Consider the following 55,032-nt stretch of genomic DNA (forward strand, 5'->3'; position numbering starts at 1 on the left):
GCCGCCCTCCAGCCGGACCTTGACCGTCGTCATGGCCTCACCGGAGGTGACGGCGGTGACGGTTCCGGCGATCTGGTTGCGAATGCTCAGGCTCATGGGGAGTCGGACCTCTTACGTAGACACCTGGTGCGGCCGGGGAAGAACCGCACAAGATCGACCGTACGAGCCTTTTCGCCGACGTGCGTTCAACCCCTCGCATCCGCCAACCGGAACCACCCGTGCAGCCCGCTGCTGCGTTCAGGGACGCCCGAGCGGCGGCGGGTTCGACGGAACGGGCGGGGGCTCGGTCGGGCCCGGATCCGGTAACGGCCCACTGGTCGGCTCAACCCCCACGAGTCCCCCAACTCACTCTGAAATCCCCCGACATGGACCCACCACGATGCCATCGGAAGGACGGCTTGTCAGCGCTCCGAGGCGGACGGCGACGACGGGAGGGGCAGAGCCTCTGTGGACGGGAAGCAAATGGCGTTGTCCGCGCCGCAGATGTACGTATCGGCCGCCGCACGGCCCGCGACGGGGCGGTCGTACGTCAGCAGGCTCAGCGTCCGGCCCGAGGCGAAGGCCGCCGTGGCGTCGCGGACCGGGCTCAGACCGGGGGTCGGCGTGCCCGTTCCGGAGTACGCGTACGGGCCGTGGCCGCCGTCCACGACGGCGAAGAAGACCGTACGCGTCAGGCCGCCGCCGGCCGGGTCGGGATAGGGCCTGCCCTTTGCCACCAGCCGGATCCCGACGCGCGTCCAGAACGTCGGCAGGGATCCGCAGGCGGTCTCGGCCCGGGCCTCCCGGACCACGGCGAGGCAGTAGTGCCGGTCGTCCGGCATCCAGGCGAGCTCGCCTGCCCGGCCGTCCGGCTCCCGGCGGATGACGATGACCTCGTCGTCGCCGGGCACATGGACTGCCGGATCCTGGCGGACCAGCTCCAGCAGTGCCCGGTCGGCGGCCGTGGGCTTCGCGTCCCCGACCGCCCCGGCGGGCCCGGAGGTGGACGGCGCGTCGGGCGCCGTCGGCGAAGGCGCGGGCGCGGGTGGTGGAGTCGGCGTGGCCGTCGGCAGCGGCAGCGGCAGCGGCTCCGGCGAGAGCGACGGCGGGGGCAGAGGGCGCGGTGCGAGCGGTGGCGCGGGAGCTGTCGTGCACGAGGCCGCCGCCAGCATCGCCAGCCCGCACCCCACGACCGAAACAACCACTCTGCGCGCTCTCAAGTCCGCCCCCGTGCCACTCGCATTCATGTGCCGCGGCGGACAGTCTGCCGGGTTCCCGACCGCCCGGACGACGATGCCGGGTGAATCCGCTGGGGCAAACGGGTGATCAGGGGTGACCAGGCCTGGCGGGCCGCTGGTTGAGGCCGCTATTTCTCCAGCCATGATCGATTGAGCGGGTCGCCCCCATACGCCCGTGCCCCTGCCGTGGAATTCCCGGCAGGGGCACGCGGCACCACACCGCGGCGGATCGGCGGGTGGTCAGGCGAAGGTCGGCATCTCCCCGACCGTGGTCGACATGTCGATCACCGCGAAGGCCGCGCCCTGCTGGTCGGTCAGCGCGGCGAAGCGGCCGAACGGGCTGTCCATCGGCCCGAAGTGGAGGGTTCCGCCGAGCTTCTTCGCCTTGGCGACCGCCTCGTCGCAGTTGTCCACGCCGAAGTAGATCTGGAGGTAGGAGGGGATCTCCGCCGGGAAGTCGGAGCCCATGTTCATCCGGCCCAGCACCGGGTTCTCCTTGCCGCCCAGGCTGTAGATCCTGTAGTCCATGCCCTCCGCCTCCGGGCTGTCACCCATGTCCATCTGCTGGGTGGCGTACGGGAAGACCTTGGGCAGGAAGGCGTCCACCTTCGCCACGTCCCGGCTGAAGAACTCGGCCCAGGCGTAGGCGCCCGGCTCCCCGACCTTCTCGAAGCCCTTGTGGTCCCCCGGCTGCCAGACGCCGAAGACCGCGCCGCTCGGCTCCTTGGCGATCGCCATCGAGCCGAAGGTGCCGACCTGCATCGGCTCCATCAGCAGCTCGCCGCCCGCCGCCTTGATCTTCTCCGCGGTCGCCGCCGCGTCGGAGGAGGCGAGGTACAGACACCACTGCGACGGGGCGTCCGCCCCCGGCATCGGCGGGACCACCGCGGCCACCGCCTTGCCGCCGGAGTAGGCCTGCGTGTAGTTGCCGTACTCGCTCGCCGCCTCACCGAAGGTCCAGCCCAGCACATCGGAGTAGAAGCTCTTGGCGCCCTCCACGTCCTTGAACATCGCGTCCACCCAGCAGGGCGCGCCTTCCGGGAACTCGGTCATGATCAACTCCTGTGTCCTGTCTGCGCCGACGGTACGGATCCACGCTAGGCGGGCGGTCCGACAACCGCGCGCCGACCGCGCGCGGAGCGCCGTCGCACGGGACGCTGGAGCCATGAACGACAAGGACATCACCATCCGGCTCGCGCAAGAGCCCGAGGCCGACGCGCTGCTCGGCCGGAGCCCGCTCGCCGCCCTCGTCGGGATGCTGCTCGACCAGCAGGTGCCGATGGAGTGGGCGTTCTCGGGCCCCTGGACGATCGCCCGGCGGCTCGGCTCCGACGACCTGGACGCGCACGCCATCGCCGCGTACGACCCGGAGGCCTTTGCCGCCCTGCTGTCCGAGAAGCCCGCCGTCCACCGCTATCCGGGGTCGATGGCGAAGCGGATCCAGCAGCTGTGCGCGTACCTCGTGGAGCACTACGGCGGGGACGCCGAGGCGGTCTGGGCCGACGCCGCGACCGGGGAGGAGCTGCTGAAGCGGCTCAAGGCGCTGCCGGGCTTCGGCGAGCAGAAGGCCCAGATCTTCCTCGCCCTGCTGGGCAAGCGGTTCGAGGTGCGGCCGAAGGGCTGGCGGGAGGCCGCGGGCGGCTACGGGCAGGCGAACGTCTACCGTTCCGCCGCCGACATCACCGGGCCGGAGTCCCTGGCCAAGGTGCGGGCCCACAAGCAGGAGATGAAGGCCGCCGCCAAGGCCGCGAAGACGTCCTGACCCCGCCCCGACCTCGCCGGATTGACCGACCTGACAGACCCCGGATTGACCCCTGGAACCGGTCTATCCGGACCGTAGATTGGGGGACATGAACGAGATCGCGACCCGCGCAGCCACCGCCGAAGCCATTTACGACGCCCCCGGCAGCCTCATCACGCTGCTCACCGACACCGCCGAGCTCACCTGCAACACCGCCACCTTCGACGAGGGCGCGGCCGGCGCTCCGGTGCACTTCCACACCAAGGCCACCGAGTTCTTCCACGTGACGGCCGGCCGCCTCGACGTGCTCGTCGGCGACGAGGTCCAGACCCTCGACGCCGGTGACTTCATCGCGATCCCGCCGGGGGTCAAGCACGCCTTCGCGCCCGCCCCCGGCCACACGGCCTCCGTCTTCGTCGGCTTCACCCCCGGCATGGGCCGCTTCGACTACTACCGGCTCCTCGGCCGCGTCAACGCGGGCGAGGCCACCGTGCAGGACATCAAGGACAGCTCGTCCACGTACGACAACCACTACGCGGAGAGCGAGGCCTGGAGCGGCCGCCGCCGCAGCGCGGAGCCGTAGACCACGTCCGCGTCCAGGCGGCGCAGCTCCTCCGCGATCAGCTCCGCGTCGCTGCGGATCTTCAGGGCCACCTTGCGGTCAGGGCTGCCCGGCAGGACCAGGGTGGCCAGCTTGCCGGCCGGCCGGTCCACCCGGATCTCCCCGCCCGTGGTCTGGAGGCTGACCCGGGTGATCACCGGACCCGCGCTCTCCAGCCGGGCGACGGGCACCCCGAGACGGTCCTCCAGCCAGCGCGCCAGCAGCTCGGCGCTCACGTTGTCCGCCTCGCTCTCCACGGTCGCGCCGGTCACCGGCAGCGGCTTCTGGTCCAGGGCGGCGGCCAGCAGGGCCCGCCACGGCGTGAGCCGGGTCCAGGCCAGGTCGGTGTCGCCGGGCTGGTAGGCGGCGGCCCGCTCGTCGAGTACGGCAACGGGGTCGTAGGCGGCGTTCGCGTCGGTGATCCGGCGCTGGGCCAGCGCGCCGAGGGGGTCCTGGGCCAGGTCGGCGGGGGCGTCGGCCGGCCACCAGGCCACCACCGGCGCGTCCGGCACGAGCAGCGGCAGGACGACCGAGCCGGCCTGCCCGGTCAGCGCCCCGTGCAGGCGCAGCAGCACGATCTCGCCGGTCCCGGCGTCCGAGCCGACCCGCAGCTCGGCGTCCAGCCGGCTCGCGCGCAGGCTGTGCGGGCCCCGCGAGGTCCGGTTGATCACCGCGATGATGCGGCAGGGGTGCTCGTGGGAGGCCTCGGAGGCCGCCCGGACGGCGTCGTAGGCGTTCTCCTCGTCGGTGGCGATGACGAGCGTCAGGACCAGGCCCATGGTGGGGCTGCCTATCGCCCGGCGGGCTGCCAGCAGGGCCCGGTTGACCTTGCTGGACGTGGTGTCGGTGAGTTCGGTCCGCATGCTCCGAGTCTGTCAGCGCCCGCCAGGGGCGCGGCACCGGATTCGCTGGATTCCTTCTGGAGCAGGGCGCCTTGGGCGGGGGGCGGCCCGCCGGCCGGCCCCGTCAGCGCCGCTTGCGGGCCGTTCCGAAGATCGAGCGCGAGATCTCCCGCCCCAGCTGCGTCCCGATCGACCGGGCCAGCGAGCGGAACAGCCCGCTCCCCACCACCTGCTGGGCCAGCGAGGCATCCGGCTTCGGGGCGCTGCGCGCCGCCCTCGCCGCCTCCTTCTCGGCCTCCTTGGCCTGTTTCTCCGCCTCGGCGGCCGCCGCTGCCGCCTCCGCCGCCGCCTCCGCGGCGGCCTGCTCGGCGCTGATCTTCTCGTACGCCGACTCGCGGTCGATCGGCTCCGCGTAGCGCGAGTACAGCAGCGAGGACTTCACCGCCCGGTCCAGTGCCGCCGCCTCGATCGGCCCCATCAGCGACTGCGGGGCGCGCAGCCGGGTCGCCGCGACCGGGGTCGGGGCGCCGTTCTCGCTGAGCACGGTGACGACCGCCTCGCCGGTGCCCAGCCGGGTCAGCAGCTCCTCCAGGTCGTACGGGGAGTTCGGGAAGGTCTTCACCGTCGCCTTCAGCGCCTTCGCGTCGTCGGGGGTGAAGGCGCGCAGCGCGTGCTGCACCCGGTTGCCGAGCTGCGCGAGGACGTCCGCCGGCACGTCCTTGGGGGTCTGGGTCACGAAGAAGACGCCGATGCCCTTGGAGCGGATCAGCCGCACGGTCTGGGTGATCGAGTCCAGGAAGGCCTTCGAGGCGCCGTTGAAGAGCAGGTGGGCCTCGTCGAAGAAGAAGACGAGCTTGGGCCGCTCCAGGTCGCCGACCTCCGGCAGGTCGTTGTAGAGGTCGGCCAGCAGCCACATCAGGAAGGTGGAGAAGAGCTGCGGCTTGTCCTGGACCGCGGGGAGTTCCAGTACGGAGACCAGCCCCCGCCCGTCCGCGGCCGTACGGAGGAACTCGCTCGTGTCGAACTCCGGCTCGCCGAAGAACTCCGAGGCCCCCTGCTGCTCGAAGGCGGTCAGCGCCCGCAGGATCACCCCGGCCGTCACCGTGGACAGCCCGCCGATGCCCTTGAGCTCCGGTTTTCCCTGGTCGGACACGAGGAAGGCGACCACCGCGCGCAGGTCCTTGAGGTCGATCAGCTCCAGGCCCTTGGAATCGGCGTAGTGGAAGATCAGCCCGAGGGACTGCTCCTGCGTCTGGTTGAGCTGGAGCACCTTCGACATGAGCACCGGGCCGAAGCTCGTCACCGTCGACCGGACCGGGATGCCGGGGCCGATCCCGCCCAGCGAGTAGAACTCGCTCGGGAATCCGGTGGCCTCCCAGTCCTGGGCCACGTCCTTGGCCCGCTCCTCGATCTTCTCGTTGGCGGTGCCGGGCGCCGAGACGCCCGAGACGTCGCCCTTGATGTCGGCGAGGAAGACCGGCACTCCGTTGGCGGACAGCTGCTCGGCGATGAGCTGGAGGGTCTTGGTCTTGCCGGTGCCGGTGGCGCCCGCGACCAGCCCGTGCCGGTTGAGCATCGACAGGGGAATGCGGATCTGACGGTCGGGCAGGCAGCGGCCGTCCCAGAGGAGGGCCCCCAGATCGAGCGCTGGTCCGGTGAAGGCGTATCCGGCGGCGATCTCGTCCGCCGGGCCCGCCGAGACGGCGGGGTCGGTGCTCTCGCTCATGCATCACTCCCGAATTGGCGCTGTTTGACACTTTTGCACCAACGTCGCGAGGCTGCGCCCGCAGGCACCGGCCCGGTAGGCTTTCCGTGTGATCTTCAAGCGCATCGGAAACGGAAAGCCGTACCCCGACCACGGCCGGGAAAGCACCCGGCAGTGGGCGGACGTCGCGCCGCGCCCGGTCCGGCTCGACCAGCTGGTGACGACCAAGGGCCAGCTGGACCTCGAAACGCTGCTCGCCGAGGACTCGACCTTCTACGGCGACCTCTTCGCGCACGTCGTGAAGTGGCGGGGCGACCTCTATCTGGAGGACGGGCTGCACCGCGCCGTCCGCGCGGCCCTCCAGCAGCGACAGGTCCTGCACGCCCGCGTCCTCGAAATGGACTGACCGCGGCGAGCGGCGAGCGGCGCTTCGCGTAGATTGCGCCTTTCGGGTCAGCATTGACCTATCAGCAGATCATTTAGTAGGCATCGCTCCCGAGCCGCACTACGCTGCGCCCATGAGCATGCTCACTCCCCCCGGCATGGGCGGAAAGTACCGCGTCACGGGAGCCGCCTACCCGCGGATGAGCCGTAAGCGGAGCCGCCGCCGCATCGTCCTCGCCGTACTCGGCTCGGTCCTCGCCCTCGCCCTGGTCGGCTACGGGGCACTGCAGCTCATCGACGTGTTCCGGGGCGACAGCTCCAAACGGAACACAGCCGCTGGCGCAGGGGACTGCCCGACCGCCTCCCCCAAGGCCGCCCCCAAGGGCGGCCCCGCCGCCGCATCGCCGGCCGCCGCGAAACCGGCGGTCGTCCTCCCCCAGCCCGGCGAGATCACGGTCAACGTCTACAACGCGACCCCGCGGGCGGGCCTGGCCAAGGCCGTCGGCGACGAGCTGCGGAAACGCGGCTTCGTCATCGGCAACGTCGGCAACGCCCCGGCCGACTTCGACAAGAAGGTCCCCGGGACCGGGATACTGCTCGGCTCCCCCGCGACCGACAAGGCCGCCTACTCCGTCCTGGGCACCCAGCTCGCCGGCGTCACACAGCAGACCGACGCCCGCGAGACCGCGGACATCGACATGATCCTCGGCGACGCCTTCAAGGAGCTTAAGCCCAAGGCGGACGCGGACAAGGCGCTGGCCCTCCTGGCCAACCCCGAGCCCGCGCCCGTCAAGAAGTGCTGATCGCCCCGGTCCGGGAGGCCTACTCCGCGGAGCCGTACATGCGGTCGCCCGCGTCGCCCAGGCCCGGCACGATGTAGCCGTGCTCGTTGAGCCGCTCGTCGACCGCGGCGGTCACCACGGTGACCGGCGTGCCGGCGAGCTCGCGCTCCATGACCTCGACGCCCTCGGGCGCGGCCAGCAGCACCACGGCGGTGACGTCGTCGGCGCCGCGCTTGATCAGCTCCTGGATCGCCGCGACGAGCGTGCCGCCCGTGGCGAGCATCGGGTCGACGACGTAGACCTGCCGCCCGGAGAGGTCCTCCGGCATGCGCGTCGCGTACGTGGAGGCCTCCAGGGTCTCCTCGTTGCGGACCATGCCCAGGAAGCCCACCTCGGCGGTCGGCAGGAGCCGCACCATGCCGTCGAGCATGCCGAGGCCGGCGCGCAGGATCGGCACGACCAGCGGGCGCGGGTGGGAGAGCTTGACGCCGGTGGTCGGGCCGACCGGGGTCTCGATGTCGGCCTGCTCGGTGCGCACGTCGCGGGTGGCCTCGTACGCGAGCAGGGTCACCAGCTCGTCGGCGAGCCGACGGAAGGTGGGGGAGTCGGTGCGCTTGTCGCGCAGGGTGGTGAGTTTGTGCGCCACCAAGGGGTGATCGACGACCTGCAAACGCACAACATCCTCCAAAACTCGGCCTGCGACCTGCAAAAACGGCCGCGAGACGCGACCTGCACCCAAAAGGCTACGCGCTGACACGGGCCCTTCGCGTCCACGGGCCGGGCCACGCCCGGGACCGCCTGGGGATGCGGGCCGTGCGAGTGCCCAGCAGGCTGGACTGATGAGCAACGCACCGGTGATCGCAGCGGTCGACGGATCCGAACACAGCCTCAAGGCCCTGGAGTGGGCCAGAGCCGCGGCGCTGCGGCACGGTACGGGGCTCCTGATCGCCCATGTACTGCCCGACCACGCGCAGTTGTATGCGGGACGCCGGTCGGCGCTGCACGACGCCTCGCAGCCGGAGGAGTTCGCCGATCCGGTGAGCGACCGGATCCGGGCGCTGATGGGCGGGGGCTCCGAGCTGCCGGAGGGGGTGCAGTACGAGTCGCTGGAGGGCTCCGTTCCCGAGGCGCTGCGGGTCATCGGGGCGGAGGCGCGGATGCTGGTGATGGGCTCCCGGGGGCGCGGCGGCTTCGCCAGCCTGCTGCTCGGCTCGAACAGCCGGGCCGTGGCCACCACGGCCCCGTGTCCGGTGGTGGTGGTTCCGCACGCGGAGCGGAGCGCCGAGGCCGAGACGGAGGCCTCCGCCGGGCGGGTGGTGCTCGGGCTGCACGCCGCGGAGACGCCCGACGACGTACTGGCCTTCGCGTTCGCGGAGGCGGCCGTGCGGGGGACCACCGTCCAGGTGGTGTCCGCGTACGCCATCCCGCCGGCGCCGACGATGGTGATCGACAGCCCGTTCGCGGTGATCCCGCCGGAGGGGCTGGCGGACGAGGGGGACGGCGTACCGGCCGAGCGGGAGATGCTGCGGTCGCAGACGGCGCGCCTGGCGCCGTTCCGTGCCCGGTACCCGGACGTCCCGGTGGAGCAGGCCGCCGTACCCGGGGACCCGGCGGGCCGGCTGGTCACCGCCTCCCGGTCGGCGGCCCTGGTGGTCGTCGGCCGCCACCACCCGCGGCGCACGGCCATGTCGCTGATGATCGGCTCGGTGGCGAACGCGGTGCTGCAGCACGCCCACGGCCCGGTGGCGGTGGTCCCGACCCGCTCGGACGACGCCTGACCTGCACAGGGGTGGCATCAAACGGCCCGTCCGGGGGAAGGTGGGAGCGGAGGGGGACGACCGACCAGCCTGGGGTGGTGGCGGATGCCCGACACACAGCCGAGCGACGACGCGCCGGAAACCGCGGCCCAGCGGCGAGCGCGCCGCGCGCAGTTCCTGCGCGACCTGATGGAGGCGCGCGAACTCCGCGACCGCGTCCAGCCCCGGCGCGCCCGCGCGGCCCGCATGCGCCAACAAATGCGCATGCGCACGTTCCGCTGGTAGCCCGGCCCCATGCAGCCCCGCCGGCGTTCGAGGCGCCGCCGGAGGCAAATCGAGCCCCGCCGGCGTTTGAGGCGCGGGGGGCTGGGGGCAGGGCCCCCGGTAGCGGCGCCGCGCCCGGCGGAGCGGGTTCCGAGCCGGGCCCGACACGACGTAGGCGCGGAAGACCTCTCGCAAAGCCGCCATTTCTGCCACGATGCCGATTGGGCGGGGTAGGACGGCACGCACCACAGCCGCTTTGCCCCAACCTCCGGCCGGGGGGACCTCCAACCGGCACGCCTAAGACCAGTGGGAGAGTCACGGTGTATTTCGCCGCACTGCTCGCGCGCACCGAAGACGGGTGGGAAGCGAGCGACATGGAACTCGACGACGTCGAGTCCCTCAGTGATCTGATCGATCTCGCCCGTTCCGCCGCTGTCGACGACGACACGGTGGTCGCCCTCATCGAGCAGGAGGACGCCTGGTTCGGCGTCGTCCGCGTGGACGGCGAGGAGGACCCGCGGTACTTCGTATCGAACGCCTCCGCGGCCGCCCGCAGCTCCTACGGCTCGATGCTGACCAAAGAGCTGCTGGGCAGCGACGAGGAGGACGACGAACTCGACGAGCTGGACCTGGACGGCACCGAAGACGGCGAGGAGGACGCCATCGCCGCCTTCGCCGACAAGGACGACGACGAGGACGAGGCGGGCGGGACCGGCGCCGAGCCGGTGCCGGCCGGACCGCTCGGCGACCCCCGGCTGCTCGACGACCTCGGGGTGTCCCACAAACAGCTCATGGGCCTGGACGGGGACGCCCTCTCGGAGATCGCCGAATCGCTCGGCGCCACCGAGGTCCTGGAGGCCGTCCGCTAGTGACCCGCACGCACGACGCGCACGACCTCGGCCACGTGCCCGATCGCGATCCCGTACGGGACCCGTGGCGGGCCTCCATGCGCCTCGCGCTCACGGAGGCCGCCCGGGCGGTGCCGGCCGGTGACGTACCGGTCGGCGCCGTCGTGCTCGGCCCGGACGGCGAGATCCTGGCCACCGGGTACAACGAGCGCGAGGCGACCGGCGACCCCACGGCGCACGCCGAGGTGGTCGCCCTGCGCCGGGCGGCCGCCCGGCTCGGGGAATGGCGGCTTCCGGGGTGCACCCTGGTGGTGACCCTGGAGCCGTGCGTGATGTGCGCGGGCGCGCTCGTGCAGTCGCGCGTCGCCCGGGTCGTCTACGGCGCGGACGACGAGAAGGCGGGCGCGGCCGGGTCTCTGTGGGACCTCGTACGGGACCGCCGGCTCAACCACCGGCCCGAGGTGGTGCGCGGCGTACTCGCCGAGGAGTGCGCTCGGCAGCTGTCCGACTTCTTCCGCGACCTGTGAGCGGCCCGGTGGATTCCGATTTCAGCGAATGAGGCTCCTTAGGCTAGGATCCATCTCGGTAGTGTGTCCGAGTGGCCGAAGGAGCTCGCCTCGAAAGCGAGTATGGGGCAACCCATCGGGGGTTCAAATCCCTCCACTACCGCTCCGATCGAGAGCCCCGTCCCGCAAGGGTCGGGGCTCTCGGCGTTCCTCCGACGCGTCTCTCCCGCGTCTCTCCGGATGACGCCCGCGTGACCGCCCGCCCCTTCGGCCGTTGTCACGGCATGACCAAGACCCAGCGCATCCTCGCCGCCTTCGCCCTCGCGGGGGCCGCCGCGGGCCTCGCCGCACCCGCCGCCTCGGCCGCACCCCTCACCCCGCTCACCCTCCCGGACCTCCCCAGCGCCGCTCCGGGCATGCCCGCGGGGGCCCAGCCCACCTCCGTCCAGGAGATCGGCGCGAAGGTCAGCGAGGGGGTCCGCCCGCTCGACCAGCTGTCGACGCTGCCCGACCAGCTGATGCCCGTGATCGCCCCCGTACAGCCGGTCGTCGACCTGCTCGGCGCCGTCCAGTAGCGGAGAACACGGCGAAGGCGGCGGACGCGCGGAAACGCGAAGAAGGCCCCGACCGGGGTCGGGACCTTCATCGTGTGGGACGGGGGAAGTGGCATCGGGGGGACAAAGCCACTTCCCCCGATGAGGACGGAACCTGCCAGTCCGAGCCGCAGTCAGGGGGGAAGCTTGCGGCTCGGACCCCGCAGTGAGGTCCTGTCCCTCACCCACCGATTTCCTGCCAGAACCGGTGGGCTCACATCAATCCTGCGCCCACCGCAACCGGGGACACAGCGGCAAAGGACCCGGAGTGGCGGGTCATTGGTCCTTAAAGGCCGGGTGAGTGTCGAAACTTGACCGGATAGACTCACCCGACCGCGCAGGACCGGTTGGGGAGGCCGTCACCGCTCATGGACACCAAGAAGCTCATCACGGGTGCCCTCACCGTGTTCGTCCTCTTCGTGATCATCACCCAGCCCAAGCGGGCGGCCGAGATGGTGGGAATCGGTTTCCAAGGGATATCGGATGCCGCCTCCGGCATCGGCGAGTTCATGACCGAACTGGTGCGCTGAACCCGTACGCTGAACCGGTTCCCGGACTTCCCGGCCCCCCACTCCAACGGGTGGGGGGCTTTTTGCATACCCACCGCTGGGCGCAATGCCCCGATATGCCCAACTTGCCCTCAACACGGTGATATCCGGTGCTTGCACACAGTGCACATGTGTTGTGATGCTATGACCGCTTTTGACGGATGAGTTGACTGAGTTGACTGAAGGGGTGGCGTGACCGTGCCGGCCAGTACTGCGCCTCAGGTGCCACCCCAGCAGGACCCCCAGGTACCGCCCCGGCACGAGCCGCCGCCGGAGCCGAGGCAGGAGCTCCGGCAGGAGCCGTCCGAGGAACCCCCGGCCGCACCGCCCCCCGCTCCCGCCGCTCCCGCCTCCGCCTTCGCCTCCATCTCGGCCCCCTCTCCCGCCCCGGCCCCTGCGACCGCCCCCGTGCCCCCCAGACCGCCGAGCCGGGGCGCGGACACCCGGGCCCTGACCCAGGTCCTCTTCGGGCAGCTGAAAGGGCTGGAGCCGGGCACCAGCGAGCACAACCGGGTGCGCGGAGCCCTCATCGAGGCCAACCTCCCCCTCGTCCGGTACGCGGCCGCCCGCTTCCGCAGCCGCAACGAGCCGATGGAGGACGTGGTCCAGGTCGGCACGATCGGCCTGATCAACGCGATCGACCGGTTCGACCCCGACCGCGGCGTGCAGTTCCCGACCTTCGCGATGCCCACCGTCGTCGGCGAGATCAAGCGCTACTTCCGCGACAACGTCCGCACCGTCCACGTGCCGCGCCGCCTCCATGAGCTGTGGGTGCAGGTCAACGCCGCCACCGAGGACCTCACCACCCTCCACGGCCGCACCCCGACCACCGCCGAGATCGCCGAACGGCTGCGCATCACCGAGGACGAGGTGCTGTCCTGCATCGAGGCCGGCCGCAGCTACCACGCCACCTCGCTGGAGGCCGCCCAGGAGGGCGACGGCATGCCCGGGCTGCTCGACCGCCTCGGCTACGAGGACCCGGAGCTGGCCGGGGTCGAGCACCGCGACCTCGTGCGCCACCTCCTCGTACAACTGCCCGAGCGGGAACAGCGGATCCTCCTCCTGCGGTACTACAACAATCTGACGCAGTCGCAGATCAGCGCCGAGCTGGGCGTATCCCAGATGCACGTGTCCCGGCTGCTCGCCCGGAGCTTCGCCCGACTGCGATCCGCAAACAGGATCGAGGCGTAACCGGATCGAGTGGAGATCATCCACGCGTTTCCCGACAGAACGGGCTGACCACCCGTCTGATCACGTCTGTCGCTGGAGATATATGTCGACTTGGCGCTACAGCGTGTTGCCGACATGTGACATTCTGCTGGAACCGCGTTTGCCGCAGCCCCGCCTCCGGTATTCAGGTGGAGGCTGCGTTCCTCCGACGGGCGCGCAGAGAACGCGACCGTCCGCGACCTCAAGGGGGTGGCATGTCCGTAGACCAGGGCAGCTCCAAGGTGCTCACGCTCGTCAAGAGCCCGGCGCCGGCAGCACCTGCAGCGCCTGTCCGCTCGGAAGCCATCGACACCCGCACCCTCTCCCGCTCCCTCTTCCAGCGACTTGCCGCCCTGGACGCGGACAGCCCCGAACGGGCGTACGTACGCGACACCCTGATCGAGCTGAACCTGCCCCTGGTGCGGTACGCCGCCGCTCGCTTCCGCAGCCGGAACGAGCCGATGGAGGACATCGTCCAGGTCGGCACCATCGGCCTGATCAAGGCGATCGACCGGTTCGACTGCGAACGCGGGGTGGAGTTCCCGACGTTCGCGATGCCGACCGTCGTGGGAGAGATCAAACGATTCTTTAGGGACACCTCCTGGTCCGTGCGCGTACCGCGCCGCCTCCAGGAGCTGCGCCTGGCCCTCACCAAGGCCAGCGACGAGCTCGCCCAGAAGCTGGACCGCTCGCCGACCGTCCCGGAGCTCGCCGCCGTACTCGGGGTCTCGGAGGAGGACGTCGTCGACGGCCTCGCCGTGGGCAACGCGTACACCGCCTCCTCGCTCGACTCGCCCTCACCCGAGGACGAGGGCGGCGAGGGCTCGCTCGCGGACCGCCTCGGCTACGAGGACACCGCGCTCGAGGGCGTCGAGTACCGCGAATCGCTGAAGCCGCTGCTCGCCAAACTCCCGCCCAGGGAGCGGCAGATCATCATGCTGCGGTTCTTCGCGAACATGACGCAGTCGCAGATCGGCGAGGAGGTCGGCATCTCCCAGATGCACGTCTCCCGGCTGCTGACCCGTACGCTCGCGCAGCTGCGCGTAGGCCTCATCGGGGAGTGACGGGGAGCCGCGGGGTTCCCAATTGACGGAGCGTCAGCAAAACTGGCGCGATGCGAAAGGGACCTCGCACACCCGGCTCGGCTCGCGCACCTCGCGCGGCCGCCCTCCTCGCCCTGTGCTGCACGGCCGTCGCCGGCCTCACCGGCTGCGGCGGCCCTGCACGGGACGGCTACGTCGCCGTGGGCGCCGCGGCCCCGGGCCCCGAGCGGGGGCCGGGGGAGAACGTGGCGCCCCGGGGACAGGTGGAGTTCCAGCAGCTCGGCGGCCCGTCCGCGGCGGGCGGATCCTCCGCGTCCTCATCCGGTACGCCGACCGGTACTCCGGCGTCCGAGCCGTCTGCCGGCTCCGCCCAGGGCGGAGCCACGACCACCGCCCCCGGCGGCTCCGCAGGCATCCCCGGGGTCGCACCCGGGGCCGGCCCGACCACCACACCACCCGGCAGCCCCGGGACCTCCGGAACGCCGAGCACCCCGGGATCCCCCGGCACGCCCACGCCCCCCGGGACGAAGCCCGGAACGACCCCGCCTGCGCCCCCGGCCACCCCGGCGCGGCTCACGCTGTCCGCGCCGGCCCGGGCGGCCGCGACCGACCGCTGGTGCGAGCGGGTCACCGTCACGTTCACCAACACCGGGGCCACCGCGACCCGTTCGGGCACGGTCACCTTCGCGACGCACATCATCGGCGCCCTCGGCATCGACTGGGCCACGATCACCACCACCCAGCCGCTCCCCGCACCCATCGCGGGCGGAGCCGCGAAGACGCAGACCTACACGGTGTGCGTGGAGGCCTGGCGGGTCCCGCTGGGCATGCGGGTGGAGACGCAGAAGGTCACGGCCGCCTGGAGCTGAGTCCGGCGCCCCGGGCTCCTGCGCCCCCGCGTTCCCGCACTCAGTGCAGGACGACCCAGAGGGCGGCGCCGACGACGAGCACGAGCGCGATGCCCACCCCGAGCCACACGCCCGACTTGGAGCCGGCGGCCTGCTGCTGCTCCTCGCGGCGCTGGCGGCGCGATCCGGTGGGCATCTGCCGGGCCGGCGCGGCCTCCTCGACGAACGCACGGAACATCTGGGTGCTGCCCGCGGGGTCGTAGTTGCCCTCGGGGCCCTGTGAGTTGTGGTTGTCAGCCATGGAGCAGGACCCTAGCCGGTTTTCCGATTCCTTTACCGCCCCACCCCCAGGATTCATTTGCCTGTAGCAACCATCCGCTTCTATGGTTGCTCTAAGCAACGAGATGGGGGGCGGTCCGGTGGCCACGCAGACGACGGAAGCAACGGGGATGCCGCGGACAAGACCGGCCGGCCCGGCCGGAGCTGTGGGGCCGGCCGGAGCTGCGGGGCCGGCCGCCCGGCACGAGGAGCTGGCCCGCCAGCTCACCGGCATCGGCGCGGTCAAGCGCGACCTCGCCCGCGTCCTGCCCCCGGACTGCCCGCCCGGCGCCGCCGCCGTCCTCACCGTGCTCGACCGGCACGGCGAGATGCGGCTGAGTCGGCTGGCCGAGTTCATGGCCGTCGACATCTCGGTCACCAGCCGGCACGTCACGCACGTGGCCGAGCACGGCTGGATCGACCGCGAGCCCGACCCGGGCGACGGCCGCTGCCGGATCCTGCGGCTCACCCCGGCCGGACGGGCCCTGCTGGCCGAACTCGGGGCCCGCTACACGGCCGCGCTGGAAAGAGCGCTGGCCGACTGGTCCCCCGAGGACATCGACGTACTCAACACCCTGCTGGCCCGACTCCGATCGAGCTTCTAGCCAAAGGAACAACATGACCAGGTCGGAGACGACGTCCGACAGCACGTCCATGACCCATCCACAGATCATGAAGGCACTGTCCGGGCTGATGCTCGGCATGTTCGTCGCGATCCTGTCCTCCACGATCGTCTCGAACGCCCTGCCCCAGATCATCAGCGACCTCGGCGGCACCCAGTCCTCCTACACCTGGGTGGTCACCGCGGCCCTGCTGTCGATGACGGCCGCCACCCCGCTCTGGGGCAAGCTGTCCGACCTCTTCAGCAAGAAGCTGCTGGTCCAGATATCCCTCGTGATCTACGTCCTCGGCTCCGTGGTCGCGGGCATGTCCCAGAACACCGGCATGCTCATCGCCTGCCGCGTGGTCCAGGGCATCGGTGTCGGCGGCCTGTCCGCCCTCGCGCAGATCGTGATGGCCGCGATGATCTCCCCGCGCGAGCGCGGCCGGTACAGCGGCTACCTCGGCGCGGTCTTCGCCGTCGCCACCGTCGGCGGCCCGCTGCTGGGCGGCGTCATCACCGACACCGCGTGGCTGGGCTGGCGCTGGTGCTTCTACGTCGGCGTGCCCTTCGCGATCATCGCGCTGATCGTGCTCCAGCGCACCCTGCACCTCCCGGTCGTCCGCCGCGACGTCAAGGTCGACTGGCTGGGCGCCTTCCTGATCAGCGGCGCCGTCTCGCTGCTGCTGATCTGGGTCACGCAGGCCGGCGACTCCTACGAGTGGATCTCCTGGCAGACCTGGGCGATGACCGGCGGCGCGGTGGCGCTCGGCCTGCTCTTCGTCCTCGTCGAGTCCCGCGCGAGCGACCCGATCATCCCGCTGCGGCTCTTCCGCAACAAGACCATCTCGCTCGCCTCGGCGGCCTCCCTCTTCGTCGGCATCGCGATGTTCTCGGGGACCGTGTTTTTCAGCCAGTTCTTCCAGTTGGCCCGCGGCGAGTCCCCCACGATGTCCGGAATCCTGACGATTCCGATGATCGGCGGGCTCTTCGTCTCCTCCACCGTTTCCGGTCAGGTGATCACCAAGACCGGTAAGTGGAAGGCCTGGCTCGTCGCCGGCGGCGTGCTGCTGACGGCCGGACTCGGACTGCTGGGCACCCTGCGCTACGACACCCCGTACTGGCACATCGCGGTCTACATGGCGCTGACCGGCCTCGGTCTCGGCATGATGATGCAGAACCTGGTCCTCGCCACCCAGAACCAGGTGGCCCCCGAGGACCTGGGCGCGGCCAGCTCCGTCGTCACCTTCTTCCGCTCGCTCGGCGGCGCCATGGGCGTCTCGGCGCTGGGCGCGGTCATGGCCCACCAAGTGACCGGGTACGTGAAGGACGGCCTGACCGCCCTCGGCCCCAAGGCCGCGGCGCTCGGCCACGGCGGCACGGGCGGCGGCGGCATCCCCGACCTCGACAAGCTGCCGGCGCCGATCCGTACGGTCGTCGAGTCGGCGTACGGGCACGGCGTCGGGGACGTCTTCCTCTACGCGGCGCCCACCGCGCTGCTCGCCCTGCTGCTCTGCCTGTTCATCAAGGAGGTCGCGCTGAAGTCGAAGCCGGCCCCCCACGCCCCGGCAGCGGTCTCCGGCCAGGCGGACGCCAACCCTTCGGACGCCAACCCCGCGGACGCCGACCCCGCGGACGCCACCCCCGCCGAGGTACCGGCCAAGGCCTGATCCGGCCCTGTGGAACGCACGAAGGCCACCGCCTGAACCTAGGCGGTGGCCTTCGCCTCGATGCCCGCGATCAGCACGTCGAGCGCGAGGCAGAAGTCCCCTTCGGGCGCCCGCCGCACCGCGCCCCCGCACCCGTGCAGGAACTGCGAGACGGCCAGGTGGGCCCCGGTCCGGGCGGAGTCCGCCAGGCCGGTGGCGTCCAGCAGCCGCTGGAGGGCGGCGTCGAAGGCCCGGGCGTGCGGGCCGATGTTCGGGTAGGCGGCGGTGAGCGGGGCCACCCAGGGGTGGTCCGCCAGCACCCGCCGGTAGCCCCGGGCGAGCACCCGCAGCCGGCCCGGCCAGCCGTCCGGCGCCGGGCCGGGGGTGAGGGCCAGCTCGCCCAGGGCACTGTCCAGGGCGAGTTCGAGGAGATCGTGCTTGGTGTCCACGTACCAGTACAGGGACATCGCGGTCACCCCGAGCCCGGCGGCGAGCCGCCGCATCGAGAACCGGCCCAGCCCCTCGGCGTCGAGGAGCCGCACGGTGGCGGCGGTGATCCGCTCCCGGTCGAGCCCGGAGGGCGCCTCGCTGCGGCGTCTGGCGGGAGCGGCGGGCCTGACGGCCAGCCACACACTGGTCCGGATCTCCCCGCAATCGCCCGCGGTCGCCATGGAGGCACCCTCCTCACACCAGGTGGATCAGCCCGGAATGCCCGGTCCGCCCTCTTGATGCTAGTGCTGTGGCCACCCGTGAGACCGGATCAGGATGCGACTCCCCCCGTAGGGGCCGTCAGGTCGTAGAAGGTGGCTCCGCCGACCGTGGTGGCCTTGAAGGTGGCCTTGATCCAGTTCTCGATGGCCGTGCCGGTGGCCCCGCCCGGGCCACCGCCGCCCGCCCGGGTCCCGCCCCGGGCGATGAAGTAGTGGATCCTGCCCTCCTGTACGTACGTCTTGAACTGCTCCAGCGTCGGCGAGGGGTCGCTGCCGTTGAAGCCGCCGATCGCCATCACCGGCTCACCCGAGGCCAGCTGGTAGCTCGCCGCGTTCTGCGAGCCGACGGCGGCCGCCGCCCAGGTGTACTCGCCGGCATCGGCGCGCAGGGCCGCCTTCGCCTCGGCGCCGACCTGGGCGCCGTTCAGCAGGCCGCCGCCGGGCCCGCCCTGGCCGCCGCCGGCCCGCTCGAACCCACGCCCGCCCTGACCGCCTTGGCCGGCCTGACCGGCCTGACCGGCCTGACCGCCCGGTCCGTTGGGCGGTACCGCGCCGGGAGCCGCCGAACCGCCCTGCGGTCCCCCCTGGGCCCCGCCCTGCGGAACACCGCCGGCACCACCGGCAGCGGCACCGGTACCGGCACCGGCCGGCCCGCCGAAGCCGCCCATCCCCTGCTCACCGGCGGGGCCGAACATCATGCCGCCCGGCCCGCCCCGGCCGCCCGCCACCGCCGGCCCGGCGGTCACGATCGACCCGGTGTGCCCGGTGCTCACCGTGGTCAGGCAGTACGCGAACGGCCCGGCCAGCGCCGCCCCCAGACCCAGCGCGGCCGTGGCCATGACCGCACGCCGGCCCGCCGCCGCGGCGAACGGCAGCGCGGCCGCCGCGAGCAGCCCGCCCACGAGCACCGTCCAGCGCAGCCACGGCAGGTAGTCGGTGGCCCGGCCCAGCAGCACCCACGACCAGACCGCGGTCAGCGCGAGCACCCCGGACAGGGTGAACGCGGCGGCCCGGCTGCCGCGTTCCTCCCACAGCACGGCCACGCCCATGCCGACCAACGCGGCCACGAACGGCGCCAGCGCCACCGTGTAGTACTCGTGGAAAATGCCCTCCATGAAGCTGAAGACCACCGCGGTGATCAGCAGCCCGCCTCCCCAGGCCAGGAAGGCCGCCCGGGCCATGCCCTCCAGCGAGTCGGTGGCCCGGCGGGCCCGCCAGGTGACGACCAGGCCGACCACGAGCAGCACCAGCGCCGCGGGCAGCAGCCAGGAAATCTGACCGCCGATGTTGCCGGAGAACAGCCGGTCGATACCGGTCTCCCCCCAGCCGCCGCCCCCGCCGCCGGCCCGCATGCCCGGGGCGCCCTCGGGCAGACCGTAGGCCCCGGCTCCGGCCCCGCCGGTCCGCGCCCCGCCTCCGACGCTGCCCGTCTCCTCACCGTTGATCCGCCCCAGGCCGTTGTAGCCGAGGGTCAGTTCCAGGAAGGAGTTGTTCTGCGAGCCGCCGATGTACGGGCGGGAGGCGGCGGGCCACAGTTCCACGATGGCCACCCACCAGCCGCCGGCCACCACCATCGCGAGCCCGGCCAGCAGCAGCTGGCCCAGCCTCCTGCGCAGCCGGGTGGGCGCGCAGACCGCGTACAGGAGGGCGAGCGGCGGCAGGATGACGAAGGCCTGGAGGGTCTTGGTGAGGAAGGCGAAGCCGACCGCGACGCCCGCCCACAGCAGCCATCGGGTGTGCGCCCCGTCCAGGGCCCGCAGCAGGCAGTACACGGTGACCGTCAGCAGCAGGGTCAGCAGCGCGTCGGGGTTGTTGAAGCGGAACATCAGCGCGGCGACGGGCGTGAGCGCGAAGGCGGCGCCGCTCAGCAGCGCGGCCCCCGGCCCGAACTGGCGCCGTACGGCCGCGTACAGCACCGCGGTCGTCGCCACACCCATCAGCGCCTGCGGGACGAGGATCTGCCAGGAGCCGAGCCCGAACAGCCGGACCGACAGCATCATCGGCCACAGGGCGGCCGGGGGCTTGTCGACGGTGATGGAGTTCCCGGCATCCGACGAGCCGAAGAAGAAGGCCTTCCAGCTCTCGCTGCCCGCCTGCACGGCGGCGGAGTAGAAGGAGTTGGCGTAGCCGGAGGAGCCCAGGTCCCACAGCAGCAGGGCCGCGGTGGCGATCAGGAGTCCGGCGAGGGCGGGGCGCTCCCAGCGCGGCCGGCCGGTATGGGCGCGGGCCTCGGCGGCCGGGAAGAGGGGAAGTGCTGCCGTGGTCATCGGCCGTCCTTGGGCGTAGTGATCTCGGGGCCGCGCCGCTCGGGGAAGACCCAGGCGCGGAAGAGCAGGAACCGCAGCACGGTGGCGGCGAGGTTGGCCGTGACCAGGACGGCCAGCTCGGTGCTGTGCGCGGGATGGGCCGCGGCCGCCCCGAGGGCGGCGAGCGAGCCGCTGGTCAGGGCCAGTCCGATGGCGAACACCACCAGCCCCTGGGCCTGGTGGCGCACGGCCCGGTCCCGGCCGCGGACGCCGAAGGTGAGCCGTCGGTTGGCGGCGGTGTTGGCCACGGCGGAGAGCAGCAGGGCGGCTCCGTTGGCGAGCTGCGGGCCGGTTCCGGCGCGGAAGGCGGAGTACAGCAGCAGGTAGAGGAGGGTGGAGAGCGCTCCGACGGCGCAGAAGCCGAGGAGCTGGCGGGCCAGCCCGCCCGGCACCCCGGGCAGGGCGGAGCGGTCGCGCGGGTCGTCGCCGAAGGGGCGGGCGAGCCGGTCGAGCGGGAGCGCGCCCACGGCCAGCGCCCGGCCCACCCGCCAGACGCCCTTGAGGTCCTCGGTGGCGGTCCTGACGATGTGGACGGTGGAGTCGGGGTCGTCCACCCAGTCCACCGGCACCTCGTGGATCCGCAGTCCGGCCCGCTCGGCGAGCACGAGCAGCTCGGTGTCGAAGAACCAGCCGGAGTCCTCCACCAGCGGCAGCAGCCGCTCGGCGACCTCCCGCCGGATGGCCTTGAACCCGCACTGGGCGTCGCTGAACCGGGCGGCGAGGGAGGAGCGCAGGATCAGGTTGTAGGCGCGGGAGACGAACTCCCGCTTCGCTCCCCGCACGACCCGGGAGGAACGGGCGAGCCGGGTGCCGATGGCGAGGTCGGAGTGGCCGGAGATCAGCGGGGCGACCAGCGGCAGCAGGGCGTTGAGGTCGGTGGAGAGGTCCACGTCCATGTAGGCGAGGACGGGCGCCTCGGAGTCGGACCAGACGGTCCGCAGGGCCCTGCCGCGGCCCTTCTCCTCCAGCCGGGTGCTGCGCACGCCGTCCAGGGCCGCGGCGAGCGCGCCCGCGACCTCGGGGGTGCGGTCGGTGCTCGCGTTGTCGGCGACGGTGATCCGGAAGGGGTAGGGAAAGGTGCGGGTGAGGTGGTCGTGCAGCCTGCGTACGCAGGGGCCGAGGTCTTTCTCCTCGTTGAAGACCGGGATCACCACGTCGAGGACGGGCTCGCCGGGCACGGGCGCGAGGGGCGCCCGTGCCGGAAGGGCACCGGGAGAGGTGTCGGTTCGCATGCTCCGACCCTCACCGGGCGGCCTGTCACCGTTGTGTGGTGAGCCTGTGGTCCGTCTGTGAGTCCGCGGCCGCTTGGGCGGTGCCGGGCGCGAGGGGCAGCAGGACCTCGAAGCAGGTCCGCCCCGGCTCGCTCCGTACGCCGACCTGCCCGCCGTGGGCGGTGACCACGGCGTGGACGATGGCGAGTCCGAGTCCCGTGGAGCCCGCCGCCCGGGAGCGGGAGGCGTCGCCGCGGGCGAAGCGTTCGAAGACGTGGGGGAGCAGGGCGGGCGGGATACCGGGCCCGTCGTCCTCGATCCGCAGCCGGACGGCGGATGTTTCTCCCCCAGCTACCGCTGGGGGTGCCCCCAGCTCAACACGGGCGATGACGGTGGTGCCGGCCGGGGTGTGGGTGCGGGCGTTGGCCAGGAGGTTGACCAGGACCTGCTGGATCCGGGCCGGGTCCGCCCGGACGGCCGCGGGCTCGTCGGGCAGGCACAGGCGCCAGTGGTGCTCGGGGCCGGCGGCCCGGGCGTCGCTGACGGCGTCGACCACGAGGGGGGCCAGGTCGGTGTCGGTGTGGCCGGTGGAGGGCGGGCGCCCCGCGTCGAGCCGGGCGAGCAGCAGCAGATCCTCGACGAGGCCGGTCATACGGGTGGCCTCGGACTCGATCCGGCCCAGGGCGTGCCGGGTGTCGGGGCCGGGCTCCTCCCGCCCCCGGCGGGTCAGTTCGGCGTAGCCGCGGATGGAGGCCAGCGGGGTGCGCAGCTCGTGGCTGGCGTCGGCGACGAACTGCCGGACCCGCATCTCGCTCTGCTGGCGGGCCGTGAGGGCGGAGGAGACGTGGCCCAGCATCCGGTTGAGGGCCGCGCCGACCTGGCCGACCTCGGTACGGGGGTCGGCCTCGGCGTCCGGGACCCGCTCGTGGAGGGCGGGCTCGCCACTGTGCAGGGGCAGTTCGGAGACCCGGGTGGCGGTGGCGGCGACCCGGCGCAGCGGGCGCAGGGCGACGCCGACCAGGGCCTGCCCGGCCAGGGAGGCCGCGATCAGCCCGGCGAGCGTGACGCAGACCTCGACCGCGATCAGGGTGTTGACGGTGGAGTCGACCTCGTGGAGCGGGAAGCCGAGGACGAGGCTCCCGTCGGGCGCGGCGAGCACGCGGTACGACCCCAGCTCGGGCAGGCTCAGGTTCACGGGCGTGCTACGGCCCTGCCCGGCCGTGCGGGCGGCCTTGGCGAGGACCGCTGTTTGGGCCTCGGTGAGGGGCCGGCGTTTGAGTTCGGGGTCCTCGTCGCGCACGCTGCGGTCGGCCCCGAACACCTTGCCGTCGGAGTCGATGCGGAATCCGACGGCTCCGAGCGGGGTGCCGGGGCCGAGGACGGACTTCCCCTCCCTGATCGCCTTCTGCATGCCGGGAGGTGAGGCGGCCATGTCGACCGAGATCCGCAGCTGTTCGTCGAGCTTGTCGACCAGGTACGAGCGCAGGGCGAGGGTGGTGACGGTCCCGATGGCCGCGCCCACCACGGCGATCAGCGCCACCGCGGAGACGACGAGCCGGGTCCGCAGGGACCAGGGGCGGCGGGGCCGCCCGGGGCGGAGCCGGATCGCCACTACTCGGCCGGCTTGATCAGGTAGCCGGCGCCGCGCCGGGTGTGGATCATCGGGGCCATGCCGGGCCCGCTCTCCAGCTTCCGGCGCAGGTAGGAGATGTACAGCTCGACCACGTTGGCCTGGCCGCCGAAGTCGTACGACCACACCCGGTCCAGGATCTGCGCCTTGCTCAGCACGCGCCGCGGGTTGCGCATCAGGTAGCGCAGCAGCTCGAACTCGGTCGCGGTCAGGTGGATCTCCCGGCCGCCCCGGACCACCTCGTGGCTGTCCTCGTCGAGCCGCAGGTCGCCGACGGCCAGCACCGAGCCGCCGCGCGCCGCCTGGGCGGCGCCCGAACGGCGGACCAGGCCGCGCAGCCGGGCCACGACCTCCTCCAGGCTGAACGGCTTGGTGACGTAGTCGTCGCCGCCCGCCGTGAGGCCCGCGATCCGGTCCTCGAGGGAGTCCTTGGCGGTCAGGAACAGCACGGGGAGCTGGGGGATCTCCCTGCGCAGCTGCCCGAGGACGGCGAGCCCGTCCATGTCGGGGAGCATGATGTCGAGGACCACCACGTCCGGCCGGAACTCCCGGGCCGCCCGTACCGCGCCCGCGCCGTCGCCGGCGCTGCGGACCTCGCAGCCCTCGTAGCGCAGGGCCATGGACAGCAGCTCGGAGAGCGAGGCCTCGTCGTCGACGACGAGCACCCGGCAGGGGCCGCCGTCGGGCCGCACCAGGGCCGTGGGGTTGCTGGTGGACGTGGACGCGTGGGAGGTGGTCGTCGCGGTCATGCGACCACGCTGACCGGCGCCTCTGAGAGCGTTCTTGTCCCTACCTGTGAATTCCCTGAGAAACGGAGCGGGGCCGCTCAGCCGGGGAGGCGGAACAGGCGGGCGCCGTTGTCGTGGCAGACGGCCCGCAGCCAGTCGTCTCCCAGGCCGAGCCGCTCCAGGGCGTCGAGCTGGTGCTCGTACGGGTAGGGGATGTTCGGGAAGTCGGTGCCGAGCAGGATCCGGTCGCCGAGGTCCGCGAGGCGGCCCAGGCCCCCGGGCGGGAAGCCGTTGATCCGCTCGGAGAAGTCGGTGAAGGCCATGGTGGTGTCCAGGCGCACCTCGCCGTACCGCTCTGCGAGGTCGAGGAAGTCGGCGTACTCGGGCATGCCCATGTGGGCGACGATCAGCGGGAGCCGTGGGTGGCGGGCCAGCAGCCGGGCGATCGGCTCGGGGCCGGTGTGCTTGCCGGGGGCGGGTCCGGAGCCGCAGTGGATCACGATGGGGACCCCGGCCTCGGCCAGCAGCCCCCACACCGCGTCGAGCCGGTCGTCGTTCGGGTCGTAGCCGCCGACCTGGAGGTGCGCCTTGAAGATCCGCGCCCCCGCTTCGACGGCCTGCCGGACGTACGCCTCCACGCCCTCCTCCGGGAAGAAGGTCGCGGTGTGCAGGCAGTCGGGGGTCCGGGCGGCGAAGTCGGCGGACCAGGCGTTGAGCCAGGCCGCCATCGCCGGCTTGTGCGGGTAGAGCATGGCGGTGAAGGCCCGGACCCCGAACTCCCGCAGGAGCGTGACGCGTTTCTCTTCCTCGTGCCGGTAGGTGATGGGCCATTCGACACCGGTCAGCGGGCCGATCGCGTCGAAGTAGTCCCACACCTTGTCCAGGACCCGCTCGGGCATGAAGTGCGTGTGGACGTCCACCAGTCCGGGCAGCCCGAGCCGGTCCCGGAAGGCGCGGACGGCCTCAGCCGTTGCGGACAAAGCCGTGGCTCCGCTCGACGGTGGCGACGTGCAGGGAGTAGCTCTCGTACCAGTCGTTGCGGCCCTGCTTCATGGCGGCCCGGTGCTCCAGGTCCTCGCGCCACGCGGTGAGCGACTCGTGGTCGCGGAAGTAGGCGACCGTGATGCCGAGGCCTCCCGGGGTGCGGGCGGACTCGTATCCGAGGAAGCCGGGATTCTCCGCGACGATCTCGTTCATCCGGGCGAGGGTCTCGGGGTACCCGCTGTCGTCGGCGGTGCGGACATTGCTGAAGACGGCCATCAGGTAAGGGGGTTCGAAGGCCGGTACCGGCTGAGTGGTCATGCCCACCACCCTCTGCGGCGGGCCACCGGAATGTCCACCGGAATCGGCCCCGGAAGGCCAAAGGGATCCAAGTTTTGACCATGGGCGCCGCCGGCGGCAGAACCCTCAGAACAGCCCGTCCTGCTCGACGGGAGCCGTGGCGGCGGCCGGCACCTGCGCCACCGGCACGCTGGTCACGGCCTCGTCCGGCGGAGCCACGAGCTCCCAGCCCGCCAGCAGCCGGGTGTCCACCACCAGCCCGTCCGCGAGGTGCAGATCGGGCCCGGCGGCGCCCGCCAGCAGGCCCACGACCGCCCCGCCGGAAACCATCTCGCTGACCACCCGCCCGGGCGCGGGAAGCCCGTCCAGCCCGAACGCCCCCGCATGGTCGACGACTTCGCACCCCACCCGTTCGAGCGACTCCGGCCACCCGGACAGCGCGGCCGCCCGGCTGTGCAGCTCGGCGACCTCCCGGGCCCGCTCGGGCGCGGCCGGCAGGTGTGCCCGTACGGCCCGCTTACGGGCGTACGCGATCCGGTCGGGCACCCCGAGGGCCGCCCGCAGCAGCTCCTCGGTGCGCCGGGTGGCCATGAGCGGCCCGCGCCCCAGCCAGCTCCAGGCCACCGCCCCCTGCTCCAGCAGCCGGGCCGCGCCACGCTCCTCGGCGGTGATGCCGACCTTGACCATCCCGGGCCCGAACCAGGCCAGATAGACCCGATAGGTGCGCGCATCGGCCACGTTGGTGTCGGCGGCCACCGAGAACGACCGGTCGAGGCGCGCACATTCGGGGCACTGGGCATTCCCCGCGCGGCCGGGCACGGTGGCCGCGGTGGGGCAGGGCGTCCGTTTCCCGGCCCGCCGCACTCCGAGGCAGTGCCGCTCCCCGTGCGCCACGAAGGCCAGCCGCTGCCCGTAGGCGAGCACGCTCGCCCGCTCGCCGCGCCCCTGCCCGTACCACCCGATGGCGGGCCGGCCGTCGCTCCACCGGATCCCCGTGCACCACCAGGTCACAGCGGGAGCGGCCGCTCGAAGAAGGTGTCGAGGGCGACGGTGGCGTGCGTACCGCTGACCCCGTCGATGGCGTAGAGGCGGCGCAGGACGTCCTGCAACTGCCCGGTCGAGGCCGTGCGCACCTTGACCAGCACCGAGGCGCTCCCCGCGATGATGTGCGCCTCCTGGATCTCGGGGATCGCGGCGAAGGCGGCGCCGGACTCGCCCATCCAGGCGTTGGAGTCGACCATCACGTAGGCGAGCACTCCGCTGCCGACCGCGGCCGGATCGACCTCGATCGTGGTCCGCCGGATCACCCCGCGCTCGCGGAGTTTCCGTACCCGCTCGTGGGTGGCCCCGGCCGAGAGCCCGACCGCCGTGCCGAGAGCGGCGTACGACTGGCTGGCGTCCTCCTGCAGGCGCAGGACGAGCGCCCGGTCGATGTCGTCCACGCGTTTTCCTCCCATGGGCCCGTCGGCCCTTGCGTAGACGGTACCGGATCCTGCAATCCCACCATCGAACCGAACAGAATTCGGCAATCACCCCCTCAAGGGGCCCTCCTACCGGGCGACGAACTGCGTGAGGATCGCCTGCACCTCGTAGATGTCGACGCCCTTGGTGAAGGTCTTCTCGATCGGCGCCGGGATCCCGGATATCCAGATCTTGAGCTCGGCGTCGAGATCGAAGTGGCCGGCGGTCTCCACGGAGAAGTGCGTGATGCTCCGGTAGGGGATCGAGTGGTACTCGACCTTCTTGCCCGTGAGCCCCTGCTTGTCGACGAGCACCAGCCGCCGGTCGGTGAGCAGGATCGTGTCCCGGATCAGCAGATAGGCGGCATGCACCTGCTCGCCCTGGCCCAGCAGCCGCGCGTAGTCCCGCTGCGCCGACGCGCGGTCGATGCTGTGCGCGTTTCCGAACAGTCCCATGAGAGCCCCCGCCCGTCAGGTTCGAACGATCACGCTCGAACGATCTGTAAAAGACCGTACCGACGCCCGCGCGTAACCCGCGTCCCCCGCCAGAGCCATCCCACCCCTGACAACCTCCGGGGTACTCCCTCCCCACCAAGGAGGACTCGGGGAGGACGTACGACGAAGGCCCCCAGGATTTCTCCTGGGGGCCTTCGTCCTGCTGTGCACTCGGCAGGATTCGAACCTGCAACCTTCTGATCCGTAGTCAGATGCTCTATCCGTTAAGCTACGAGTGCTTGGCTTGCTGGGGTTTTGCGCCCCGTTGGCCTTGCGAGAACAACAATACATGGACCTCGCCGGGACGCGAAATCCATTAGCCACACCTGCTCTGACCTGCGGAAACACCCTGGAAGAAGATCATCCGGTTGGGGCGGGGCCCACGTCCCGGAGGTTCACCCGGGAGCCGGAGCGCCGCCGCGGCGGCCGGCATCTCCGCAGCGCGCACCCCGAACGCACCGAAGCCCCGGTCCGCATGGACCGGGGCTTCGTGAAGTGCGGAGGCGGAGGGATTTGAACCCTCGATGGGGGGTAAGCCCCAAACCGCATTAGCAGTGCGGCGCCATAGACCGGACTAGGCGACGCCTCCAGCACACCCTCGCGTACGAAGGTGCGTGCAGATGATGACACAGGCGCAGGGCCCCTCACCAATCCGCTCCCACGGTACTAGCAGGGGCGGGCGGAGGGCAAAGCCTTAAACCCCTGGCAGCGCGCAACGTCGGCGCGCCCGCGTCGTTGGTCAGGCGTACGACGTACGGACGACCTGGAGTGCCCCATGCTGCGTCTCGCCGCCTTCGCCGTCACCTCCGCCCTGGCCGCCGCGGCCGCCGGGCCGCTGCCCCCGCTCCCCGAGCCCCTGAACGGGCTGCTGTCGGGGCCCGACCGCCTCACGATCACCATGGCCAAGACCGGCAACCGGCAGATGGACCGCGAGTACCAACTCGAATGCGGCCCCGCGGGCGGCAATCACCCCTGGCCGCAGGAGTCCTGCGCAACGCTGGAGCGGCTCACCGACGAGGGCAAGGACCCCTTCGCTCCCGTCTCCAATTCCGAGATCTGCACCGCGCAGAACGGCGGCCCTGCCACCGCCCGGATCACCGGTAGCTGGCACGGGCGCAAGGTGAACGCGACCTTCCGCCGGACGAACGGCTGCGAAATCGACCGCTGGGACGAGTTGGAACCTCTGCTTCCGAGTGGGCGTTCCTGACCTGGGAGGATGCGCGGAACGGGCGGTATCCACCCCACATCGGCCACCCCGCCGGGGGGCTGTGGCCTTAGACTCCTCCCGTGACATGCCGGTAGTTGTGGTCAGGGAGGAAGCTCGTCGTGAGCAGCAGGCCATCCCGAGGCGCTGCTCGCCTCGCAGCAATACTCGACGCTCTTCCGGACGCGCTGTTGCTCGTCAACGCCAACGGCACTGTCGTCAACGCCAATTCGATCGCTCTCGAGGTCATGGAGAGCCCGGGCACCGGGCTCGTCGGCCGCGGCGTGCTCGATCTTCTGCCCGAGTTCGACTCCAAGCTGATCCCCGGCTCCATGCGCCGGCCCGGTGAGGACGAAGGCGGCCGGTCCAGGCCCAAGCGGATGATCGCGCGGCGCACCGACGGCAGCGAGTTCCCCGTCGAGGTCACCAGCGCCCACCTCGACGGCCGCGACGCCTACCGCGAGCCGCAACCCTCCTACACCGGTGACGAGCTGCTGATGCTCGTCGTGCGGGACCTCTCCGAAACCGTGGACACCGAGGCCGAGCTGGCCCGCTCCCAGCGGCAGACCGAGATGATCCTGCGGGCCGCCGCGGAGGGCGTCGTCGGAACCGACACCGACGGACGGGTGGTGCTGGTCAATCCGGCCGCCGCCCAGATCCTCGGCTACCGCGCCACCGACCTCGGCAACCGCGAACTGCACGGGCTGGTCCTGCACTCCCGGGCCGACGGCTCCCCCTTCCCGTTCGACGAGTCCCCGCTCGCCGACACCCTGCGCAGCGGACGCAAGCACCGCGTGCGCGGACAGGTGCTGTGGAACAAGGCCGGGCAGCCGGTCTCCGTCGACCTGACCACCTCTCCCGTACGGGACGGGGAGCAGCTCGTCGGCGCCGTCATGACCTTCACCGACCGCCGGCGCTACGACGCCCTCGCCGCCCGCCACGCACAGTTGCTGGCCGTCCTGGGCGAATCGCTGCGCGGGCCGCTGGACGAGCTGCGCGGGGAACTGGCGACGCTGGCCGCCGACGACGCGGGGCAGCTGTGGCCCGAGGCCAACCAGCTGCTGCACCACCTGGCCGCCGGGTACTCCCGGATGACCACGCTGGTGGACAACGTGCTCGGCTTCCAGCGCCTGGACTCCGGCACCGACCGGCTCACCAAGAAGAAGGTCCTGATCAACGGCGTCGTCGCGGCCGGCGTCGACGGAGCGGTCGAGCTGATCGGCCCGGGCCGCGCGCAGTTCGCCGTCCACGCGCCGACGATCGAGGCCGAGGTGGACGCCGACCGGATCGCGACCGCGCTCGCGCACCTCGTCGCGGACGTCGCCGGGGTGGACGCCACCGGCAAGACCCGCCAGGGCAGCGGGTACAGCGACTCGACGATCGTGGTGGCGGCCGCACAGCGCGGCGATGTCGTACGGATCGAGGTGCGCGGGCCGTACGAGGGCGGCAACCCGGTCCACGAGCCGATCGTGCGGGGGATCGTGGCCGCACACGGGGGCGTGCTCCAGACGGTGGAGGTGCCGGGCGCGCCCGGCGGGGCGTACGTGCTGGAGCTGCCGCTGGGCGCGGGAGCCGGGACGGTGACCCTGCCGGAGCCGGCGGAGGAGCCCCCGGCCGCCGCGGCCGAAGACGCCGCGGGAACGGGCGGCGGCGCGGCCCCGGGCAAGGTCTCCGGCGGGCGCCGGGGCCGGCGCGGTGTGGACGCCTTCCTGGACGACGAGGCCGCGACGCCCGACGCGGGGCAGGCCGGCCAGGGCGGGAGCGCGCTGGCGCTGCCGTCCGGGCGGCGGCGGGCAGGCGAAGCCGGCGTCCCCGACGCGGGCCTGGAGCTCGCGCAGTCCCCGGTGAACCCGGCGGGGCTGGGCACCGGGCGCAGGCGCGGCCGGGCCGGCGACGGCAGCGGCGAGGACGGCGCGACCGGTGGGCCCGGCGGCACCGGCACCATCGGGGGCCAGGACGGTCCCGGGCGGCCGGTACCCCCGCAGGGGACCGCCATGCCCGCACTGCCTCCCGTGCCCGCGGTGCCCCCGGTTCCGGTGACGGAGCATCCCGCCGGGCGGCGGCGGGCCCTGGGTCCGGCCGGCCCGGTCGGTCCTTCCGGTTCCGCCGGTCCTGGCGCTCCCGCTCAGCCCGGTGGTCCCGTGCCGGCGACCGGGCTCGGGCCGACGCCCGCCCCCGCACAGGCTCCCCCGCGCCCCATCGCTCCCGAGGGCGGCTTCGCGCTGCCCGCCGGACCGACGCCGGCTCCGTCGGCTCCGCAGACCCCCGCGATGGCCGGCTCGGCACCCGCTCCCGCCGAGGCCGATGGCGACGCCCCGGCCGGGCGGCGCGGACGCCGGGTGCTGGGCGCGCCCGCCGCCGAGGCCGAAGCAGCCGCTGCGCCGTCCTCCGCGGCCGCGGAGGACCCCGTGGAAGCGGCCCACCCCACCGGGCGGCGGCGTGCCCTGCCCGCGACCCCGGCATGGCCCGTTCCCGCGGCCCGGACCGCTCCCGAGGACGACCAGGCCTCGGGCCAGGTCGCCGTGCCCGGGGCCAGGCAGCCGCAGGACACCCCGGCGGAGGGCCAGGCCGCGCAGCCGATCAGCGTGCGCGCCCTCGGCACCCTGGGCCAGGGCATCTCCGTGGACCCCGCCGGCTCGGGCTCCGGCCGCCGTCGCCGGCTCTCCGAGCCCGCGCCCCAGGGCCGGGCCTTCGCCATAGGGGCTCCCGAGGCGGGCTCCGACGAGGGTCCCGAGCCGCTGGACGGTCCGGGCGGCGCCGTGGAGGTGGTCAACCGTCCCGTGCCGCGGCCCGTCGACGACGAGCTGCCGCCGGAGCCCTTGGACAACCCGCGCCGGCTGCTCGTGTGGCCCGCGCCCGACGTGCAGACGCAGCAGGCGCTCAGCGACCGCGGCTACCGCCCGGTGATCGTGCACTCCCGCGAGGAGGTGGACGCGCAGATCGCCGCGTTCCCCGCCGCTCTGTTCGTGGACCCGCTGACCGGGCCGATCACCCGGACCGCCCTGCAGTCCCTGCGCCAGGCCGCGGCGGCCGCCGAGGTCCCCGTACTGGTCACGGCCGGGCTCGGGCACGCCACGCGCGAGGCGGCGTACGGCGCGGATCCCGCCGTCCTGCTGAAGGCGCTCGCGCCGCGCGACAGCGAGCAGCACCCCTCCCGCGTGCTGCTGATCGAGGAGCACGACGAGATCGCGACCGCGCTGACCGCGGCCCTGGAGCGGCGCGGCATGCAGGTCGCCCGCGCGGGCGCCGATACCGACGCCGTGGAACTGGCTACGCGGATGCGCCCCAACCTGGTCGTCATGGACCTGATGCAGGTCCGGCGCCGGCGGGCCGGGATCGTGGACTGGCTGCGCGCCAACGGGCAGCTGAACCGCACCCCGCTGGTCGTCTACACGACGACCGGCATCGACCCGGCCGAACTGCCGCGGCTGGCCTCCGGCGAGAGCGTGCTCTTCCTCGCCGAGCGGGCCACGACCGACGACGTCCAGGGCCGCATCGTGGACCTGCTGGCGAAGATCGGCACCAACTAGTAATCCTGGCCCGATGGCCATCATCGACACGTCCGAGCACACCGTCCCCGCCGACAACGGGGAGGTGAACCTGCTCATCGCGCGGCAGGTGGAGCCGGGGCACGAGGAGACCTTCGAAGCCTGGGCCCACGGGATCCTGGAGACGGCCGCGAGCTTCCCGGACCACCTCGGGTACGGGCTCTTCCGCCCGGCGGCGGAAGGCGGGCCGTGGTTCCTGGTCCACCGCTTCCGGAACCAGGCCGCGTTCCAGCGCTGGCAGGACTCCGCGGAGCGGGCGGAGTGGTTCTCCAACTGCCTCGGCCACCACCACACGGAGATAGCCCGCCGGGAACTGCACGGCATGGAGACGTGGTTCGCCAAGCCGGGTACGACCCGGCCCGCGCCGCCGCGGTGGAAGATGGTGATCAGCTCGGGGCTGGCCATCTTCCCGATCTCGCTGCTGGGCAACGCGGTGCTCGGGCCGTACCTGGTGGATCTGAACTTCGTGGTGCGGACCGCGGCCTTCGCCGTCGTCTTCAGCACCCTGATGACCTACGTGGCCATGCCCGCGGTCAGCAAGCTGCTGCGGCCATGGCTCACCAAGGGTTGAGAGCCGGTCAGTCCAGTTTCGTGACGTCCAGCGCGCCGTCCGCGTACTGCTTGCGGATCACCTTCTTGTCGAACTTGCCGACACTGGTCTTCGGAACGGCCTCGATGATCGTCCAGCGCTCCGGCAGCTGCCACTTGGCGATGGACTGGCCGAGGAACGCGCGCAGCTCCGTGTAGCCCACGGTGGCGCCCTCCTTGAGGACGACCGTGGCCAGCGGGCGCTCGCCCCACTTGTCGTCCGGGACGGCGACGACCGCCGCCTCGGCGACCTCGGGGTGCGCCATGAGCGCGTTCTCCAGCTCCACGCTGGAGATCCATTCGCCGCCGGACTTGATGACGTCCTTGGCCCGGTCGGTCAAGGTGAGGTAGCCGTCGGGGCTGATGACGCCGACGTCGCCGGTCTTGAGCCAGCCGTCCGCGCTGAACTTGTCCTCGGGGCGGATGGGTTCGCCGGAGGCGCCGCCGTAGTAGGACTCCGCGATCCAGTTGCCGCGGACCTCCAGCTCGCCCGCCGACTGCCCGTCCCAGGGCAGCAGGTCCCCGCCGGGGCCGACCAGGCGGCCCTCGACGCCGGCCGGGAAGCGGCCCTGGGTGATCCGGTAGGGCCACTCCTCCTCGGCGCTGAGCCCGGCCGGCGGGTGCGCCATGGTGCCCAGCGGGGAGGTCTCGGTCATGCCCCAGGCGTGGCAGAGGCGGACGCCGAGCTTGTCGTAGGCCTCCATCAGGGAGGGCGGACAGGCCGCGCCGCCGATGGTGACCTGCTTCATCGAGGTGAGGTCGCGCGGGTTGGCGGTGACCTCTGCCAGCAGGCCCTGCCAGATGGTGGGGACGGCCGCGGCGTGCGTGGGCTTTTCCCGCTCGATCATCTCGGCGAGCGGCGCGGGCTGCAGGAACCGGTCCGGCATCAGCATGTTGATACCGGTCATGAAGGTGGCGTGCGGAAGCCCCCAGGCGTTCACGTGGAACTGGGGAACCACGACGAGGGTGGTGTCCCTGTCGGTCAGCCCCATCGACTCGGTCATGTTGACCTGCATGGAGTGCAGGTAGATCGAGCGGTGCGAGTAGATGACGCCCTTGGGGTCCCCGGTGGTGCCGGAGGTGTAGCACATGGCCGCGGCCTGGCGCTCGTCCAGCTCGGGCCAGTCGTAGCTGTCGGGACGCCCCGCGAGGAGTTCCTCGTACTCGTGCACGCGCACATCGAGGCCTTCGAGCGCGGAGCGGTCGCCGACGCCGGAGACCACGACGTGCTCGACGGTCGGCAGGTGGGGCAGCAGCGGCGCGAGGAGGGGCAGCAGCGTGCCGTTGACGAGGACGACGCGGTCGACGGCGTGGTTGACGATGAAGACCAGCTGCTCGGGAGGGAGCCGCAGGTTGAGGGTGTGCAGGATCGCGCCCATGGAGGGGATCGCGAAGTACGCCTCGACGTGCTCCGAGTTGTTCCACATGAGGGTGGCAACACGGTCGTCCTGCTGCACCCCGAGCTCGTCGCGCAGGGCGTTCGCGAGGCGGGTGGCACGGATACCGATCTCGGCGAAGCTGCGGCGGTGCGGCTCAGCCTCCCCGGTCCAGGTCGTGACCTGGGACTTCCCGTGGATCGTCATCCCGTGCTGGAGTATGCGGGTGACGAGGAGTGGTACGTCCTGCATGGTGCTCAGCAAAGCGTCCTCCCGGTGAGCGCTGCGGCGCTGCGGCGGCTACGGATGCTGCCGATTCTGCGCACGTACCGGTCGGCATGTCACTACCCGGGGGTAGAAACCGGGCCGTGTTTCACGTGAAACATCCCGCGCGGCGACGTGCGGATCGGTGTTTCACGTGAAACATCCTCAGGATCCGGCTCCGCCTCCGGCTCACCTGACCGGAGTGAGCTCGGGGTCCTCGCGGAGTTTGACCAGCGCGCGGGAGACGGCGCTCTTGACCGTGCCGACCGAGACCCCCAGCAGCTCGGCGGTCTGCGCCTCGCTGAGGTCCTCGTAGTAGCGCAGGACGACCATGGCCCGCTGCCGGTCGGGCAGCCGGGTGACCGCGCGCCACATCGCGTCCCGCAGGGCCTGCGCCTCCGCGGGATCCGCGGCGGGGGCCTCCTCGGTCTCCGGGAGCTCGTCGCAGGCGAACTCGTCGACCTTGCGCTTGCGCCACTGGGAGGTGCGGGTGTTGACCAGGGCCCGCCGGACATAGCCGTCCAGGGCACGGTGGTCCTCGATGCGGTCCCAGGCCACGTACGTCTTGGCCAGGGCCGTCTGGAGCAGGTCCTCCGCATCGCAGGGGTTGGCGGTGAGGGAGCGCGCGGTGCGCATCAGGACCGTGCCGCGGGTCCGGACGTACGCCGAGAACGACGGGTAGGGCGTCGGATTCGAGGCGAGTGTGCACACAGGCGTGGTCATGGCTCCACGCTAGGAGCGCGCGCACGCCCTGGGATCGGCCGCAGGTGCCGAAGAGGGGTCCACCTCAGGTTGTAGGGCCGGGAGGTGCTCCACCTCCTGAAGGTGGAGGAGGGGGAGCCCACCGGCATATGGACCTCAGTGGTCGGCTCCGAGGATCAGCCCGGACGTCGGTACGCCTGTACCGGCGGTGACCAGGACGTGTTCGGCCCCCGCGGCCTGGTTGACGGAGGTGCCGCGCAGCTGGCGGACGGCCTCGGCGATGCCGTTCATGCCGTGCAGGTACGCCTCCCCGAGCTGGCCGCCGTGGGTGTTGAGCGGCAGCGCGTCGGCGGCCACGAAATCGGCGGCCTCGCCCTGCTTGCAGAAGCCGAACTCCTCCAGCTGCATCAGGACGAAGGGGGTGAAGTGGTCGTAGAGGATGCCGACGTCGATGTCGGAGGGTCGCAGCCCGCTGGTCCGCCACAGCTGGCGGGCGACCACGTCCATCTCCGGCAGCCCGGTGAGGTCGTCGCGGTAGAAGGAGGTCATGCCCTCCTGGCGCCGGCCGGCGCCCTGGGCGGCCGCGGTGATCACGGCGGGCGCGTGCCGCAGGTCGCGTGCCCGCTCGGTCGTGGTGATGACGAGGGCCTGGCCGCCGTCGGTCTCCTGGCAGCAGTCGAGCAGCCTCAGCGGCTCCACGATCCAGCGCGAGGCGGCGTGGTCGGCGAGGGTGATGGGCTTGCCGTGGAAGTACGCGGCGGGGTTGTTCGCGGCGTGCCGGCGGTCGGTGACCGCGACGTGCCCGAAGGCCTCGGGGGTGAGGTTGTAGGCGTGCAGGTAGCGCTGGGCGGTCATGGCCACCCATGAGGCGGGTGTCAGCAGACCCCAGGGCAGCGACCAGCCGAGCGCCGCCCCCTCCGCCGAGGGCTCGCGCTGCTGCACGCCGGAACCGAAGCGGCGCCCGGAGCGCTCGTTGAAGGCGCGGTAGCAGACCACGACCTCGGCCACCCCGGTGGCGACGGCGAGCGCGGCCTGCTGGACGGTGGCGCAGGCCGCGCCGCCGCCGTAGTGGATGCGGGAGAAGAAGGACAGGTCCCCGATGCCGGCCGCCTGGGCGACGGTGATCTCGGGGCTGGTGTCCATCGTGAAGGTGACCATGCCGTCGACGTCGGCCGGGGTGAGCCCGGCGTCGTCGAGGGCCGCGTGCACGGCCTCCACGGCGAGCTTGAGCTCGCTGCGGCCCGAGTCCTTGGAGAACTCGGTCGCGCCGATGCCGGCGATGGCGGCGCGGCCGCCGAGTTCGTCGCGGGTACGGACGCTCATTCCGCGCCCCCCTGGGCCAGGGTCACGGTGACCGTGCCGGTGACGTGGTGGCCGATGGCGTTGGCCCCGACGACGCGGATCTCGGCGGTGTCCCCGTCCAGGGCGGTGACCGTACCGGTGAGGGTCATGGTGTCGCCCGGATAGTTGGGGGCGCCGAGGCGGATGGCCACCTTGCGCAGGACGGCGTGGGGCCCGAGGTGGTCGGTGATGTAGCGGCCGACCAGGCCGTTCGTGGTCAGGATGTTCATGAAGATGTCCGGGGAGCCCTTCTCCCGCGCGAGCGAGGCGTCGTGGTGGACGTCCTGGTAGTCGCGGGAGGCGATCGCGCCCGCGACGATCAGGGTGCGGGTGACCGGGATCTCCAGCGGCGGCAGTTCCCCGCCGACTCTCAGCGCGCCGACCATGCCTCAGCCCTCCTGCGCCAGTACGGCGCCCAGTTCGGCCAGCAGCTCGCTGCCGCAGCCCAGGTACCCGTCCAGCTGGCGCCCCCACAGGAAGTGCCGGTGGACGGGGTGATCGAGATCGGCGCCCATGCCGCCGTGCAGGTGCTGGCCCGCGTGCACGACCCGCTTGCCCGCCTCCGAGGCCCACCAGGCCGCCGTCAGCGCGTGCTCGCGCGCCGGGAGCCCCTCGTCGATGCGCCATGCCGCCTCGTAGGCGGTGACCCGGATCGCCTCGGTGTCCATGTAGGCGTCCGCCGCGCGCAGCATGACGCCCTGATTGGTGGAGAGCGGCCGGCCGAACTGCTCGCGGGTGCAGGTGTACTCCACCGCCCGCGCGAGCGAGCCCGCGCAGACGCCCGCCTGGAGCCCGGCGAAGGCCGTGCGGGCGGCGGCGAGCGTGTCCTCGTACGCCGCCGGGCCCGTTCCGACGCGCTCCGCCTCGGCGCCGTCCAGGGTCAGCCACCCGGCCGACCAGGGGGCGGTGGTCTCCACCGCGGAGGTCCGTACGCCCGGCGCGTCGGTCCGCACGAGCCACAGCGCCCGGTCCGCGTCCGGGACCAGCACGTGGGTGGCCTCGCGCAGCCACGGTACGGCGGGGACGGTGCCGCTGAGCCGGCCGTCCGGTGACGCGGTGATCCGGCGGCCGCGGGCCGGGAAGGCTCCGGTGGCGACGGCCTCGCCCGTGGCCAGGGCGGGCAGCAGGCGGTCGCGCTGGTCGGCGCTGCCGTGCGCGGCGATCGGAAGCATCCCGTACACGCAGGTGGCGGCGTAGGGGACCTGGGCGGTGGTGCGGCCCTGTTCCTCCAGCAGCAGCACCAGGCCGAGCAGGCCGATGTCGGGGACGGCGGCGATCAGCCCGGAGGCGGCGAGGGCCTTCCACAGCTCGGCGTCGCTGCCGGTGCCGGCGGCGGCGAGGCGTTCGTGGGTGGCGAGGTCGCGGAAGATCTGCGCGGCGAGGCCGGCCGCGGCGGCCTGCTCCTCGGTGGGGTGGAAGTCCATCAGGCCGCACTCCCTCGGAAGACGGGGAGTTCGAGGTCGTCGTCGACGCGCAGGAACTCCAGCTGGACGGGGAGGCCGATGCGGACCTTGTCGTACGGGACGCCGGTGATGTTGCTGACCATGCGGACGCCTTCGGCGAGCTCGACCAGCGCGACGGCGTAGGGAGGGTCGAAGGCGGGGAAGGGCGGGTGGTGCATGACGACGTAGCTGAACACCGTGCCGGCTCCGGACGCCTCGACGGTGTCCCAGTCGGGGGAGGCGCAGGCATTGCAGCCGGGGAGCCACGGGAAGCGGAGGGTGGCGCAGGCGGTGCAGCGCTGGATCAGCAGTTTGTGGTCCCGTACCCCGTCCCAGAAGCCCTGGTTGTCGCGGTTGATCACCGGGCGGGGGCGCCGGGCCTCGGGCTTCTTCTCCCGCTTGGCCGCGGGGGCGAACTTGAGGATCCGGAAGCGGTGGGTGCCGGCGATCTCGCCGTCGACCCGGACGTCCATGCGGGTGGTCACGAAGTGGCCGGTACCGAGCTTGGTCGTCTTGCGGGGTGACACGGACTCGATGACGGCGTCGAAGGTGACCTCGTCGCCGGGGCGCAGCGGCCGCAGGTACTCCTGCTCGCAGTCGGTGGCGACGACGGAGGTGAAGCCCGCGCCGTCGAGGAGCGTGAACAGCTCGTCGTAGGCGGAGGAGCGGTCCGTGTGGCCGGAGAGCCCGCCCATCGTCCAGGCCTGGAGCATGGTGGGCGGGGCCATGGCGTCCGGCCCGGTGTAGGCGGGGTTGGCATCGCCCATCGCCTCGCACCAGTGGCGGATCATCGGCTCGTTGACCGGGTCCTTGGCCCGGCCGGCGGTTGCGGCGGGGCGGCCCTCGAAGGCCGTCAGGAGTGCGTGGAACCGGGCTGCCCCGTCGGACCCGATCGCCTCGGCCGCCTGCCGGGTGGCTCCGGCCGCGTCTGCCCTCATCGCTTCCTTCCCTTCATGCCGAGCCGCATCATGGCGACGATCTCCCGCTGGACCTCGCTGACCCCGCCGCCGAAGGTGTTGATCTGGGCGGCCCGGTTCAGCCGCTCCAGCTCCCCGCCCTCGAAGGCCTCGGCACCCGGCCCTCGGATCAGGGCCTGCTCGCCGACCACCTCCTGGCACATCCGGTACACCTCGACGGTGGATTCGGTGCCGAGGAACTTGACGCCGCTGGCGTCGCCGGGAGCCAGGGTGCCGGCGCCCACGTCCTGGACGAGGCGCCAGTTGAGGAGGCGTACGGCGGCCAGCCGCGCGTGGGCCTCGGCGAGCCGGGACTGCACCCAGGGCAGGTCGGCGGGACGGTCGCCGGTGCCGGGGTCGGGGGTGCGGGCGTGGGTGAGGGCGGCTTCGTAGAAGTCCTCCGCCTGCATGCCGATGGCGGCGAGGGCCACGCGCTCGTGGTTGAGCTGGTTGGTGATCAGGCCCCAGCCGCCGTGTTCGGGGCCGACGAGGTTGCCGGCGGGCACACGGATGGAGTCGTAGTACGTCGCCGTGGTGGTGAGTCCGCCGACGGTCTCGATCGGGGTCCAGGAGAAGCCCGGGGCGTCGGTGGGCACCAGGATGATCGAGATGCCCTTGTGCTTGGGGGCCTCGGGGTCGGTGCGGCAGGCGAGCCAGATCCAGTCCGCGTTCTGGGCATTGGAGGTGAAGATCTTCTGCCCGTCGATCACCCAGTCGCCGGCGTCGCCGGCATCCCCCGCGTCCCCGGTGGTCCCGGCGGTCCCGCCGTCGCGGACGGCGCGGGTGCGCAGCGAGGCGAGGTCGGTGCCGGCCTCGGGTTCCGAGTAGCCGATGGCGAAGACGATGTCGCCCCTGAGGATCCGGGGCAGGAAGTAGTCCTTCTGCTCCTGGGTCCCGTACTTCATCAGGGTCGGACCGACGGTGTTGAGCGTGACCATCGAGACGGGGGCGCCGGCCCGGTAGGCCTCGTCGAAGAAGACGAACTGCTCGTCGGGGCCGCGCCCTTGGCCGCCGTACTCGACGGGCCAGCCGAGGCCGAGCAGTCCGTCGGCGCCTATGCGGCGCAGCAGTTCGCGCTGGCGGGCCGGGTCCTCGGGGACCCCGTCCGGCAGTAGATCCTGGAAGTACTCCCGCAGTTCGGCACGGAGCCGCAACTGGCCTTCGGTCGGGGCGAGGTGCACGGCGCTGGCCTCCCGGCATCACATCATCGAGTGAACCTGACTGTCCGTCAGATTCACCTGCGGTGTCAAGGTCGGGAGGGCCCCGGCAAGGCACGGGAGGGTCAGGCACGCGCGAGGGCGCCTGCGCTACCGGACCCCAGCCGGTCCGGTCGCACAGGCGCCCTCAACAGTTCGAGCGGCTCAGGCCGCGGCTACCACCAGGGGTAGAAGTTGACCGCGACGTTCGAGTTGTCCTGGTCGATCGCGGTGAAGGCGGACCCGTTCACCTGCGCGGTGTTGTTCTGATTGGAGGCGCCCGAGCCGGTGGCCACCTGCTGCGAGGTGGACGAGTTGCCGTGGTTGTTCCCGCCCACACCACTGCCGATGATGCTGGCGACGCTCGCATTCGATCCGTCGTTCGCGAAGGAGCCGTTGTCGGCCGAGGCAACCCCGCCGAACAGGGCGACGGCGAGGGGGAGAGCGGCGACGGCGGCGATGACGCGGGCGGTACGGATGCTTGCCATGTCTTTATCCTCCAGAAAACCGAAGTGGGACTTGCTCCAAGGCAGTTGGCCGACCGCCTCGGTCGTTCCGTGTGGTGACGACGTCGCGAGACCAGAGTTGCCCACCGAATCCCCGGCAAACCACCCCGGAGTCCAGGATTCCCCCGCAAGTATGACCAACATCGGATAAACCTCATTCGCGCCCCCGAAGCCCCAGGTCAGCACTCCGGAACCTGCCGACACCCCTGCCCCACAAGGGATGAAGCGTTCCGCCAGATCCACGCCTGCGGACATGCCAAAAAGGGCCGCGCCGTCCGGGAACCCCACCGTCTCCCGGGCCTGCGGCCCTGCAATACCGGGCTTCACGCCCCCTGCACGCCCCTGGCGCCCGCCGGGGCAATCCCACCGTGCCCCACTCCGGGGGCACATCGCGCGGCGCGATCCACGGTCACCTACGACCGGGCTCCAGCGCCTGTTCTCCACGAACCTACGGACCTGCGAACCTACGGAGCTACAGACCTACAGACCTACAGACCTGCGGGTGTACGCCTCTACGGACCTACGTGGCGTACGGGCGGCCCTAAGCGGCGAGCGCGAGCGCGTTCCGCGCGGCACCGGCAGCAGCGTTCGTGAGCGCGGCTCCGACCAGGGCCGGCTCCCGTACGCCGGTTCCCGGTCCGGCGCCCATGGCTGCGGCGGTGGTCGAACGGCGGACGGACGGGGTCTTGCCGTGCGCCTCGGCGCGGATCCGCTGCTTGATGGTCGGCGGGAGCGAACCGCCCCGCATCATCGCCCGCCAGGTCCGCCGGGCCGCGAAGGCCGGCCGACGCACGGAGGCGGCGGGGGCCGGGTCGGCGGAAGCCGCGACGGAGGCGGCGGCCGGGGCGGCCTTCCCACCGAGACCGAGAGCGGTGAGCAGCGCCACCAGGGCGGCGAGGACGGAGGTCCAGATCGAGGTGAGGGTGCTGCGCTGAGCCATGACGAATGCCTCGTTTCGCGATGTTCCGACGGGCGGATCTGAATACATTCGTCATGATGTGTTCGCAACCGCACCGCTCCCACGACGCGCGCCGATCTTCCGACAAACACCACTCGGATGAACCAACCACCGTGGGCGGATACGCGAGCGGCCCCTGACCGGATTACTGGTCAGGGGCCGCTCAGCTGCGGTGGGTGTGGGATTTGAACCCACGGTGACTCGCGCCACGACGGTTTTCAAGACCGTTCCCTTAGGCCGCTCGGGCAACCCACCTGGCCGGTACAGAGTACCGGGCAGGCGGGGCCGGTGGGGCTGGTGTGGGGTCAGGCGGTCTGGGCCTTGTCGTAGGCCGCCTTCGCCTCGTTGCCGAAGTACGGGCCGTACATGCGGTTCGGCAGGAAGGTGTAGCCGAAGCTGTTGACCGAGACCTGGGTGCCGAGGCCCGTGGCCTCGTTGAAGTCCTGGAACCAGGGGCCGCCGCTGGAGCCGCCGGTCATGTTGCAGGCCAGGCTGTGGTCCTTGGTCAGCAGGAAGTCCTTGCCGCTGTTGCCGCTGCAGTAGACCAGCTTGGTCCCGTCGTACGGGGCTGCCGCGGGGAAGCCGAAGGAGTACATCTTCTTGTTGTAGCCGCCGTTGAAGAGGATGCCCTGGGCGCCGACGGCCTGGCTCAGCGTCTGCCCGTTCAGCGGGGCGACGACGGCGAGGCCGACGTCCATGTTCATGTCCTCGCTCGCGGCCCACTGGTCGGTGGCGAAGGTCTTGGTGGCCGACCACTGGCCGTAGGGCGCGGTGCCGTTGTTGTAGGCGGGGACGAAGACCCAGTTCGTGTGCCAGGCGCCCTGGTACTTCACGCAGTGGCCGGCCGTGATGACCGTGCTGCCGTTGGCGCTCGTGATCGAGTCACCGGAGCAGGAGGCCGTCCGGTCACCCATCGTGAAGAAGACCCGGCCGGAGGTCTTCACGACCGCTCCGCCGCCCGTCCAGGCGCCGCCCGCCTGCGGGAACGCCGTGGGGGAGGCGGCCGAGGCCGCCGTCGGGGGGACGCTGGTGGGCGCGGCCGGGCCGGCGACCGGGGTCCGGGTCGCGCCGGGGGCCGCCGTGATGTCCAGCGGGGTGGCCGCCCGCATCCGCTCGGCGGTCCAGAAGCCCTGGGTGTGCTGCTGCCGGAAGGACGCGGGGGCGTCCGCCGCGATCGAGGGGGTGGCCGCCGTCAGGACGCCCGTGATCAGGGCGCCTGCCGATAGGAGTGCCGACAAGGCTGTGCGATGACGATTCACGCATGACTCCTTCTGCCGTGCCCGGACCAGGGCAAGGTGGGGGGTGAAGAACGGTCGGTGCGGATCGGCGGTGCGCTGTGCGGCTTGCCGGGGGCAGAGTGGCACGGCCGCGCTGCGATGTCAGCGGCCAGTCAGAACGTTCGGTCGGTTCCGGCCATGATTTGGCCAACTCCCTTCCGTACGCGCCTCATACGGTGAGCAGCACACCCGCATACGAGACCCCCGCCACGACCACCCAGGCCCCGAGCCCCAGGGCCGCGGCCCGCCCGCCGGTCCGTGCCAGCGTCGGCAGGTGCACCGCGCTCCCCAGGCCGAACAGGGCCGCCGCGAGCAGTGCCTCCTGCGCGGTGTGCGCCCATTCCAGCGCCACGTCGGGCAGTACGCCCGTGGCCCGCAGCGCGGCCGCGGCCAGGAACCCGGCCACGAACAGCGGCACCGGTGCCGGACGGCGTCCCGAGGCCGTACGCACCCCGCGCCGCCGGGCCCGTACGGAGAAGGCGACCGCCGCGACCAGGGGCGCGAGCAGGGCCACCCGCATCAGCTTGACGAGCACCGCCTCGCCGAGCGCGCCCGGCCCCGCGGTCTGCGCGGTCGCGACCACCTGCCCGACATCGTGCACGCCTGCGCCGACCCACCGCCCGAAGGCCGGATCGGAGAGCCCCAAGGGGCCCTGGAGGAGCGGGAGTACCGCTATGGCCAGGGTTCCGCACAGGGTCACCAGCGCCACCGAGGCGGCCACGTCCTCCTCTTCGCTCCCGGACACCTCGCTCACCGCGCCGATCGCAGAAGCCCCGCAGATCGAGTACCCGGTGGCGATCAACAGCGGCTGGTCCCCCGGCAGTCCGAGGCGTCGACCCAGCCACAGCGTGCCGAAGAAGGTGGCCGCGACCACCCCGGCCACCATGGCCACGGTCGCCCAGCCCAACCGCAGCACCTGGTCCAGCCCCAGGCCGAGCCCGAGCAGGACGATGCCGATCCGCATCAGCCTCCGGCCCGCCAGGGAGAGGCCCGGGCGGGCCGTTCCCCGTACGAAGGTCCGGAGGCCGGGGAGGTGCGCCACGGCGATGCCCAGCACCACGGAGGCGGTCAGCATGGGAACGGCGGGCACGATGCGGTGGATGCACCAGGCCACCAGCGCCCCGCCCGCGGCGGCCGCCAACCCGGGCCAGGGAGTGGATGTTTCACGTGAAACATGCCGGACCGCCACACCGCGAGGGCGGTGGAGGAGGGCCATCAGGCGCTGCTGTCGAGGGGTTGGGTGTAGACGCGACGGATGCTGGTGCCCAGCCGGGACACGTCCGCCCCGTACACGTGCACGGATATCGCCTTCGTGCCGCAGGAGTTGCGCACCTTGTGGATGTCACCGGGCGGGGCGAACCCGCAGACCTCGCCCTGCCCGTTGACCACGTCCTCGGTGGGCACCAGCCGGGCGGACCCCGCGCCGGGCGCGAGCCGGTAGCGGCGCTCGCTCTCCTCGCCCTCGTGCACCCCGGCCACACACCACGAGACGTGGTCGTGGATGCAGGTCTCCTGCCCGGGCAGCCAGACCAGCGCCACCACCGAGAAGCTGCCGTCGGACTCGGCGTGCAGAACGTGCTGCCGGTACCGCTCCGAGTCGCCTTCCTGCTGCGCCGGCGTCAGGAGGTCCGGTGCGCCCAGGTGCGGGCCGAGCAGTTCACCCACGAGGTAGGCGGTCAGGTCGGGGGCCAGCCCCCGGTCCACGACCGTGCGGATCTCACTGACGAGGGCGGCCATCCTCGTGGTCGTACGGGCCGGTGTGGTGGTGGTCATACCGGCAGCGTGCTGCCGTACTTCCATCACGTCCAACGACAGTTGTGACCTGAAATCCCAAGCACCGCTTATGGGTTGGTCAGCAACCGACCCGGTTCGCCGCCACCTGCTTCAGCGCGTCGAGCACCACGGCAGTCGCCGGAATCCGCAGGTGGTCGCGGTAGACGTAGGCGGCGATGTGACGGCGGGCGGCGGGTTGCAGCGCCCGCCCGCAGACCCGGGTCAGCGACAGGGAGGGCAACACCAGCGCGGGCATCATCGCCACGCCCAGGCCCTGTGCGACCAGGCTCTGCACCACCAGGTTGTCGTCGGTGGCGAAGCGGATGTCGGGTACGAAGCCCAGCTCCGCGCACTCGTGCAGCAGGTTGGCCCGGCAGCGCGGACAGCCCGCGATCCACCGTTCCTCGGCGAGGTCCGCCAGGTGCACGGCGCGCCGGCGGGCCAGCGGGTGCCCGGTCGGGAGCAGCACCGTCAGCTGGTCCTCCAGCAGCCTGACCTCGGCGACTTCCTCCGGGATCTCCTCGTGGAGCCCGGGATAGGTGAAGGCCAGGGTGATGTCGCACTCCCCGCGCTCCAGCCGGCGCAGGGAATCCGGGGGCTCCCCCTCCAGCAGCTCGACCTGGATGCCCGGATGGTCCTTGGCCAGGCCGCTCAGGGCTTCGGGGACGAGGGTGACGTTGGCGCTGGGAAAGCCGCAGAGCCGGACCCGGCCGGTGCGCAGCCGCGCGTACGCCTTCAGCTGGGCCTCGGCGGCGGAGAGGCTGCCGAGGATGGTCTCGGCGTGCCGGGAGAGGGATTCCCCGGCCTCGGTGAGCTGCATCTTTCTGCCCACGCGCGTGAACAGCGGGGTCCCCACGGCGCGTTCCAGCGCCTTCATCTGCTGGGTGATGGCGGGCTGGGTGTACCCGAGCACGCGGGCGGCCGCCGAGTAGGACCCGGAGGCGACCACCGCGTGGAACGTCCGTATGTGCCGGGAATCGAACACCCGTGAAGCATAAGCGGACGTTGGGAGGGGCCGTAGGCGGAATCGCGCCCACGGCCCCTCACCATCAAGCCACTGCTGCCGGCCGGGTGGCCGGCCGCGGGGCGGCTACTTGTCGCCCACCCGCGAGCCGAGGGTGATGTCGACCGTGGTCGGCTTGCCGCCGCGCAGGTAGGTCAGCTTCACCGTGTCGCCCGGCTTGTAGGTCCAGATCAGGCTGATCAGGGTCGGGCCGCTGTCGACCGGCTTGCCGCCGAAGTCGGTGATGATGTCGCCGGGCTTGAGGCCCGCCTTGCCGGCCGGACCGTTCGGGTCGACCAGGTCATTGGCGGGAGCGCCCTGCTCGGAGATCTTGGCGCCCTCGGACTTGGCCTGGAGGTCCACGGAGACCGAGATGACCGGGTACACCGGCTTGCCCGTCTTGATCAGCTGCTCGGCGACGTTCTTCGCCTGGTTGATCGGGATGGCGAAGCCGAGGCCGATGGAACCGGCCTGGCCGCCGCCGAAGCCGCCGTTGCCGGCCGACTGGATCGCGGAGTTGATGCCGATCACGGCGCCGCGCCCGTCGAGCAGCGGGCCACCGGAGTTGCCCGGGTTGATCGAGGCGTCCGTCTGGAGCGCGCTCATGTACGAGTTCTTGCCGCCGGAGCCGTCACCGGAGGCGACCGGGCGGTTCTTCGCGCTGACGATGCCGGTGGTGACCGTGTTGGACAGGCCGAAGGGGGCGCCGATCGCGATGGTCGGGTCGCCGACCGCGACCTTCTCGGAGTCGCCGAGCGGCAGCGGCTTGAGGCCGGCCGGCGGGTTCTTCAGCTTCAGGACGGCGACGTCGTAGCCCTGGGCCCGGCCCACGACCTCGGCCTCGTACTTCTTGCCGTCGGAGAAGGTGGCGGTGAGCTTGCCGCCGTTCGCGGCGGAGGCCACGACGTGGTTGTTGGTGAGGATGTGGCCCTGCTGGTCGTAGACGAACCCGGTGCCGGTGCCGCCCTCGCCGTCCCCGGCCGAGGCCTCGATGGTGACCACGCTGGGCAGTGCCCCCGCGGCCAGGCCCGCGATGGAGCCGGCGTCGCGCTTGAGCTCCTTGGGGGTGTTGCCCGCGCTGATGGTGGTCGAGCCGGTGCCGTTGTTGCTGCGGTCGGCGGCCCAATAGCCGACACCGCCGCCGATGCCGCCCGCGACGAGGGCCGCCACGAGCACGCCCGCGATCAGGCCGCCCTTGCCCTTCGGCTTGGGCTGCGGGGCGCCGTTCGCGGTCAGGGGGGCGCCCCACACGCCACCGCCGTGGCCGCCGCCGCCGTACGCGGGCACCGTGGGCGGCGGGGGAGGCCAGCCCTCGGCGCCGTGCGCGGCCGGGACGGGAGCCGGAGCGGCCGGGACGGGAGCCGGAGCGGCCGGGACGGGAGCCGGAGCGGCCGGGGCGGCACCCGGCGCGGCCGGAGCCGGGACCGGGGGCTCCGGGGTGTGCGGGATCTGCTGGGTCGGCTCGGTGCCGGGCGCGGGCGTGGGCGGAAGCTGCTGCGTCACCGGCTCGGCGGCTCCGGTCGCGGGCGCCGGGGCGGCCGGGGCCGCAGGAGCGGCGGGCGCCGCGGCCTGGGGTGCGTCGACCGGCTGCGGAGCAGGGGGTGCGGACGGGGCCGCGGGGGTTGCGGGGGCCGCGGTGCCCTCGTTCTCGGTGCTCACAGCGCTCTCTCCTCGTCACACACGGCTTCGGAAATCTCTGGCGATCGGTTCGGCTGAACGTTCGACGTGCCGCACAAGTTCCTGGGCAAAGCCTTTCCCATGACCCGTCAGAGCACTGTAAGCCGGACCTGTGCATCTCCCGACATTCTTTATATCCGGCATTTCGGGCGCATCCGCAGGAGGCCGCCTCGACGCCGGGGGGCTCCTCGGTGGCACCATGACCCGGTGACCCACGCAACGCCGCGCCCCATCCAGGTCGTCGCCCACCGCGGCGCCTCGGAGGATGCCCCCGAGCACACCCTGGCCGCCTACCGGAAGGCCATCGAGGACGGTGCCGACGCCCTCGAGTGCGATGTCCGGCTCACCGCCGACGGCCATCTGGTCCTGGTCCACGACCGCCGGGTGAACCGCACCTCCAACGGCCGCGGCGCCGTCTCCGCCCTGGAGCTCGCCGATCTCGCCGCCCTCGACTTCGGCTCGTGGAAGGACCGCGAGGAGTCCCCCGACTGGGACGCGGACCCCGAGCGCACCTCCGTCCTCACCCTGGAACGCCTGCTGGAGCTGGTCTCCGCCGCCGAACGGCCGGTGCAGCTCGCCATCGAGACGAAGCACCCGACCCGCTGGGCCGGACAGGTGGAGGAACGCCTCCTCTTCCTCCTCAAGCGCTTCGGCCTGGACGCCCCGCCCGCCGAGGGCCCGCACCCCGTGCGGGTGATGAGCTTCTCCGCACGCTCCCTGCACCGGGTACGGGCGGCCGCCCCGACGATCCCGACCGTGTACCTCATGCAGTTCATCTCGCCCCGGATGCGCGACGGCCGACTGCCCGCGGGGGTGCGGATCGCCGGCCCCGGAATGCGGATCGTGCGCAACCATCCCGGCTTCATCCGCAAGCTCCAGGGCGCGGGCCACTCCGTACACGTATGGACAGTGAACGATCCCGAAGACGTTCAGCTGTGCGCTGATCTCGGTGTGGAAGCGATCATCACGAACAGACCCCGTCAGGTTCTGTCCCAACTGGGGCGCTGACGCCCCCTTTTGCGCACCCCTCACCCCCACCCCGTCCATCACAGGGTGTGCCCCGGCGCATCCGCTCCGCATTCGGCCGTCGCCAATGCGTCAGAGGGCTCCGCTTCGTCGGTTTCCGGTCCAGGCCATTGGGGCATCCAGACCATGCGTGGGGCTAAGGAGGTTCCGGGGGTGGCGTTGGTGGTGGCACAGGAAGTGCCCACGTCGTCGTGCATGGACGTACGCCATGGTCCTGCGGGCGTGGGCGAGGCGAGACACCGGATGCGTGAGCAATTGCGTATCAGCGGGGTGTCCGAATCGGTCGTGGACGATGCCGTACTGATCCTTTCCGAACTGCTCAGCAACGCCTGTCGACACGGCAGGCCACTGGGCTCACGGGAAGTCGGGGACGGGGAGATACGCGCCGCATGGCGCGTCGACAAGGCGGGGCGGCTGACGGTCGAGGTCACGGACGGGGGCGGGCCCACTCGCCCTGTTCCTTCGACGCCCTCGGTCACCGCACGCGGCGGCCGGGGGCTGAACATCATCAGCGCCCTGGCTCAGGACTGGGGTGTCCGGGATGGCGCGTCCGGCGAGGTCACCGTCTGGGTGATCGTCGCAGGTGGGGCCCGGCACGAGGATTTCGCTACGCGCGTTGCGCCCCCGGCGATCGACTTCAGTACGGCCTTCGACGATCTGGATCCCTGAAGCCGGGATCCCCGACAGCAGTACCGGTCATCCGTACAGGCGGCCGTCCGGGAGCGCACGCCGACCGTGCTCCCGGCCGCACCCACCCGGTTCCGGCGGTACGAACGGCTAGGCTCGCGCCCAGACACGACGCCGTACCGCCGCAACCGGGAGACACCCACGATGGCCAAGAAGCGCCCCGCAGCCAAGACTGCAAAGCCGCAGCTCAAGAACGGTGAGATCCCGGTGGTGGGCGCCCGCGAGCCCTGCCCCTGCGGATCCGGGCGCCGCTACAAGGCCTGCCACGGCGCTGCCGCCGCGCACGCCGTCACCGAGCACGTGCGGCGCCCCTTCGAGGGCCTGCCCGGCGAGTGCGACTGGGTCGCACTGCGCGAGCTCGTTCCCGCCGCGACCGTGCCGCTGTCGCTCAAGGGCGGCCTGCCGGAGGGCGTCCCCTCCGTCACGCTGGTGACCGTGCTCCCCATGGCCTGGCCGGCGCTGCGCCGCGAGGACGGATCGGTCCTCCTCGGCCTGCAGAACGAGTCCTCCACCGGGGACCTCGGCCGCGACATGGCCGACACCCTGGAGCGTGCGCTCGTAGCGGAGCCTGGCACTCCGGTTCCGGCCCGCCGGGTCCCGGCCGAGGGGCCTCGACTTCAGGATCTCCTGGACGCCGACGGCGGTTTCGAGCCGGTTGTGCACAGCGGCTTCGAATTCTGGATTCCGGAATCGGAGAGCGCCCAGAGCGCCTCCCCGGAGATCGCCGCCTCGCTGGAGCGCGCCAACGCGGCCGCCATCCCCACCGTCAAGCTGGCCGGCGTGGACGCGGCCTACTGGTGCGAGACGCCGGACAAGAACCACCTGCGCTGGGTCATGCCGCACCCCGAGGAGAAGCTGCTCGACGCCCTCGCGCGGCTGCACGCGGCGGGTACCTCCTCGCTCGGCGAGGGCACGAAGCTCGTCGGTTCCTTCCGTGCGCACGGCCTCATGGTCCCGGTCTGGGACCTGCCCACCGGGGTCACCGCGGACGATGTCGAGAAGCCCGCGGCGGAGCTCGCGGAGCGGCTGGCCGGGGCCCTGGCCTCGGACGCACCGCTGACCACGGAGGAGCGCCGGGCGCGCGGCGGACTCACCAACCGCCAGGTGACCCTCAGCTGACCTGCGCCCTCGCGCAGATCCGGTGACAGGAGTCACAACTCCCGCTAACCGTCTGCAAATCGGTGTCTGAATATCAGAGATCGAATTTGCGAACAGGCGATCTCTTGTTACCGTTCTTGTAGCCCGGTCGCTGGTGCATCCCCCGTCGCCAGCGACCGGGCCCTTCCATTTCGGCGGCGCTCAACCGTCACCCGGTACCGGTGAGTTGCTCCCGGACCGCAGCAGCAGCTGCCCTTCGTCATCCGGAACTGCAAACTCCGCAACTGCCGAATAGCTGTCCGGAGTCCCGGCCGACTCCTCCCTCGGCGTCTCGCACAGCCCCGGCTCGTCGCCCGGGCCGACCGCGCAGAGGATCTGCACCGTCCGCCCGGCCGGCCCCATCACCGTCAGCACGGCGTCCAGTGCGCGACCGCTGGTGTTCCGGTAGTAACTGCGGCCCCACGTCCGGCCTTCGGCCACCAGGACGCAGGTCTGCGCCTCCACTCCGTGCGGCGAGGACACCTCCGGTCCGCACGTGGAATCCGTACGGGGCTGCTCGACCGGGCCGGGCTGCCGGGATCCCGCCGCGGCCGGCGAGCCGGCGGGCTTCCGCGGAGCGGAGCCCTTGGAGTCCGGGGAGTGCGGGGAGTCCGAAAGCCCGAGCGTCGAGAACAGGCCGCCGCCTTTTCCGTCATCCGGACCGGCAAAATCCGGCCCCGCGATCGCTCCGGCCAGCGGGAGCGACAAGATGATCAGCACACCGGCGCTGATACCGATCAGGCGGAGATTCATTCGCCGAAGATAGCGATGCGGGAATGGGGCGCGGAGATCCCCGCGCCCAATTCCCTTGCAAACTCGCCCCGCCGGCACCCGTACGAGTGATCCACCGGTGGCGGGCGGGTCAGTACGCGAGCCTGCTGCCGCCGCCGGGCGCGCCGCTGCTCGCCTCGACCAGCGCGTCCACGACCGCCTCGACCTCGGGCAGCCAGAGACATGCCGCGGCCGACCGCCCCGGCCCCGGCCGCGGTTCCCGCTCCCAGCGCACCCGGCCGCCGCTGGACGCGGCGGAGGGCGGCAGCAACAGGTAGCCGCCCTCGCCGTGGAAGCGCAGCGACGAGGGCACCTGGTCCTTGGCGTAGAGGAGTTCGCCGAGCCGCTCCAGCGAATACGGCGCCACCAGCAGCGACCAGCGGGTGGGAGTGGCCACGACCGGCCCGAGACGCAGGCCCTGCGCGTCCAGTCGTACGAGGGCCCGCGCGGCCGCGCCGGCCGGGAGGCTCACCGCGCACGGGGCGGTCCCGCCGGTGGCCATCAGGACGGGGGCGGTGGGCCGGTTGGTCCACCACCAGGTCACCATCCGGGGGTCGGTGGTGGCCGCGAGCAGTCCGGGGTCGAAGGGGTGGGCGCCGGGGACGACGCAGTCGGGGTCGGGGCAGGCGCATCGCGAGCCGTCCGCGGCGGACCGGCCGACGCCGGGCAGCACGGGCCACTGCCATGCGGTGGCGCAGGTGAGCGCCGCGTCGAGGAGCGCCGGCGTGCCGCCGCTCTGTCCCGGGTCGGGGCGCAGGGATTGAAAGCGATCGCGGAGCCGCTGGAGACGCCTTCCGAGGATCTCGCGCATGAGCGCTCGTTCCTTTCCGTTGAACGCCGAGGGCCACATCACACCATGTAAGCGGTGTCTCACCACACGTACACGTTTCGCGTCACTGTCCGCTATAAGCAGGTTCACACGGTTCGTGCAGTTTTCTTGCGGGTCCATCAAACGTCCGGCGGGGGCGAAGCGCGACCCGCACCGGTGCCCAGACCGGCTGCCGCCGCTAAGGACGACGGCCCGCGCCGGACGGTTCCCGGGCCGTGCCGGGTCGTGCCGGAGCGGCGTCGGAACGGGGCAGGGACCGGGCAAGGGCGGGGCCAACTGGCCCCGGGCACTACCGATTACGTACCCGAACCCCTTGTGGAGCCCGCCCAGTCGACCCCAAAAACCATCGGCTTCCAGCTTTTTCCGGCCAAGTTCTAGCCTTGGCCGGACAGTGAGTTGCCGCCCCACGGACACCAGGATTCCCACCTGGGCAATGCTGGACATGTATCCGTGTGTGCGTGTAGATGTGGATTCCTTGATGGCGGCGCAGCACGATCTGGGGGTTTGCGATGCTATATGGCGAATCGCACCAGGTGGAAAGGCGGACGCCATGAGCGCCCCGCATCTGCCGAAAGTGGCTGGAATCGATCCAGCAGTCACGGCGTCACCGCACACTGTGGCGCCCACTCCCGCACGGACCACTCCCGCCCAGGCTCCCGCACCCGGCCCGGGCAGTCTCATCCAGGACCGGCTCGCGGGCATGGTCTCGGACCTCACCACCCTCCACGAGCTCACCGAGCGCCTGGCCCGCACCGATGATCTGGACTCCTCCCTCCACGAGTTCCTGCGCGCCGGCGCGGCCCTCGTCGGCGCCCGGCGCGGCCTGATCGTCCTGGAGCCCTCCGACGGGCTCGGCCCCACCAGCACCATCGGCCTCGGCCTCGGCCACGCCGACCTCGGCCACATCGAGACCGTGCCGCGCAGCGCGACCTCGTACGGCCGCATCCTCGACGGGCTCCCCGACGCCCACGGCGGCTCCGAGCTGCTCCCCGAGCCGGACGCCCCCGTCGGCGCCGGTGGTTTCGCCGCCCCCGTCGACCCCCGCCACCGCGAGGTCGCCGCCCGTCTCGGCTACGCCGCCAGCTACGCGCTGCCGCTGACCGCGGAGGCCACCGGCCGGCTCGGCGCGGCCGTCTGGCTCTACGACGAGCAGGCCGAGCCCAACGACCGCCAGCGCGACCTCGTCGGCCTGTACGTGCGGCACGCCGCCGAGCACCTGGCCCGGATGCTGCAGGTGGAGCGCTCCCGCTCGCGCCTGGCCACCGTCGCCGAGGAGCTGCTGCCCAGCCGGCTCCCCCGGGTCCCCGGGGTCCAGCTCGCCGCCCGCCACCACACCGGGCCGCTCGGCGGGGGCGACTGGTACGACGCCCTGCCGCTGCCCGACGGCGCCCTGGGTCTGGCCGTCGGCTCCGTCACCGGATCCGGGCCGAGCGCCGTCGCCGCGATGGGCAGGCTGCGCGCCTCCCTGCGCGCCTACGCCGTCATGGAGGGCGAGGACCCCGTCGCCGTCCTGTCCGACCTGGAGCTGTTGCTGCGCCTCACCGAGCCGGCGCGCTCGGCCACCGCGCTCTTCGCCTACTGCGAGCCCGCCCAGCGCAAGATGATCCTGGCCGGCGCCGGGCACACCCCGCCGCTGCTGATCGGCGAGCGGCGCACCGAGTACGTGGAGACCTCGCTCTCCGCTCCGCTGGGGATGCTCTCCTGCTGGGAGGCACCGAGCGTGGAGCTCGAGCCCGCCCCCGGAGAAACGGTGCTGCTGTACACGGACGGGCTGCTGCGCCGTACCGGCGACCCGATGGACCGGGCCTATGCCCGGCTGCACGCGGCGGCCGCGGGTGTGCCCCGTACCGCCCGGGAGGACCCGGCCGCACTCTGCGACCACATCCTGCGGACCGTGCTGCCCGAGGGGGAGCCGGCCGACCTCCCCGAGGACATCGTGCTGCTTGCCGCCCGGTTCGAGTGATCTGCGACCGGATTGTTTGGTTTATCGCTGTTTGTGCGATAGGGCACAAGCCCCGCCGGGGGCCGTCCGGTCGCACATACGATGGACGAGGTCCACACCAGGTCCGTGCCTGTCGTAGCTGAGGAGAAGACGTGGCTGACGAGCTCACCCCGGAGACCCCGGAAGAAGAGCAGCCCAAGAAGACGCACAAGCAGCGCAAGAACGGGCTGTACCCGGGCGTCAGCGACGAGCTCGCCGAGAACATGCGCTCCGGCTGGGCGGACACCGAACTGCACGGGCTGGAGCCCATCGCGCAGGCCGCGCACACCGCCGCCCGCCGCGCCGCGCTGTCCGCGCGCTTCCCCGGCGAGCGCCTTGTCGTCCCCGCGGGCCGTCTGAAGACGCGCTCCAACGACACCGAGTACCCCTTCCGCGCCTCGACCGAGTACGCGTACCTCACCGGCGACCAGACGGAGAACGGCGTCCTGGTCCTGGAGCCCACCGGGGAGACCGGCCACGCCGCCACCGTCTACCTGCTGCCGCGCTCCAACCGTGAGAACGGCGAGTTCTGGCTGTCGGGCCAGGGCGAGCTGTGGGTCGGCCGCCGCCACTCCCTCACCGAGGCGGAGCAGCTGCTCGGCATCCCCGCCAAGGACGTCCGCGAGCTCGCCGAGGCCCTCACCGAGGCCGAGGGCCCGGTGCGCAACGTGCGCGGCCACGACTCGCTCATCGAGTCCGCCCTCACCGACAAGGTGACCAAGGAGCGCGACGAGGAACTGCGCGTCTACCTCTCCGAGGCCCGCGCCGTGAAGGACGAGTTCGAGATCGGCGAGCTCCAGAAGGCCGTCGACTCCACCGTCCGCGGCTTCGAGGACGTCGTGAAGGTCCTCGACAAGGCGGAGGCCACCTCCGAGCGCTACATCGAGGGCACCTTCTTCCTGCGCGCCCGCGTGGAGGGCAACGACGTCGGCTACGGCTCCATCTGCGCCGCCGGTCCGCACGCCTGCACCCTGCACTGGGTCCGCAACGACGGCGACGTCCGCTCCGGCGACCTGCTGCTGCTCGACGCCGGCGTGGAGACCCACTCCCTCTACACCGCCGACGTCACGCGCACGCTGCCGATCAACGGCGCGTACACCGACATCCAGCGCAAGATCTACGACGCGGTCTACGAGTCCCAGGAAGCCGGCATCGCCGCCGTCAAGCCGGGTGCGAAGTTCCGCGACTTCCACGACGCCTCGCAGCACGTGCTGGCCGAGAAGCTCGTCGAGTGGGGCCTGCTGGAGGGCCCGGTCGAGCGCGTCCTGGAGCTCGGCCTGCAGCGCCGCTGGACCCTGCACGGCACCGGCCACATGCTCGGCATGGACGTCCACGACTGCGCCGCCGCGCGCACCGAGGCGTACGTCGACGGCACGCTGGAGCCGGGCATGTGCCTCACCGTCGAGCCGGGTCTGTACTTCCAGGCCGACGACCTGACCGTGCCCGAGGAGTACCGCGGCATCGGCGTCCGGATCGAGGACGACATCCTCGTCACCGAGGACGGCAACAGGAA

Annotated in this window: 55 protein-coding genes, 4 tRNA genes and 1 pseudogene (2 of these 60 running past the window's edge); 24 read left to right on the forward strand and 36 right to left on the reverse strand. The window is 72.1% G+C overall.

Annotated elements, in window-relative coordinates:
• The 3 genes from ACFWBN_RS00405 to ACFWBN_RS00415 all read right to left on the reverse strand — a co-directional run.
• Positions 1–96: the 5' end (the start) of a molybdopterin-binding protein gene (locus tag ACFWBN_RS00405; RefSeq protein WP_385168173.1), read on the reverse strand. It extends 324 nt beyond the left edge of the window; only the first 96 of its 420 coding nucleotides appear in the window; its start codon is at positions 94–96; its stop codon lies off the left edge, out of view.
• 305 nt (positions 97–401) lie between these two features.
• Positions 402–1,184 carry a hypothetical protein gene (locus ACFWBN_RS00410; RefSeq protein ID WP_385168176.1) on the reverse strand — a complete coding sequence of 261 codons (783 nt, stop codon included), beginning with the start codon at positions 1,182–1,184 and terminating at the stop codon, positions 402–404.
• Between the two features lie 273 nt (positions 1,185–1,457).
• On the reverse strand, positions 1,458–2,270 hold the full coding sequence (locus tag ACFWBN_RS00415) for a VOC family protein (RefSeq protein ID WP_385168179.1): 813 nt from the start codon (positions 2,268–2,270) through the stop codon (positions 1,458–1,460).
• A gap of 112 nt (positions 2,271–2,382) precedes the next feature.
• Between ACFWBN_RS00415 and ACFWBN_RS00420 the strand changes: the two genes are divergently transcribed.
• On the forward strand, positions 2,383–2,979 hold the full coding sequence (locus ACFWBN_RS00420) for an HhH-GPD-type base excision DNA repair protein (RefSeq protein ID WP_385168182.1): 597 nt from the start codon (positions 2,383–2,385) through the stop codon (positions 2,977–2,979).
• Positions 2,980–3,067: 88 nt separating this feature from the next.
• Positions 3,068–3,541 carry a cupin domain-containing protein gene (locus ACFWBN_RS00425; protein ID WP_385168185.1) on the forward strand — a complete coding sequence of 158 codons (474 nt, stop codon included), beginning with the start codon at positions 3,068–3,070 and terminating at the stop codon, positions 3,539–3,541.
• On the opposite strand, the gene opcA is transcribed toward ACFWBN_RS00425, so the two are convergent.
• Positions 3,490–4,422 carry a glucose-6-phosphate dehydrogenase assembly protein OpcA gene (opcA, locus tag ACFWBN_RS00430; protein WP_385168188.1) on the reverse strand — a complete coding sequence of 311 codons (933 nt, stop codon included), beginning with the start codon at positions 4,420–4,422 and terminating at the stop codon, positions 3,490–3,492. The genes ACFWBN_RS00425 and opcA overlap by 52 nt on opposite strands.
• A gap of 103 nt (positions 4,423–4,525) precedes the next feature.
• Positions 4,526–6,127 (reverse strand): helicase HerA-like domain-containing protein, encoded by a 1,602-nt coding sequence (locus ACFWBN_RS00435; RefSeq protein ID WP_385168191.1) that lies wholly within the window; start codon positions 6,125–6,127, stop codon positions 4,526–4,528.
• Positions 6,128–6,215: 88 nt separating this feature from the next.
• Here ACFWBN_RS00435 and ACFWBN_RS00440 point away from each other — a divergent pair, with 88 nt between their 5' ends.
• Together ACFWBN_RS00440 and ACFWBN_RS00445 are read left to right on the forward strand one after the other, a co-directional pair.
• Positions 6,216–6,512, forward strand: coding sequence for a type II toxin-antitoxin system VapB family antitoxin (locus ACFWBN_RS00440; protein WP_017240525.1), 297 nt, complete (start codon positions 6,216–6,218; stop codon positions 6,510–6,512).
• A 112-nt stretch (positions 6,513–6,624) separates the two neighbouring features.
• On the forward strand, positions 6,625–7,293 hold the full coding sequence (locus tag ACFWBN_RS00445; RefSeq protein WP_385168195.1) for a LytR C-terminal domain-containing protein: 669 nt from the start codon (positions 6,625–6,627) through the stop codon (positions 7,291–7,293).
• A 19-nt stretch (positions 7,294–7,312) separates the two neighbouring features.
• Here ACFWBN_RS00445 and upp read toward each other — a convergent pair whose 3' ends face one another.
• Positions 7,313–7,948 (reverse strand): uracil phosphoribosyltransferase, encoded by a 636-nt coding sequence (upp, locus tag ACFWBN_RS00450; protein ID WP_214353071.1) that lies wholly within the window; start codon positions 7,946–7,948, stop codon positions 7,313–7,315.
• Between the two features lie 163 nt (positions 7,949–8,111).
• Between upp and ACFWBN_RS00455 the strand changes: the two genes are divergently transcribed.
• From ACFWBN_RS00455 to ACFWBN_RS00500, 10 genes are all read left to right on the forward strand, one after another.
• A complete protein-coding gene (locus ACFWBN_RS00455; RefSeq protein ID WP_385168200.1) occupies positions 8,112–9,050 on the forward strand; it encodes a universal stress protein in 939 nt (312 codons plus the stop codon).
• A gap of 84 nt (positions 9,051–9,134) precedes the next feature.
• On the forward strand, positions 9,135–9,314 hold the full coding sequence (locus ACFWBN_RS00460; RefSeq protein ID WP_361590131.1) for a hypothetical protein: 180 nt from the start codon (positions 9,135–9,137) through the stop codon (positions 9,312–9,314).
• Between the two features lie 299 nt (positions 9,315–9,613).
• Entirely contained in the window at positions 9,614–10,162 is a 549-nt protein-coding gene (locus ACFWBN_RS00465; RefSeq protein WP_385168204.1) for a hypothetical protein, read from the forward strand.
• 77 nt (positions 10,163–10,239) lie between these two features.
• Complete coding sequence (gene tadA / locus ACFWBN_RS00470) at positions 10,240–10,668, forward strand: tRNA adenosine(34) deaminase TadA (protein ID WP_385168899.1); 429 nt, start codon at positions 10,240–10,242, stop codon at positions 10,666–10,668.
• Positions 10,669–10,725: 57 nt separating this feature from the next.
• A tRNA-Ser gene (locus ACFWBN_RS00475) sits at positions 10,726–10,810 on the forward strand.
• Between the two features lie 121 nt (positions 10,811–10,931).
• On the forward strand, positions 10,932–11,222 hold the full coding sequence (locus ACFWBN_RS00480) for a hypothetical protein (RefSeq protein ID WP_385168207.1): 291 nt from the start codon (positions 10,932–10,934) through the stop codon (positions 11,220–11,222).
• 386 nt (positions 11,223–11,608) lie between these two features.
• Positions 11,609–11,770, forward strand: coding sequence for a hypothetical protein (locus ACFWBN_RS00485; RefSeq protein ID WP_215014193.1), 162 nt, complete (start codon positions 11,609–11,611; stop codon positions 11,768–11,770).
• A 384-nt stretch (positions 11,771–12,154) separates the two neighbouring features.
• Positions 12,155–12,979, forward strand: coding sequence for an RNA polymerase sigma factor SigF (locus ACFWBN_RS00490; protein ID WP_385168902.1), 825 nt, complete (start codon positions 12,155–12,157; stop codon positions 12,977–12,979).
• A 233-nt stretch (positions 12,980–13,212) separates the two neighbouring features.
• Complete coding sequence (locus ACFWBN_RS00495) at positions 13,213–14,061, forward strand: RNA polymerase sigma factor SigF (RefSeq protein WP_031141513.1); 849 nt, start codon at positions 13,213–13,215, stop codon at positions 14,059–14,061.
• A 50-nt stretch (positions 14,062–14,111) separates the two neighbouring features.
• A complete protein-coding gene (locus ACFWBN_RS00500) occupies positions 14,112–14,909 on the forward strand; it encodes a hypothetical protein (RefSeq protein WP_385168213.1) in 798 nt (265 codons plus the stop codon).
• 40 nt (positions 14,910–14,949) lie between these two features.
• On the opposite strand, the gene ACFWBN_RS00505 is transcribed toward ACFWBN_RS00500, so the two are convergent.
• Positions 14,950–15,189 carry a hypothetical protein gene (locus tag ACFWBN_RS00505; RefSeq protein ID WP_385168216.1) on the reverse strand — a complete coding sequence of 80 codons (240 nt, stop codon included), beginning with the start codon at positions 15,187–15,189 and terminating at the stop codon, positions 14,950–14,952.
• 148 nt (positions 15,190–15,337) lie between these two features.
• Between ACFWBN_RS00505 and ACFWBN_RS00510 the strand changes: the two genes are divergently transcribed.
• Both ACFWBN_RS00510 and ACFWBN_RS00515 read left to right on the forward strand, forming a co-directional pair.
• The gene (locus ACFWBN_RS00510) at positions 15,338–15,811 is read left to right on the forward strand and encodes a MarR family winged helix-turn-helix transcriptional regulator (RefSeq protein WP_385168904.1); all 474 of its coding nucleotides are present in this window, start codon (positions 15,338–15,340) and stop codon (positions 15,809–15,811) included.
• A 13-nt stretch (positions 15,812–15,824) separates the two neighbouring features.
• Complete coding sequence (locus ACFWBN_RS00515; protein ID WP_385168219.1) at positions 15,825–17,477, forward strand: MDR family MFS transporter; 1,653 nt, start codon at positions 15,825–15,827, stop codon at positions 17,475–17,477.
• A 38-nt stretch (positions 17,478–17,515) separates the two neighbouring features.
• Here ACFWBN_RS00515 and ACFWBN_RS00520 read toward each other — a convergent pair whose 3' ends face one another.
• The 12 genes from ACFWBN_RS00520 to ACFWBN_RS00575 all read right to left on the reverse strand — a co-directional run bounded on the left by ACFWBN_RS00520 (position 17,516) and on the right by ACFWBN_RS00575 (position 27,866).
• Positions 17,516–18,127 carry a TetR/AcrR family transcriptional regulator gene (locus ACFWBN_RS00520; protein WP_385168223.1) on the reverse strand — a complete coding sequence of 204 codons (612 nt, stop codon included), beginning with the start codon at positions 18,125–18,127 and terminating at the stop codon, positions 17,516–17,518.
• Positions 18,128–18,216: 89 nt separating this feature from the next.
• Positions 18,217–20,433, reverse strand: a complete 2,217-nt coding sequence (locus tag ACFWBN_RS00525; protein ID WP_385168227.1) for a glycosyltransferase family 39 protein — start codon at positions 20,431–20,433, stop codon at positions 18,217–18,219.
• Positions 20,430–21,704 (reverse strand): glycosyltransferase, encoded by a 1,275-nt coding sequence (locus ACFWBN_RS00530; protein WP_385168230.1) that lies wholly within the window; start codon positions 21,702–21,704, stop codon positions 20,430–20,432. The genes ACFWBN_RS00525 and ACFWBN_RS00530 overlap by 4 nt, the downstream gene beginning before the upstream one ends.
• A gap of 25 nt (positions 21,705–21,729) precedes the next feature.
• On the reverse strand, positions 21,730–23,289 hold the full coding sequence (locus tag ACFWBN_RS00535) for a sensor histidine kinase (RefSeq protein WP_385168906.1): 1,560 nt from the start codon (positions 23,287–23,289) through the stop codon (positions 21,730–21,732).
• Positions 23,290–23,294: 5 nt separating this feature from the next.
• Complete coding sequence (locus ACFWBN_RS00540) at positions 23,295–24,062, reverse strand: response regulator transcription factor (RefSeq protein WP_385168233.1); 768 nt, start codon at positions 24,060–24,062, stop codon at positions 23,295–23,297.
• 77 nt (positions 24,063–24,139) lie between these two features.
• The gene (locus ACFWBN_RS00545) at positions 24,140–25,021 is read right to left on the reverse strand and encodes an amidohydrolase family protein (protein ID WP_385168236.1); all 882 of its coding nucleotides are present in this window, start codon (positions 25,019–25,021) and stop codon (positions 24,140–24,142) included.
• Positions 25,005–25,343 (reverse strand): antibiotic biosynthesis monooxygenase family protein, encoded by a 339-nt coding sequence (locus tag ACFWBN_RS00550; RefSeq protein ID WP_385168239.1) that lies wholly within the window; start codon positions 25,341–25,343, stop codon positions 25,005–25,007. Before ACFWBN_RS00550 ends, ACFWBN_RS00545 begins: the two co-directional genes overlap by 17 nt.
• Positions 25,344–25,448: 105 nt before the next feature.
• Positions 25,449–26,333 carry a DUF2797 domain-containing protein gene (locus tag ACFWBN_RS00555; RefSeq protein WP_385168242.1) on the reverse strand — a complete coding sequence of 295 codons (885 nt, stop codon included), beginning with the start codon at positions 26,331–26,333 and terminating at the stop codon, positions 25,449–25,451.
• The gene (locus ACFWBN_RS00560) at positions 26,330–26,764 is read right to left on the reverse strand and encodes an Lrp/AsnC family transcriptional regulator (RefSeq protein WP_385168245.1); all 435 of its coding nucleotides are present in this window, start codon (positions 26,762–26,764) and stop codon (positions 26,330–26,332) included. Before ACFWBN_RS00560 ends, ACFWBN_RS00555 begins: the two co-directional genes overlap by 4 nt.
• Before the next feature lie 108 nt (positions 26,765–26,872).
• Positions 26,873–27,238, reverse strand: coding sequence for a PH domain-containing protein (locus tag ACFWBN_RS00565; protein ID WP_385168248.1), 366 nt, complete (start codon positions 27,236–27,238; stop codon positions 26,873–26,875).
• A 205-nt stretch (positions 27,239–27,443) separates the two neighbouring features.
• Positions 27,444–27,516, reverse strand: a tRNA-Arg gene (locus ACFWBN_RS00570).
• Between the two features lie 259 nt (positions 27,517–27,775).
• Positions 27,776–27,866 (reverse strand) — tRNA-Ser (locus tag ACFWBN_RS00575).
• A gap of 186 nt (positions 27,867–28,052) precedes the next feature.
• Between ACFWBN_RS00575 and ACFWBN_RS00580 the strand changes: the two genes are divergently transcribed.
• The 3 genes from ACFWBN_RS00580 to ACFWBN_RS00590 all read left to right on the forward strand — a co-directional run bounded on the left by ACFWBN_RS00580 (position 28,053) and on the right by ACFWBN_RS00590 (position 32,600).
• On the forward strand, positions 28,053–28,484 hold the full coding sequence (locus ACFWBN_RS00580; protein WP_385168253.1) for an SSI family serine proteinase inhibitor: 432 nt from the start codon (positions 28,053–28,055) through the stop codon (positions 28,482–28,484).
• A gap of 119 nt (positions 28,485–28,603) precedes the next feature.
• Entirely contained in the window at positions 28,604–32,011 is a 3,408-nt protein-coding gene (locus tag ACFWBN_RS00585; RefSeq protein ID WP_385168256.1) for a PAS domain-containing protein, read from the forward strand.
• A 13-nt stretch (positions 32,012–32,024) separates the two neighbouring features.
• Positions 32,025–32,600, forward strand: coding sequence for an antibiotic biosynthesis monooxygenase (locus ACFWBN_RS00590; protein WP_385168259.1), 576 nt, complete (start codon positions 32,025–32,027; stop codon positions 32,598–32,600).
• Between the two features lie 7 nt (positions 32,601–32,607).
• Here ACFWBN_RS00590 and ACFWBN_RS00595 read toward each other — a convergent pair whose 3' ends face one another.
• From ACFWBN_RS00595 to ACFWBN_RS00665, 15 genes are all read right to left on the reverse strand, one after another.
• Positions 32,608–34,257, reverse strand: a complete 1,650-nt coding sequence (locus tag ACFWBN_RS00595; protein WP_385168262.1) for a long-chain fatty acid--CoA ligase — start codon at positions 34,255–34,257, stop codon at positions 32,608–32,610.
• A 189-nt stretch (positions 34,258–34,446) separates the two neighbouring features.
• Complete coding sequence (locus ACFWBN_RS00600; protein WP_385168267.1) at positions 34,447–34,980, reverse strand: SigE family RNA polymerase sigma factor; 534 nt, start codon at positions 34,978–34,980, stop codon at positions 34,447–34,449.
• 135 nt (positions 34,981–35,115) lie between these two features.
• On the reverse strand, positions 35,116–36,282 hold the full coding sequence (locus ACFWBN_RS00605; RefSeq protein WP_385168273.1) for a lipid-transfer protein: 1,167 nt from the start codon (positions 36,280–36,282) through the stop codon (positions 35,116–35,118).
• A complete protein-coding gene (locus ACFWBN_RS00610; protein WP_385168909.1) occupies positions 36,279–36,674 on the reverse strand; it encodes a MaoC family dehydratase in 396 nt (131 codons plus the stop codon). Before ACFWBN_RS00610 ends, ACFWBN_RS00605 begins: the two co-directional genes overlap by 4 nt.
• 15 nt (positions 36,675–36,689) lie before the next feature.
• Positions 36,690–37,724, reverse strand: a complete 1,035-nt coding sequence (locus ACFWBN_RS00615) for an acyl-CoA dehydrogenase family protein (protein WP_385168277.1) — start codon at positions 37,722–37,724, stop codon at positions 36,690–36,692.
• The gene (locus tag ACFWBN_RS00620; RefSeq protein WP_385168281.1) at positions 37,724–38,680 is read right to left on the reverse strand and encodes a bifunctional MaoC family dehydratase N-terminal/OB-fold nucleic acid binding domain-containing protein; all 957 of its coding nucleotides are present in this window, start codon (positions 38,678–38,680) and stop codon (positions 37,724–37,726) included. Before ACFWBN_RS00620 ends, ACFWBN_RS00615 begins: the two co-directional genes overlap by 1 nt.
• The gene (locus ACFWBN_RS00625) at positions 38,677–39,879 is read right to left on the reverse strand and encodes an acyl-CoA dehydrogenase family protein (protein ID WP_385168286.1); all 1,203 of its coding nucleotides are present in this window, start codon (positions 39,877–39,879) and stop codon (positions 38,677–38,679) included. The genes ACFWBN_RS00620 and ACFWBN_RS00625 overlap by 4 nt, the downstream gene beginning before the upstream one ends.
• Positions 39,880–40,070: 191 nt before the next feature.
• On the reverse strand, positions 40,071–40,382 hold the full coding sequence (locus ACFWBN_RS00630; protein ID WP_385168289.1) for a hypothetical protein: 312 nt from the start codon (positions 40,380–40,382) through the stop codon (positions 40,071–40,073).
• A gap of 559 nt (positions 40,383–40,941) precedes the next feature.
• Positions 40,942–41,340 (reverse strand): DUF6344 domain-containing protein, encoded by a 399-nt coding sequence (locus ACFWBN_RS00635; protein ID WP_385168292.1) that lies wholly within the window; start codon positions 41,338–41,340, stop codon positions 40,942–40,944.
• A 188-nt stretch (positions 41,341–41,528) separates the two neighbouring features.
• Positions 41,529–41,613: transfer RNA gene (locus ACFWBN_RS00640), tRNA-Ser, on the reverse strand.
• 50 nt (positions 41,614–41,663) lie between these two features.
• A complete protein-coding gene (locus ACFWBN_RS00645; RefSeq protein ID WP_385168295.1) occupies positions 41,664–42,617 on the reverse strand; it encodes a trypsin-like serine peptidase in 954 nt (317 codons plus the stop codon).
• Positions 42,618–42,804: 187 nt separating this feature from the next.
• Positions 42,805–43,851 (reverse strand): YeiH family protein, encoded by a 1,047-nt coding sequence (locus tag ACFWBN_RS00650; protein ID WP_385168297.1) that lies wholly within the window; start codon positions 43,849–43,851, stop codon positions 42,805–42,807.
• Complete coding sequence (locus ACFWBN_RS00655) at positions 43,851–44,408, reverse strand: cysteine dioxygenase (protein WP_385168300.1); 558 nt, start codon at positions 44,406–44,408, stop codon at positions 43,851–43,853. Before ACFWBN_RS00655 ends, ACFWBN_RS00650 begins: the two co-directional genes overlap by 1 nt.
• A gap of 79 nt (positions 44,409–44,487) precedes the next feature.
• Positions 44,488–45,393: a LysR family transcriptional regulator gene (locus ACFWBN_RS00660; RefSeq protein WP_385168302.1), complete on the reverse strand. Its 906-nt coding sequence runs from the start codon at positions 45,391–45,393 to the stop codon at positions 44,488–44,490.
• A gap of 105 nt (positions 45,394–45,498) precedes the next feature.
• The gene (locus tag ACFWBN_RS00665; protein WP_385168305.1) at positions 45,499–47,070 is read right to left on the reverse strand and encodes a S1C family serine protease; all 1,572 of its coding nucleotides are present in this window, start codon (positions 47,068–47,070) and stop codon (positions 45,499–45,501) included.
• 225 nt (positions 47,071–47,295) lie between these two features.
• Here ACFWBN_RS00665 and ACFWBN_RS00670 point away from each other — a divergent pair, with 225 nt between their 5' ends.
• From ACFWBN_RS00670 to ACFWBN_RS00680, 3 genes and pseudogenes are all read left to right on the forward strand, one after another.
• Entirely contained in the window at positions 47,296–48,096 is an 801-nt protein-coding gene (locus ACFWBN_RS00670) for a glycerophosphodiester phosphodiesterase (protein WP_385168308.1), read from the forward strand.
• Between the two features lie 85 nt (positions 48,097–48,181).
• Positions 48,182–48,783, forward strand: a pseudogene (locus ACFWBN_RS00675) (ATP-binding protein).
• 162 nt (positions 48,784–48,945) lie between these two features.
• The gene (locus ACFWBN_RS00680; RefSeq protein ID WP_385168310.1) at positions 48,946–49,920 is read left to right on the forward strand and encodes a DUF5926 family protein; all 975 of its coding nucleotides are present in this window, start codon (positions 48,946–48,948) and stop codon (positions 49,918–49,920) included.
• A gap of 180 nt (positions 49,921–50,100) precedes the next feature.
• On the opposite strand, the gene ACFWBN_RS00685 is transcribed toward ACFWBN_RS00680, so the two are convergent.
• Complete coding sequence (locus ACFWBN_RS00685) at positions 50,101–50,691, reverse strand: hypothetical protein (RefSeq protein WP_385168312.1); 591 nt, start codon at positions 50,689–50,691, stop codon at positions 50,101–50,103.
• A gap of 109 nt (positions 50,692–50,800) precedes the next feature.
• Positions 50,801–51,520, reverse strand: coding sequence for a bifunctional DNA primase/polymerase (locus tag ACFWBN_RS00690; RefSeq protein ID WP_385168315.1), 720 nt, complete (start codon positions 51,518–51,520; stop codon positions 50,801–50,803).
• Between the two features lie 451 nt (positions 51,521–51,971).
• Between ACFWBN_RS00690 and ACFWBN_RS00695 the strand changes: the two genes are divergently transcribed.
• Positions 51,972–53,501 carry a PP2C family protein-serine/threonine phosphatase gene (locus ACFWBN_RS00695; RefSeq protein WP_385168318.1) on the forward strand — a complete coding sequence of 510 codons (1,530 nt, stop codon included), beginning with the start codon at positions 51,972–51,974 and terminating at the stop codon, positions 53,499–53,501.
• Positions 53,502–53,632: 131 nt separating this feature from the next.
• On the forward strand, positions 53,633–55,032 hold the 5' portion of the coding sequence (locus ACFWBN_RS00700) for an aminopeptidase P family protein (protein WP_385168321.1). The gene runs 67 nt beyond the window's last position; the window shows 1,400 of its 1,467 coding nt (coding positions 1–1,400); the start codon lies at positions 53,633–53,635; the stop codon falls past the right edge of the window.

The sequence above is a fragment of the Streptomyces sp. NPDC059989 genome, assembly GCF_042736975.1.
Lineage (GTDB): Bacteria > Actinomycetota > Actinomycetes > Streptomycetales > Streptomycetaceae > Streptomyces.

Excerpts from the sequence above, each read along its gene's own strand:
- ACFWBN_RS00525 (WP_385168227.1), bottom strand. The coding sequence starts at position 20,433 with ATGACCACGGCAGCACTTCCCCTCTTCCCGGCCGCCGAGGCCCGCGCC.
- ACFWBN_RS00580 (WP_385168253.1), top strand. The coding sequence starts at position 28,053 with ATGCTGCGTCTCGCCGCCTTCGCCGTCACCTCCGCCCTGGCCGCCGCG.
- ACFWBN_RS00655 (WP_385168300.1), bottom strand. The coding sequence starts at position 44,408 with ATGACCACCACCACACCGGCCCGTACGACCACGAGGATGGCCGCCCTC.
- ACFWBN_RS00550 (WP_385168239.1), bottom strand. The coding sequence starts at position 25,343 with ATGACCACTCAGCCGGTACCGGCCTTCGAACCCCCTTACCTGATGGCC.
- ACFWBN_RS00530 (WP_385168230.1), bottom strand. The coding sequence starts at position 21,704 with ATGCGAACCGACACCTCTCCCGGTGCCCTTCCGGCACGGGCGCCCCTC.
- ACFWBN_RS00620 (WP_385168281.1), bottom strand. The coding sequence starts at position 38,680 with ATGAGGGCAGACGCGGCCGGAGCCACCCGGCAGGCGGCCGAGGCGATC.
- ACFWBN_RS00495 (WP_031141513.1), top strand. The coding sequence starts at position 13,213 with ATGTCCGTAGACCAGGGCAGCTCCAAGGTGCTCACGCTCGTCAAGAGC.
- ACFWBN_RS00695 (WP_385168318.1), top strand. The coding sequence starts at position 51,972 with ATGCTGGACATGTATCCGTGTGTGCGTGTAGATGTGGATTCCTTGATG.
- ACFWBN_RS00605 (WP_385168273.1), bottom strand. The coding sequence starts at position 36,282 with ATGAGCGTCCGTACCCGCGACGAACTCGGCGGCCGCGCCGCCATCGCC.
- ACFWBN_RS00420 (WP_385168182.1), top strand. The coding sequence starts at position 2,383 with ATGAACGACAAGGACATCACCATCCGGCTCGCGCAAGAGCCCGAGGCC.
- ACFWBN_RS00435 (WP_385168191.1), bottom strand. The coding sequence starts at position 6,127 with ATGAGCGAGAGCACCGACCCCGCCGTCTCGGCGGGCCCGGCGGACGAG.
- ACFWBN_RS00630 (WP_385168289.1), bottom strand. The coding sequence starts at position 40,382 with ATGGCAAGCATCCGTACCGCCCGCGTCATCGCCGCCGTCGCCGCTCTC.
- ACFWBN_RS00510 (WP_385168904.1), top strand. The coding sequence starts at position 15,338 with ATGCCGCGGACAAGACCGGCCGGCCCGGCCGGAGCTGTGGGGCCGGCC.
- ACFWBN_RS00680 (WP_385168310.1), top strand. The coding sequence starts at position 48,946 with ATGGCCAAGAAGCGCCCCGCAGCCAAGACTGCAAAGCCGCAGCTCAAG.
- ACFWBN_RS00480 (WP_385168207.1), top strand. The coding sequence starts at position 10,932 with ATGACCAAGACCCAGCGCATCCTCGCCGCCTTCGCCCTCGCGGGGGCC.
- ACFWBN_RS00445 (WP_385168195.1), top strand. The coding sequence starts at position 6,625 with ATGAGCATGCTCACTCCCCCCGGCATGGGCGGAAAGTACCGCGTCACG.
- ACFWBN_RS00650 (WP_385168297.1), bottom strand. The coding sequence starts at position 43,851 with ATGGCCCTCCTCCACCGCCCTCGCGGTGTGGCGGTCCGGCATGTTTCA.
- ACFWBN_RS00515 (WP_385168219.1), top strand. The coding sequence starts at position 15,825 with ATGACCAGGTCGGAGACGACGTCCGACAGCACGTCCATGACCCATCCA.
- ACFWBN_RS00615 (WP_385168277.1), bottom strand. The coding sequence starts at position 37,724 with ATGGACTTCCACCCCACCGAGGAGCAGGCCGCCGCGGCCGGCCTCGCC.
- ACFWBN_RS00455 (WP_385168200.1), top strand. The coding sequence starts at position 8,112 with ATGAGCAACGCACCGGTGATCGCAGCGGTCGACGGATCCGAACACAGC.
- ACFWBN_RS00565 (WP_385168248.1), bottom strand. The coding sequence starts at position 27,238 with ATGGGACTGTTCGGAAACGCGCACAGCATCGACCGCGCGTCGGCGCAG.
- ACFWBN_RS00540 (WP_385168233.1), bottom strand. The coding sequence starts at position 24,062 with ATGACCGCGACGACCACCTCCCACGCGTCCACGTCCACCAGCAACCCC.
- ACFWBN_RS00520 (WP_385168223.1), bottom strand. The coding sequence starts at position 18,127 with ATGGCGACCGCGGGCGATTGCGGGGAGATCCGGACCAGTGTGTGGCTG.
- ACFWBN_RS00685 (WP_385168312.1), bottom strand. The coding sequence starts at position 50,691 with ATGAATCTCCGCCTGATCGGTATCAGCGCCGGTGTGCTGATCATCTTG.
- tadA (WP_385168899.1), top strand. The coding sequence starts at position 10,240 with ATGCGCCTCGCGCTCACGGAGGCCGCCCGGGCGGTGCCGGCCGGTGAC.
- ACFWBN_RS00485 (WP_215014193.1), top strand. The coding sequence starts at position 11,609 with ATGGACACCAAGAAGCTCATCACGGGTGCCCTCACCGTGTTCGTCCTC.
- ACFWBN_RS00590 (WP_385168259.1), top strand. The coding sequence starts at position 32,025 with ATGGCCATCATCGACACGTCCGAGCACACCGTCCCCGCCGACAACGGG.
- ACFWBN_RS00690 (WP_385168315.1), bottom strand. The coding sequence starts at position 51,520 with ATGCGCGAGATCCTCGGAAGGCGTCTCCAGCGGCTCCGCGATCGCTTT.
- ACFWBN_RS00415 (WP_385168179.1), bottom strand. The coding sequence starts at position 2,270 with ATGACCGAGTTCCCGGAAGGCGCGCCCTGCTGGGTGGACGCGATGTTC.
- ACFWBN_RS00425 (WP_385168185.1), top strand. The coding sequence starts at position 3,068 with ATGAACGAGATCGCGACCCGCGCAGCCACCGCCGAAGCCATTTACGAC.
- opcA (WP_385168188.1), bottom strand. The coding sequence starts at position 4,422 with ATGCGGACCGAACTCACCGACACCACGTCCAGCAAGGTCAACCGGGCC.
- ACFWBN_RS00635 (WP_385168292.1), bottom strand. The coding sequence starts at position 41,340 with ATGGCTCAGCGCAGCACCCTCACCTCGATCTGGACCTCCGTCCTCGCC.
- ACFWBN_RS00460 (WP_361590131.1), top strand. The coding sequence starts at position 9,135 with ATGCCCGACACACAGCCGAGCGACGACGCGCCGGAAACCGCGGCCCAG.
- ACFWBN_RS00505 (WP_385168216.1), bottom strand. The coding sequence starts at position 15,189 with ATGGCTGACAACCACAACTCACAGGGCCCCGAGGGCAACTACGACCCC.
- ACFWBN_RS00600 (WP_385168267.1), bottom strand. The coding sequence starts at position 34,980 with ATGACCACGCCTGTGTGCACACTCGCCTCGAATCCGACGCCCTACCCG.
- ACFWBN_RS00500 (WP_385168213.1), top strand. The coding sequence starts at position 14,112 with ATGCGAAAGGGACCTCGCACACCCGGCTCGGCTCGCGCACCTCGCGCG.